At 72.6% G+C, this 57,671-nt stretch carries 45 protein-coding genes, 2 tRNA genes and 1 pseudogene (1 of these 48 running past the window's edge); 36 read left to right on the forward strand and 12 right to left on the reverse strand.

Annotated features, from left to right (window positions below; translation table 11 throughout):
• Window positions 1-373 precede the first annotated feature (373 nt).
• The 4 genes and pseudogenes from ACIG87_RS20720 to ACIG87_RS20735 all read left to right on the forward strand — a co-directional run.
• Window positions 374-1,207 (forward strand): siderophore-interacting protein, encoded by an 834-nt coding sequence (locus ACIG87_RS20720; RefSeq protein WP_396852411.1) that lies wholly within the window; start codon window positions 374-376, stop codon window positions 1,205-1,207.
• A gap of 494 nt (window positions 1,208-1,701) precedes the next feature.
• A complete protein-coding gene (locus tag ACIG87_RS20725; protein WP_396852413.1) occupies window positions 1,702-3,336 on the forward strand; it encodes a BCCT family transporter in 1,635 nt (544 codons plus the stop codon).
• Window positions 3,337-3,428: 92 nt separating this feature from the next.
• Window positions 3,429-5,303: a DNA primase gene (gene dnaG / locus ACIG87_RS20730; protein ID WP_396852415.1), complete on the forward strand. Its 1,875-nt coding sequence runs from the start codon at window positions 3,429-3,431 to the stop codon at window positions 5,301-5,303.
• Between the two features lie 281 nt (window positions 5,304-5,584).
• Window positions 5,585-6,019: pseudogene (locus tag ACIG87_RS20735) on the forward strand (hypothetical protein); the annotation flags it as partial.
• Between the two features lie 72 nt (window positions 6,020-6,091).
• Here ACIG87_RS20735 and ACIG87_RS20740 read toward each other — a convergent pair.
• Window positions 6,092-6,355 carry a flavin reductase gene (locus tag ACIG87_RS20740; RefSeq protein WP_396852416.1) on the reverse strand — a complete coding sequence of 88 codons (264 nt, stop codon included), beginning with the start codon at window positions 6,353-6,355 and terminating at the stop codon, window positions 6,092-6,094.
• Window positions 6,356-6,703: 348 nt separating this feature from the next.
• On the opposite strand from ACIG87_RS20740, the gene ACIG87_RS20745 reads away from it, so the two are divergent.
• The 23 genes from ACIG87_RS20745 (at window position 6,704) to ACIG87_RS20855 (ending at window position 35,324) form a co-directional block, all read left to right on the forward strand.
• Window positions 6,704-7,507 carry a Scr1 family TA system antitoxin-like transcriptional regulator gene (locus tag ACIG87_RS20745; RefSeq protein WP_396852418.1) on the forward strand — a complete coding sequence of 268 codons (804 nt, stop codon included), beginning with the start codon at window positions 6,704-6,706 and terminating at the stop codon, window positions 7,505-7,507.
• Window positions 7,498-7,689 carry a DUF397 domain-containing protein gene (locus ACIG87_RS20750; RefSeq protein WP_396852419.1) on the forward strand — a complete coding sequence of 64 codons (192 nt, stop codon included), beginning with the start codon at window positions 7,498-7,500 and terminating at the stop codon, window positions 7,687-7,689. The genes ACIG87_RS20745 and ACIG87_RS20750 overlap by 10 nt, the downstream gene beginning before the upstream one ends.
• Window positions 7,690-8,008: 319 nt before the next feature.
• A complete protein-coding gene (locus ACIG87_RS20755; RefSeq protein ID WP_396852420.1) occupies window positions 8,009-9,154 on the forward strand; it encodes a YihY/virulence factor BrkB family protein in 1,146 nt (381 codons plus the stop codon).
• Window positions 9,155-9,476: 322 nt separating this feature from the next.
• Window positions 9,477-10,655 carry an ROK family transcriptional regulator gene (locus ACIG87_RS20760; protein ID WP_396852422.1) on the forward strand — a complete coding sequence of 393 codons (1,179 nt, stop codon included), beginning with the start codon at window positions 9,477-9,479 and terminating at the stop codon, window positions 10,653-10,655.
• A complete protein-coding gene (locus ACIG87_RS20765; RefSeq protein WP_396852423.1) occupies window positions 10,652-12,235 on the forward strand; it encodes a sugar ABC transporter ATP-binding protein in 1,584 nt (527 codons plus the stop codon). Before ACIG87_RS20760 ends, ACIG87_RS20765 begins: the two co-directional genes overlap by 4 nt.
• Before the next feature lie 31 nt (window positions 12,236-12,266).
• Complete coding sequence (locus ACIG87_RS20770) at window positions 12,267-13,385, forward strand: ABC transporter permease (protein WP_396852424.1); 1,119 nt, start codon at window positions 12,267-12,269, stop codon at window positions 13,383-13,385.
• Window positions 13,386-13,510: 125 nt separating this feature from the next.
• Complete coding sequence (locus tag ACIG87_RS20775; protein ID WP_396852425.1) at window positions 13,511-14,566, forward strand: substrate-binding domain-containing protein; 1,056 nt, start codon at window positions 13,511-13,513, stop codon at window positions 14,564-14,566.
• A gap of 20 nt (window positions 14,567-14,586) precedes the next feature.
• On the forward strand, window positions 14,587-15,795 hold the full coding sequence (locus ACIG87_RS20780) for a Gfo/Idh/MocA family protein (protein ID WP_396852426.1): 1,209 nt from the start codon (window positions 14,587-14,589) through the stop codon (window positions 15,793-15,795).
• A 459-nt stretch (window positions 15,796-16,254) separates the two neighbouring features.
• Window positions 16,255-17,403 carry an inositol-3-phosphate synthase gene (locus tag ACIG87_RS20785; RefSeq protein ID WP_396852428.1) on the forward strand — a complete coding sequence of 383 codons (1,149 nt, stop codon included), beginning with the start codon at window positions 16,255-16,257 and terminating at the stop codon, window positions 17,401-17,403.
• The gene (locus ACIG87_RS20790) at window positions 17,400-18,380 is read left to right on the forward strand and encodes an SCO3242 family prenyltransferase (RefSeq protein WP_396852430.1); all 981 of its coding nucleotides are present in this window, start codon (window positions 17,400-17,402) and stop codon (window positions 18,378-18,380) included. Before ACIG87_RS20785 ends, ACIG87_RS20790 begins: the two co-directional genes overlap by 4 nt.
• Window positions 18,377-19,285, forward strand: a complete 909-nt coding sequence (locus ACIG87_RS20795) for a sugar phosphate isomerase/epimerase family protein (RefSeq protein ID WP_396852431.1) — start codon at window positions 18,377-18,379, stop codon at window positions 19,283-19,285. The genes ACIG87_RS20790 and ACIG87_RS20795 overlap by 4 nt, the downstream gene beginning before the upstream one ends.
• 33 nt (window positions 19,286-19,318) lie before the next feature.
• On the forward strand, window positions 19,319-19,921 hold the full coding sequence (locus tag ACIG87_RS20800) for an EboA domain-containing protein (protein ID WP_396852433.1): 603 nt from the start codon (window positions 19,319-19,321) through the stop codon (window positions 19,919-19,921).
• Window positions 19,922-20,776 carry a TatD family hydrolase gene (locus ACIG87_RS20805; RefSeq protein WP_357681958.1) on the forward strand — a complete coding sequence of 285 codons (855 nt, stop codon included), beginning with the start codon at window positions 19,922-19,924 and terminating at the stop codon, window positions 20,774-20,776.
• Window positions 20,776-22,014, forward strand: coding sequence for a metabolite traffic protein EboE (eboE, locus tag ACIG87_RS20810; RefSeq protein ID WP_396852435.1), 1,239 nt, complete (start codon window positions 20,776-20,778; stop codon window positions 22,012-22,014). Before ACIG87_RS20805 ends, eboE begins: the two co-directional genes overlap by 1 nt.
• Before the next feature lie 64 nt (window positions 22,015-22,078).
• A complete protein-coding gene (locus tag ACIG87_RS20815; RefSeq protein ID WP_396852437.1) occupies window positions 22,079-23,569 on the forward strand; it encodes an alkaline phosphatase family protein in 1,491 nt (496 codons plus the stop codon).
• Window positions 23,566-24,633, forward strand: coding sequence for a polyprenyl synthetase family protein (locus ACIG87_RS20820; protein WP_396852438.1), 1,068 nt, complete (start codon window positions 23,566-23,568; stop codon window positions 24,631-24,633). Before ACIG87_RS20815 ends, ACIG87_RS20820 begins: the two co-directional genes overlap by 4 nt.
• 527 nt (window positions 24,634-25,160) lie before the next feature.
• Window positions 25,161-28,028: a lectin gene (locus tag ACIG87_RS20825; RefSeq protein ID WP_396852439.1), complete on the forward strand. Its 2,868-nt coding sequence runs from the start codon at window positions 25,161-25,163 to the stop codon at window positions 28,026-28,028.
• A 58-nt stretch (window positions 28,029-28,086) separates the two neighbouring features.
• Window positions 28,087-29,793 carry a ThuA domain-containing protein gene (locus ACIG87_RS20830; RefSeq protein WP_396852441.1) on the forward strand — a complete coding sequence of 569 codons (1,707 nt, stop codon included), beginning with the start codon at window positions 28,087-28,089 and terminating at the stop codon, window positions 29,791-29,793.
• A 168-nt stretch (window positions 29,794-29,961) separates the two neighbouring features.
• Window positions 29,962-31,224: a sensor histidine kinase gene (locus ACIG87_RS20835; protein ID WP_396852443.1), complete on the forward strand. Its 1,263-nt coding sequence runs from the start codon at window positions 29,962-29,964 to the stop codon at window positions 31,222-31,224.
• Window positions 31,221-31,901, forward strand: coding sequence for a response regulator (locus ACIG87_RS20840; RefSeq protein WP_396852445.1), 681 nt, complete (start codon window positions 31,221-31,223; stop codon window positions 31,899-31,901). Before ACIG87_RS20835 ends, ACIG87_RS20840 begins: the two co-directional genes overlap by 4 nt.
• Before the next feature lie 164 nt (window positions 31,902-32,065).
• A complete protein-coding gene (locus ACIG87_RS20845) occupies window positions 32,066-33,010 on the forward strand; it encodes an ABC transporter ATP-binding protein (RefSeq protein ID WP_396852446.1) in 945 nt (314 codons plus the stop codon).
• Window positions 33,007-33,837 (forward strand): ABC transporter permease, encoded by an 831-nt coding sequence (locus ACIG87_RS20850; RefSeq protein WP_396852448.1) that lies wholly within the window; start codon window positions 33,007-33,009, stop codon window positions 33,835-33,837. The genes ACIG87_RS20845 and ACIG87_RS20850 overlap by 4 nt, the downstream gene beginning before the upstream one ends.
• A 476-nt stretch (window positions 33,838-34,313) precedes the next feature.
• Window positions 34,314-35,324, forward strand: coding sequence for a sugar phosphate isomerase/epimerase family protein (locus tag ACIG87_RS20855; protein WP_396852449.1), 1,011 nt, complete (start codon window positions 34,314-34,316; stop codon window positions 35,322-35,324).
• Between the two features lie 54 nt (window positions 35,325-35,378).
• Here the strand turns inward: ACIG87_RS20855 and ACIG87_RS20860 are convergent, their stop codons facing one another.
• Window positions 35,379-35,762 carry a hypothetical protein gene (locus ACIG87_RS20860; RefSeq protein WP_396852450.1) on the reverse strand — a complete coding sequence of 128 codons (384 nt, stop codon included), beginning with the start codon at window positions 35,760-35,762 and terminating at the stop codon, window positions 35,379-35,381.
• Window positions 35,763-36,053: 291 nt separating this feature from the next.
• Here ACIG87_RS20860 and ACIG87_RS20865 point away from each other — a divergent pair.
• The 4 genes from ACIG87_RS20865 (at window position 36,054) to ACIG87_RS20880 (ending at window position 41,069) form a co-directional block, all read left to right on the forward strand.
• Window positions 36,054-36,126 (forward strand) — tRNA-Asn (locus ACIG87_RS20865).
• Window positions 36,127-37,499: 1,373 nt separating this feature from the next.
• Window positions 37,500-39,629, forward strand: coding sequence for an MMPL family transporter (locus tag ACIG87_RS20870; protein WP_396852451.1), 2,130 nt, complete (start codon window positions 37,500-37,502; stop codon window positions 39,627-39,629).
• Window positions 39,619-40,860 carry an FAD-dependent oxidoreductase gene (locus tag ACIG87_RS20875; protein ID WP_396852453.1) on the forward strand — a complete coding sequence of 414 codons (1,242 nt, stop codon included), beginning with the start codon at window positions 39,619-39,621 and terminating at the stop codon, window positions 40,858-40,860. Before ACIG87_RS20870 ends, ACIG87_RS20875 begins: the two co-directional genes overlap by 11 nt.
• 132 nt (window positions 40,861-40,992) lie before the next feature.
• Window positions 40,993-41,069: transfer RNA gene (locus tag ACIG87_RS20880), tRNA-Ile, on the forward strand.
• A 183-nt stretch (window positions 41,070-41,252) separates the two neighbouring features.
• Here the strand turns inward: ACIG87_RS20880 and ACIG87_RS20885 are convergent.
• Window positions 41,253-42,653, reverse strand: coding sequence for a PHB depolymerase family esterase (locus tag ACIG87_RS20885; RefSeq protein WP_396852454.1), 1,401 nt, complete (start codon window positions 42,651-42,653; stop codon window positions 41,253-41,255).
• Between the two features lie 301 nt (window positions 42,654-42,954).
• Between ACIG87_RS20885 and ACIG87_RS20890 the strand changes: the two genes are divergently transcribed.
• Window positions 42,955-43,962 (forward strand): PaaX family transcriptional regulator C-terminal domain-containing protein, encoded by a 1,008-nt coding sequence (locus ACIG87_RS20890; protein WP_396852456.1) that lies wholly within the window; start codon window positions 42,955-42,957, stop codon window positions 43,960-43,962.
• A 36-nt stretch (window positions 43,963-43,998) separates the two neighbouring features.
• Here the strand turns inward: ACIG87_RS20890 and ACIG87_RS20895 are convergent, their stop codons facing one another.
• The 6 genes from ACIG87_RS20895 to ACIG87_RS20920 all read right to left on the reverse strand — a co-directional run bounded on the left by ACIG87_RS20895 (window position 43,999) and on the right by ACIG87_RS20920 (window position 51,993).
• Window positions 43,999-47,334: an ATP-binding protein gene (locus ACIG87_RS20895; protein WP_396852458.1), complete on the reverse strand. Its 3,336-nt coding sequence runs from the start codon at window positions 47,332-47,334 to the stop codon at window positions 43,999-44,001.
• A complete protein-coding gene (locus ACIG87_RS20900) occupies window positions 47,331-47,981 on the reverse strand; it encodes a hypothetical protein (protein WP_396852460.1) in 651 nt (216 codons plus the stop codon). The genes ACIG87_RS20895 and ACIG87_RS20900 overlap by 4 nt, the downstream gene beginning before the upstream one ends.
• The gene (locus ACIG87_RS20905) at window positions 47,968-48,993 is read right to left on the reverse strand and encodes an endonuclease domain-containing protein (protein ID WP_396852461.1); all 1,026 of its coding nucleotides are present in this window, start codon (window positions 48,991-48,993) and stop codon (window positions 47,968-47,970) included. Before ACIG87_RS20905 ends, ACIG87_RS20900 begins: the two co-directional genes overlap by 14 nt.
• Before the next feature lie 362 nt (window positions 48,994-49,355).
• On the reverse strand, window positions 49,356-50,336 hold the full coding sequence (locus ACIG87_RS20910; protein ID WP_396852463.1) for a hypothetical protein: 981 nt from the start codon (window positions 50,334-50,336) through the stop codon (window positions 49,356-49,358).
• Window positions 50,333-51,691, reverse strand: coding sequence for a hypothetical protein (locus tag ACIG87_RS20915; RefSeq protein ID WP_396852465.1), 1,359 nt, complete (start codon window positions 51,689-51,691; stop codon window positions 50,333-50,335). The genes ACIG87_RS20910 and ACIG87_RS20915 overlap by 4 nt, the downstream gene beginning before the upstream one ends.
• Entirely contained in the window at window positions 51,688-51,993 is a 306-nt protein-coding gene (locus ACIG87_RS20920; protein ID WP_396852467.1) for a DUF6403 family protein, read from the reverse strand. Before ACIG87_RS20920 ends, ACIG87_RS20915 begins: the two co-directional genes overlap by 4 nt.
• Before the next feature lie 343 nt (window positions 51,994-52,336).
• Between ACIG87_RS20920 and ACIG87_RS20925 the strand changes: the two genes are divergently transcribed.
• Together ACIG87_RS20925 and ACIG87_RS20930 are read left to right on the forward strand one after the other, a co-directional pair.
• Window positions 52,337-52,606 (forward strand): hypothetical protein, encoded by a 270-nt coding sequence (locus ACIG87_RS20925; protein WP_396852468.1) that lies wholly within the window; start codon window positions 52,337-52,339, stop codon window positions 52,604-52,606.
• Entirely contained in the window at window positions 52,606-53,643 is a 1,038-nt protein-coding gene (locus ACIG87_RS20930; RefSeq protein WP_396852470.1) for a hypothetical protein, read from the forward strand. The genes ACIG87_RS20925 and ACIG87_RS20930 overlap by 1 nt, the downstream gene beginning before the upstream one ends.
• Here the strand turns inward: ACIG87_RS20930 and ACIG87_RS20935 are convergent.
• Entirely contained in the window at window positions 53,558-53,983 is a 426-nt protein-coding gene (locus tag ACIG87_RS20935; RefSeq protein WP_396852651.1) for an acyl-CoA dehydrogenase family protein, read from the reverse strand. The genes ACIG87_RS20930 and ACIG87_RS20935 overlap by 86 nt on opposite strands.
• A 44-nt stretch (window positions 53,984-54,027) precedes the next feature.
• Between ACIG87_RS20935 and ACIG87_RS20940 the strand changes: the two genes are divergently transcribed.
• Window positions 54,028-54,957: an LLM class F420-dependent oxidoreductase gene (locus ACIG87_RS20940; protein ID WP_396852472.1), complete on the forward strand. Its 930-nt coding sequence runs from the start codon at window positions 54,028-54,030 to the stop codon at window positions 54,955-54,957.
• A gap of 149 nt (window positions 54,958-55,106) precedes the next feature.
• Here the strand turns inward: ACIG87_RS20940 and ACIG87_RS20945 are convergent, their stop codons facing one another.
• Window positions 55,107-55,487 carry a hypothetical protein gene (locus ACIG87_RS20945; RefSeq protein ID WP_396852474.1) on the reverse strand — a complete coding sequence of 127 codons (381 nt, stop codon included), beginning with the start codon at window positions 55,485-55,487 and terminating at the stop codon, window positions 55,107-55,109.
• 255 nt (window positions 55,488-55,742) lie between these two features.
• Between ACIG87_RS20945 and ACIG87_RS20950 the strand changes: the two genes are divergently transcribed.
• Window positions 55,743-56,990: an FAD-binding protein gene (locus ACIG87_RS20950; RefSeq protein WP_396852476.1), complete on the forward strand. Its 1,248-nt coding sequence runs from the start codon at window positions 55,743-55,745 to the stop codon at window positions 56,988-56,990.
• Between the two features lie 136 nt (window positions 56,991-57,126).
• Here ACIG87_RS20950 and ACIG87_RS20955 read toward each other — a convergent pair whose 3' ends face one another.
• A protein-coding gene (locus tag ACIG87_RS20955; protein ID WP_396852477.1) for a phosphatase PAP2 family protein crosses the window boundary here: on the reverse strand, window positions 57,127-57,671 show its 3' portion. Its footprint extends 67 nt past the window's final position; only the last 545 of its 612 coding nucleotides appear in the window; its start codon lies beyond the right edge, outside the window; it ends in the stop codon at window positions 57,127-57,129.

The following is a 57,671-nucleotide window of genomic DNA, read 5'->3' on the forward strand; positions in this document are numbered from 1 at the left end:
ACCGTCCTCCGCGAGCTGCAATACCACCTCGCGACGTGGCTCGGATTCTGCCCACTCTGCCACCAACTGGTACCAACCTAACAAAGCACTACTAGGAAGTAGACCTAACTTCCCCCCGATCAGGGCCGCTCCGCCTAGCGGAGTGGCCCGGACTACCCCCGCCCCGCCCGCTACCCCCCCGCCCGCCTTTCCATCCCCTGCCCCGCCCTGCCCTGACGCTCCCTGCCCCCGCTGGCTCCCGTTGATCAAGAGGTTTGCGTCAGGTTGAAGATCGACTCTGACGCAAACCTCTTGATCAACGCTCCTGGGCGGCGGCGGCGGGGTGGGGGTGGGGGTGGGGGTGGGGTGGGGGAAGTTAGGGTAGCCTTAGTGTATGGCTGAGCGGTCTAGGACGGTTACTTCGGCGCGGGTTTTGCGGACCGGGCGGCCCACTCCGCATCTGGTGCGGCTCGTTCTTGGTGGGGAGGAGTTGGCCGGGCTGCCGGTGGGGGAGTACACCGACCACTACATCAAACTGGTCTTCCCGCAGCCAGGCGTGGACCTTCCGAGGCCGCTGGACCTGGCGGCGATTCGGCAGGAACTGCCCCGTGAGCAGTGGCCCCGGCTGCGCGCGTACACCGTGCGGGCCTGGGACGCGTCGGCCGGCGAGTTGACGGTGGACGTGGTGCACCACGGCGACGAGGGGTTGGCCGGCCCGTGGGCGGCCCGACTGCGCCCCGGTGACGAGGTGCTGTTCACCGGCCCCGGTGGGGCGTACGCGCCGGACCCGGCGGCGGACTGGCACCTGCTGGTGGGCGACGAGAGCGCGCTGCCGGCGATCGGTGCCGCGCTGGAGCGGTTGCCCGTGGGCGCCCCGGCCGTGGCCCTGGTGGAGGTTGCCGACCGCGCCGACGAGCAGCCGCTGCGCAGTCCCGGTGCGGTGGCGCTGACCTGGCTGCACCGGGCCGGTCGGCCGGTCGGCGAGGCCCTGGTCGCAGCCGTCCGTGAGCTGGAGTTCCCGCCCGGCCGGGTGCACGCGTTCGTGCACGGCGAGGCCAACTTCGTCAGGGAGTTGCGTCGGCTGCTGCGGGTCGAGCGGGCGGTACCCCGGGAGGCGCTGTCCATCTCCGGCTACTGGCGGCAGGGCATGGACGACGAGGGCTGGCGCTCCACCAAGCCCGACTGGAACCGGCAAGTCGAAGCCGAGGAACCCACCCCCACCCCCTAACCCGGAAGCAAACCCCCTCCCTCCCGATCCGAGCCCCTCCCTCCCGATCCGAGCCCCTCCCTCCCGATCCGATCCGCTTCACGTAGCGGAGTAGCCAGAACCAACCCCCACCACCCGCCCTACCCCCAACGGCTCCCGCCGATCTTGGAGTTGTGGTGCCCGGTTCATGGATATTCGCCGGGCTTTGTTCCCACCACAACTCCATGATCGGCGGTGCGACCGGTGGTTGGCGGCGGGGCCGGTGGTTGGCGGGCGGGGCCGGTGGTTGGCGGGCGGGGCCGAGCGGGGTGTGGCCGTGTCCGGTTCTGCGGGGTGGCGCAGCTCTGCGATCGGTGGCGTTACCGATGGTCGGGGGCTGCGGTGTGGGGTTGGGGTGCCGTGGGTTGTCCGCGGTGGTGGGTTCTGGTGCGGCGGGTTGCTGGGGGTGGTCGCCGCAGCGGTGAGAAGTGGGGATATCTGTCGTGCCTGCCGGGTGCGGGTCGGACGATGTGACCATGGGGGAACGGGAACGGACGGGGGCGACCCGCAGGGCCGATCCGGTGGTGCTCGGGTCTGGGCTGGGCGGGGTGTTGGGGGTGGTGGTCTGGGGGGTGACCGGGCGCGACTCGCTCGCCTCCTTCGGCGAGTCCGGGCTCGCCTGGGTGATCGGCACCTTCGGCTGGTTCTTCGTCGTCGCGGCCGACGCCTTCCTGGTGCTCGCGGTGGTGCTCGCGGCATCCCGGTACGGCCGGATCCGGCTGGGTGCCGACGACGACGAGCCCGAGTTCAGCACGTTGGCCTGGGTGGCCATGATGTTCAGCGCCGGGATGGGGATCGGCCTGGTCTTCTTCGCGGTGGCCGAGCCGATCCAGCACTACGCCACCCCGCCACCGGGCACCGGCATCGAGGCGCAGACGCCGGCCGCCGGGGCGGCGGCCATGCGGTACACGCTCTTCCACTGGACCCTGCACCCATGGGGGATCTACGCGATCGCCGCGCTCGCCCTGGCGTACTCGACCTTTCGCAGGGGGCGGGACAACCGGATCTCGGCCGCCTTCCATCCGCTGCTCGGGGCGCGGGCCGACGGCGCGGCCGGTCGGGTCGTCGACCTGCTGGCGGTCTTCGCCACCGTGTTCGGTTCGGCGACCAGCCTGGGGCTCGGTGCCCTGCAGGTGGCCGCCGGCCTGGACCTGGTGGCGGGAGTACGGGACACCAGGGCGGTGGAGTTGATCGTGATCGGCGCACTCACCCTGGCCTTCGTCCTGTCCGCCTTCTCCGGCCTGCATCGGGGGGTGAAGTGGCTCTCCACCACCAACGTGTTGCTGGCCGTACTGCTGATGGCGTTCGTGTTCGTGGCCGGTCCGACGATCTACACGCTGGAGGTGCTGCCGGCCTCCGTCGGGGACTACCTGAGCAACCTGATCTTCATGTCCACCCGGACCGGGGCCTTCTCGGACTCGTCCTGGCTGGGTGCCTGGACGATCTTCTACTGGGCCTGGTGGATCTCCTGGGCCCCGTTCGTGGGCACCTTCATCGCCCGGATCTCCCGGGGTCGTACCATCCGGCAGTTCCTGGTGGGGGTGCTGCTCGTGCCCAGCGGGGCCAGCGCGATCTGGTTCGCGGTGCTGGGCGGCAGTGCGCTGCGGGCCCAGGCCACCGGTGCCCGGGATCTGGTCGCGGACGTGGGCAGGGGAAGCGAGCAGGCGCTGTTCGGTCTGCTGGAGGTGTTGCCGCTGGCGACCCTGACCAGCGTGCTCGCCATGATCCTCATCGGGCTCTACTTCGTGACGAGCGCCGACTCGGCGTCCCTGGTGCTCGGCTCGTTGACCTCCGGCGGCGCGCTGCGCCCGCACCGGCTGCTGGTGGTGACCTGGGGTGTGCTGATCGGCGCGGTGGCCGGCGCGCTGCTGCTCGCCGGTGGGCTGTCCGCCCTGCAACAGGCGACGATCATGGTGGCGCTGCCGTTCGTGGTGGTGATGCTCGCCCTGGCCGTGGCGCTGCTGCGTGACCTGGCCCGGGATCCGGCCGTCAACCCGCAGGTGGGGCAGGGGCGTCGATCCGGGCTCGCCGCCGCGGTGCGGGCCGCCCGGTCGTACGAGGAGGAGGAACCGCCGCCCGTGACCCGGTGGCTGCACCGGCGTACCCGGTGAGCGGGAGCCGGCGGTGTGGGCCACACGGCGTCCCCCCGACGGCGGATTCGTCGGTGCGGCAGGGCAGGATGTAGCCCGAGGAGGTGGCGTCGGTGGCTGGCCGGATCCGGGACGAGGACATCGCGTTGGTCCGCGAGCGCACCTCCATCGCCGAGGTCATCTCGGACACGGTGACCCTCAAGTCGGCCGGCGGCGGCAACCTCAAGGGCCTGTGCCCGTTCCACGACGAGAAGAGCCCGTCGTTCAACGTCTCCCCGGCCCGTAACGTCTTCTACTGCTTCGGCTGCGGGGTCGGCGGCGACGCGATCAAGTTCCTGATGGACGCCGAGCATCTCACCTTCGTCGAGTCCGTCGAGCGGCTCGCCGACCGGGCCGGCATCCAGCTGCGTTACGTCGAGAACGACCAGTCCACCCCCCGGGCCCGCCCGCAGCAGGGGCAGAAACAGCGGTTGGTGGCCGCGCACGCCGCCGCCGTGGAGTTCTACCAGTCGCAGCTCGCCACGGCCGGCGCCCGTCCGGCCCGGGAGTTCCTGGCCCGGCGTGGCTTCGACCGGGCCGCCGCGCAGCGGTACGGCTGCGGTTTCGCCCCGGACGCCTGGGACCTGCTCACCAAGCACCTGCGCCAGCAGGGCTTCAGCCACGACGAGCTGGTCACCGGTGGGCTGTCCCGCCCGTCCCGCTCGGGCACCCTGATCGACCGGTTCCGCCGCCGCCTGATGTGGCCGATCCGGGACATCGCCGGTGACGTGATCGGTTTCGGGGCGCGGAAGCTGTTCGACGACGACGACGGCCCCAAGTACCTGAACACCCCCGAGACGCCGATCTACAAGAAGTCACACGTCCTCTACGGCATCGACCAGGCAAAGCGGGAGATCGCCAAGCAGGGCCGGGTGGTCGTCGTCGAGGGCTACACCGACGTGATGGCCTGCCACCTGGCCGGCGTCGCCACCGCCGTGGCGACCTGCGGCACCGCCTTCGGCGCGGACCACATCGCCGTACTGCGCCGGCTGCTGCTCGACACCGACGCCGTGGCCGGCGAGGTGATCTTCACCTTCGACGGGGACGCCGCCGGTCAGAAGGCCGCGTTGCGCGCCTTCGAGGACGACCAGCGCTTCGTCGGGCGTACCTTCATCGCGGTCAGCCCCGACAACATGGACCCGTGCGACCTGCGGTTGGCAAAGGGCGACCTGGCGATCCGCGACCTGGTCGCCCGCCGCGAGCCGCTTGTCGACTTCGCCCTCCGGCACGTGATCAACCGCTACGACCTGGACACGGTGGACGGTCGGGTGGAGGCGATGCGCCGGGCCGCCCCACTCGTCGCCAAGATCAAGGATCGGGAGAAGCGCCCCGAGTACGTCCGCAAGCTCGCCGGTGACCTCGGCATGGAGATCGAGCCGGTGCAGCGGGCGGTGCTGGCCGCCGCCAACGCCCCCGGTGAGCGGGAGGCCGCCGTGCCGCCCCGGGGCCGGACCCGCCCGGCAGTGCCCGCAGTGGACAGTCCGGAGTCGATGGTCGAGCGGGAGGCGCTGAAGCTCGCGCTCCAGGAGCCGGTCCTCGCCGGGCCGATGTTCGACGCGGTCGAGGCCGCCGAGTACCGGCACCCGGTGCACGTCGCGGTCCGGACGGCGATCGCGGCGGCCGGCGGGATGGCGGTCGCGGCCGGCGGCGCGGTGTGGATCGAGGCGGTCCGGGACGCCTGCGACGACCTGGCCGCCCAGGCGCTCGTCGGCGAGCTGGCCGTGGAGCCGTTGCGGATCGACGGCGAACCCGATCCGAGGTACGTCTCGATCACCATGGCCCGGTTGCAGTGGGGCTCGGTCACCGCCCGGATCAGGGACCTCAAGTCCAAGATCCAGCGGATCAACCCGGTCAACCAGAAGGACGAGTACTTCGCGTTGTTCGGGGAACTGCTCTCGCTGGAACAGCACGCGCGGGCCCTGCGCGAGCAGGCCGCAGGAGGACTGTGATGGGACTGTTCGGCCGCAAACCCAAGCTACCGCCCGCCGCCCGCCCCCCGCTGGCCGCCGACGAACGGGTGCTGGCCTGGGCCACCGCCGGTAGCGGAGCGCCGGCCCCCACCGCCGGCAGTAGTGGTGCGGGCAACGGGATGCCGGCCGCCGCCGACGACGGTCAGGGCGATGAGGTGTCGGCCGCCGCAGGCGGTGGTGCGGGCGATGGGGTGCCGGCCCCGACTGTTGGCGGCGGTGCGGGCGATGGGGTGCCGGCCCCCGCTGCCGGCAGTGGTCAGGGCGACGGGGTGTTGGTCGCCAGCAACCTCGGGCTCTGGCTGCCTGGCCGGGGGCGCCGGCTGGGCTGGCACGACATCCTCAAGGCCGTCTGGTCGGGGCGGGAGTTGACCGTCACCCCGGCCGAGACGGTCGCCGAGCGGGACGGTTACCGGGTGGTCGCCGACTGCCCCGCCGAGACGTACCTGCTGCTCGATCCGGGCGACCTGCCGCATCAGGTGCGGGCCCGGGTGACCCGTTCGGTGGCGTACACCCAGCAGCACCCGGTGCCCGGCGGCTCCGGCCGGGTCGCGGCCCGCAGGGTGCCCGGGGTGGACGGTCTGACCTGGACGGTCCGCTACGACCCCGGCACCCCGGTGGACGCCGACGAGGTACGCGCCGAGACCGACCAGCTGGTCGCCGCCGCCCGTGCCGCCACCGCCCCCGCCGACGTCTGACGCCGAGCGGCGGCCGGAGCGGAGAGATCTTGGTGGTGAACGGCCGCCAGGAGGGCCGTAATCTTCCAAGATCTACTCGGGTCCGCCCGGTCGGCGGGCTCTTGCCCAGGTGACGATGCGTTCGGTCAGGCCCCGCGGCGCGACCCCGCCGTGCAGGGCGGCGAGGTCGGTCATCGCCTCGCCAAGCAGCGCGCCGAGGTAGACCAGCAGGGCGGTGCGGTCCTCGCGGTACTCCCCGAGCAGCGCCAGCCGGGCCGGGGAGCACGGCCAGGCGGCCCCGCACACCCGGCAGCGCCAGGACGGGCGGGCGGCAACGTGCGGGCGGTAGCGGGGCATCGGTGTCTACCCCTTCCGCCGCTGCGCGGTGTGGGGTACCGCGAGAGCCTGCGAAGGCCGCCGGGACATGGGTCGCTGCCGTGCGGCCTGCGGTGCCGCCATGACCTGCGGGTGCCGCCGGGGCATGGGTCGCATGGTCGAGCCTCCGTCAACGGTCGAGGGGAGCGTCCGCCGACCTTTCATCGGCGGACGCTTCCGGCCTGATTCCGCCCACCGTCCGATCCCGTGAGCGGTTCCGCTGCGTGACAGTCTGTTGATGTTCCGGCTACGGTGGGACGTCTGACCCGCCGACGGTCGGGGCGTGGTTCGGCCGATTTCGAGTGGTACGACGATGTACGGAGGCTGTCCGTGGAAAGCTCGTCCATGCTGGACCACTTCGCGGAGGAGTTACGGCTGGCCCGCGCCGCCACCGGCATGTCCCAGGCGGCGCTGGCCGAGGCGTTGAGCTATTCGGGCGCGCTGGTGGCCAAGGTGGAGACCTGCGAGCGCCGGCCGAGCCTGGACTTCGCGCGCCGCTGCGACACGGTGCTCGCCACCGACGGCCGGTTCGAGCGAATCCAACGCCGAATCAGCCGGGAAGCCGTGGTGCCCTGGGCGCGTGATTGGACCGGAGTCGAGGCGGAGGCACGGGCTTTCCGCTGGTTCGAGCCGCTCTATGTGCCCGGCCTCCTCCAAACCGAAGGATATGCCCGCGCCATTCTGGTCGGCGCCGGTCTATTCGGTGACGACGAGATTGAACAGCAGGTGACCACGCGAATCGAACGCCAGGTCGTGCTTACCCGTGACCGGCCGCCGCTGCTCACTGCTGTCATCGACGAGTATGTGTTGCGCCGTCAGGTCGGTGAGCCGGAGGTGATGCGCGAGCAGTTGCAGCACCTGGTGAAGCTCGGCACGGCTCTGCCGCGAGTCCGAATCCAGGTCGTGCCACTGTCCGCCGGTGCTTACCCTGGCCTTGACGGGCCCTTCGTGATTGCCACCGCGCCTACCGGCGAGGACGTCGTATACCTGGAGGGGCAGCGCCACGGGCAGGTGGTCGACCGCACCGACTACCTGCGGGAGGTGGTCGAGGTATGGGAGTCGATCCGTGGTGAGACACTTTCTCAGCAGCAGTCCCTTGAGTTGATATCGGAGGTGGCGGAGACGTGGATCTGAGCGACGCTCGGTGGCGCAAGAGCATCCGCAGCAACGGTGGCGGTGGGGCCTGCGTCGAGGTGGCGGACAACCTCTCCGGCGTGGTGGTCGTTCGGGATTCCAAGGACCCGGGTGGGCCGGTGCTGGCATTTGATCCGGATGCCTGGCGCGCGTTCGTCGTCGGGACGCCCCGGCGGCCGTAGTCGTCTTTCCGGGACCGGTCACCTGAGCCACCGGGTCAGGTGGTCGATTTGTCACTGCGGCACTTCCGGCACTGGTTTCTGTGGATGCGTCACTGCTTCGGCCCCGATATCGCGCCGCTGGCCAGCGGGCCGAATCTGAAACGGGTGCCGACAGGGCCGACCACCCCGGTCGTCGGACCGACCCGGCCCTGTCGGCCCTGTCGGCGAGCACTCCTGGTGGCGGTGTCGCTGGTCACCCCGCTGCTGTTGGTGAGGGGTTAGCCGGCGGCTCCGGCGGGGCATGTCGGAGGGCGACATCCCCAGATCAGGAGGAGGGGCGATGGCCTCCGACGAGAGCCCCGCCGGCCACGACCGCGACGAGGCGGTCACCACCACCGCAGCCCGCCAGGACCGCAACCGGTCCGATGCGCGGCTGTCGGGTGGTCGGGTGTCCGGTGGCCGGGCGTCGGGTGGTCGGGTGTCCGGTGAGCGGTGGGACGCGGACGCTCGTACCCGGCCGGTCGGCCCCGACGACGGCCCGGACAGTCCCACCGACCTGCGTGGCGCGGACTGGAAGGCGGCGCTCAGGCGTACCGCCCGGGAGTTCCAGGAGGACAGCCTGACCGACTGGGCCGCCGCGCTGACCTACTACGGGGTGCTGTCGATCTTCCCCGGGATGCTGGTGCTGATCTCGATCCTCGGGCTGCTCGGCGAGCGGGCCACCGACGGGGTCCGGGACACGGTCGGCCAGGTGGTGCCGGAGGAGAACATCCGGACCATCATCGAGAGCGCGATCGACCAGGCCGGCGAGTCCGGCGGGCTGGCCAGTGTCGCCGCGATCATCGGTCTGGTCGCCGCCTTCTGGTCGGCCTCCGGCTACGTGGGTGCGTTCATGCGCGCCTCGAACAGCATCTACGACGTGCCGGAGGGGCGGCCGGTCTGGAAGACCCTGCCCATCCGGCTCGGGGTGACCGCCCTGGTCGGTGTGCTGCTGCTCGCCGCTGCGGTGATCGTGGTCTTCACCGGCGGTCTCGCCGAGCAGGTGGGCAGCGCCGTCGGGCTCGGTTCCACGGCGCCGACGGTGTGGAACATCGCCAAGTGGCCGGTGCTGTTGGTGCTGGTCAGCCTCATGTTCGCCATCCTCTACTGGGCCTCGCCCAACGCCCGGCACGGCGGGTTCCGCTGGGTCAGCCCGGGTGGCGTGCTGGCCGTGCTGCTCTGGCTGCTCGTCTCCGGCATCTTCGCCCTCTACGTGAGCAACTTCGGGTCCTACAACAAGACCTACGGCGCGCTGGCCGGCGTGATCATCTTCCTGGTGTGGCTCTGGCTGAGCAACATCGCCGTCCTGCTCGGTGCCGAGTTCGATGCCGAGCTGGAGCGGGGCCGGGCCATCTCCGCCGGCCACACGCCCGATGAGGAGCCGTACGTCGAGCTGCGCGACGACCGCAAGCTGCGCAAGAAGCGCAACGCCGCGCCCGGCCGCTGACCTGCCGTCCGGCCCCGCCCCGCCCCGTCGCGTCCGACCCGGCGGGGCGGTGGCGTGTCCGGCGCGACCTGCTCCGGGAGAGGTTCCCCTACACGACGTGGGCCGGATGTGCGAGGGTCACCCGGTGGCGGTAGCAGGTCGTTGCGAGTCTTTTTCGTTCTGTCAACCTTTTCTTGATCGACTAGTAGCTTTTGTTCGTTCGGACAAAAGTTGCCGACAGAACGACTGAAGCTATGGACACGTGCCGCGGAAGTCTCCTACTGTGTCGACCACAACACAACGGCGTGACGTCAATGTGAACCCTGAGGCGGAGGTGAGTCCCGTGCGAACGGCAGATCCCCTGCACGTGCAGCTGCTCCGGCTGCTCCGTGACGAGGGCCCCGCGTCCCGGGCCGAGCTGGGCGACCGGTTGCAGATGCCCCGGCCCCGGCTCCTCGCCGAGCTGGATCGGCTGGTCGGGCTGGGCCTGGTGGCCGAGGCCGGACTGGCCGCCTCCCGAGGCGGCCGACGCTCCACCCTGGTCGAGTTGAACCCCGACCTCCGGTTCGCCGCCGTCGACATGGGCGCCAGCTCGATCGACGTCGAGGTGGTCAACGGGCGGCTGGAACCGGTCGCCGCGTACGCCGAGCCGGCCGACATCCGCTCCGGCCCGAAGGCCATCCTGCACCGGGTCAACGACCTGCTGCACAAGGCCCGGGTGGACGGGGCGTACGAGCGGCTCAACGGCGTCGGCGTCGGCGTCCCCGGCCCGGTCAGCTTCCGGGACGGCGTGCCGGTCTCGCCGCCGATCATGCCCGGCTGGGACCGCTACCCGGTGCGCGAGCTGCTCAGCCGCGAGCACGGCTGCCCTGCGGTGGTCGACAACGACGTCAACATCATGGCGATCGGTGAGCGGCACGGGGGGGTGGCCCACTCGGTCGACGACTTCCTCTTCATCAAGATCGGCACCGGAATAGGGTGCGGGATCTACCTCAGCGGCGAGGTCTACCGGGGCACCGACGGTTGCGCCGGGGACATCGGGCACATCCAGGTCGAGGCCGGTGGTCCGGCCTGCTCGTGCGGCAACGCCGGCTGCCTGGAGGCCGTCTTCAGCGGGGCCGCTCTGGCCCGGGAGGCCGCCACCGCCGCCCGTACCGGCACCTCGCCGGCCCTGGCCGAGCGGCTCGCCGCCCGGGGCGCGGTCTCCGCCCGCGACGTCGCGGAGGCGGCGATCGAGGGGGACGCCACCTGCATCCAGCTGATCCGCGACGGGGGCCGCCGGGTCGGGCAGGTGCTGGCCGGGCTGGTCAGCTTCACCAACCCGTCGATGATCGTCATCGGTGGGGGGCTGGCCCACCTCGGGCACATCCTGCTCGCCGAGATCCGCAGCGTGGTCTACCGCCGCTCGCTGCCGCTGGCCACCGGCAACCTGCCGGTGGTCCTGTCCGAGCTGGGACCGCGCGCCGGAGTAGCCGGCGCGGCCGTCCTCGCCAGCGACGTCGCCTTCGGGGAGGCATCATGAGTAACGAGTCGACCCCCGCCGGGGCCAGCCCGCTGGTCGAGGCACCCGCCGACACCGTCGCCGGTGAGGTGGTGCTCCGCCTGACCGACGTGGTCAAGACCTTCCCCGGGGTGCGCGCCCTGGACGGCGTCCAGCTCGAGGTGCGCGCCGGCGAGGTGCACTGCCTGCTCGGGCAGAACGGCGCCGGCAAGTCCACCCTGATCAAGGTGCTCGCCGGGGTGCACCGACCGGACTCCGGTCAGGTGCAGTGGCGCGGCGAGCCGGCGAACTTCGCCAACCCGCAGGCCGCCATGCGTGCCGGCATCGCCACCATCTACCAGGAACTCGACCTCGTCGAGGACCTGTCGGTCGCGGAGAACGCCTTCCTCGGCCACGAGCCGAAGGTCGCCGGCTTCGTCCGGCGCGGGCAGATGGCCCGGCGTACCCGGGAGATCCTGAGCCGGCTCGGCCACGGCGAGATCCCGCCCGGCCGGATGGTCCGGGCACTCCCGGCCGCCGGCAAGCAGGTGGTCAGCATGGCCCGCGCGCTCTCCCACGAGGCCCGACTGATCATCATGGACGAGCCGAGCGCGGTGCTGGCCCACGACGAGGTGGACAACCTCTTCCGGATCATCCGGGAACTCACCGCCCAGGGCATCGCGGTCATCTACATCTCGCACCGGATGGAGGAGATCCGCGAGATCGGCGACCGGGTCACCGTCCTCAAGGACGGCCGGACCACCGCGGCGAACCTGCCGGCCCGGGACACCCCGACCCGCGACCTGGTCGCCCGGATGACCGGCCGGACCATCGAGTACGTCTTCCCGGACCGCCCGACCGCGCCCGCCACCGGCGAGGAACTGCTGCGGGTCGACCGGCTGAGCCGGTCCGGCGAGTTCGCCGACGTCTCGCTCAGCGTCCGCCCCGGTGAGATCGTGGGCATCGCCGGCCTGGTCGGCTCCGGCCGCTCGGAGCTGCTGGAGACGATCTACGGCGCCCGCCGTGCCGAGTCCGGCACCGTCCGGATGGGCGGTCGGGCACTGCGTCCGGGCAGCGTCGGCGCGGCCGTGCGGGCCGGCATGGGCATGGCCCCGGAGGAGCGCAAGAGCCAGGCGTTGCTGCTCGGCGAGCCGATCCACCGCAACGTCACCCTGGCGACCTTCACCCGGTACGCCCGCCTCGGCTTCACCGACGCCGGGCGGGAACGGGCCGAGGCGGAGCGGATCGCCGACGACCTCCAGCTCCGGCCCAACGACGTGCGCCGGGCGGTACGCACCCTCTCCGGCGGTAACCAGCAGAAGGTGGTGGTCGGGCGCTGGCTGCTCGGCGACACCCGGTTGCTGCTGCTCGACGAGCCGACCCGGGGGGTGGACGTGGGGGCCCGCGCCGAGCTGTACCGGGTGATCCGGGGGCTGGCCGCCAAGGGGGTCGGCGTGCTGCTGGTCTCCAGCGAGGTACCCGAGGTTCTCGGCCTGGCCGATCGGGTGCTGGTGATGCGCGAGGGCCGGATGGTGCGCGAGGCGCCCGCCGGCGAACTGGACGAGAACACAGTGCTCGACCTCGTCATGGCGGGGTCTCTGATGGAAGGCGCGCCGGCATGAGCGAGCGCAGTGAGCATAACGAGGTGGCGGCATGAGTGAGTCGACCGGGACCACGACGCCGGACCGGCCGGCGGACCTGCCGACGCAGTCCCCGCCGGTCGACCCGGCCGGAACAGCGGTGGCCAAGGAGAATTCCAGGGCGAGACGGTTGTCCTTCTGGCAGGGCGACGGGGGTGAGGGCGCGAGGCGCAACCTCGGCCTGATCGGGGTGCTGGTGGTGCTGGTCGTGATCGGTGCGGCCACCCGCTGGGACCTCTACTCCAACCCGGACTGGGTGTGGGGCAACACGCTGACCATTCTCAAGCTCGCCTCGGTGGTCGGGGTGGTCACCGTCGGGATGACCTTCGTGATCATCGGAGGCGGCATCGACCTGTCGGTCGGCGCGATCGTCGCCCTCGCCGGGGTGTGGGCGACCACGCTCGCCACCCAGAGCTACGGCGCCGGCGGCATGATCTTCACGGCGATCGTGGTCGGCACGGCGGTCGGCGTGGTCAACGGGCTGCTCATCTCGTACGGACGGCTGGTGGCGTTCATCGCCACGCTGGCCATGATGGTCGCCGCCCGGGGCCTGGCCGCCCAGATCTCCGGCAAGCAGACCCAGGTGTCGGACAACACCTTCATCAACGGCATCGCCAGCACCGACCTGCTCGGCATCCCGCTGCTGGTCTACATCCTGGCCGCCGTGGTCGCCGCCGGTTGGGTGCTGCTCAACCGGACCACCTTCGGTCGGCGCACGGTCGCCGTCGGCGGCAACCCCGAGGCGGCCCGGCTCGCCGGCATCAACGTCCGGCGGCACACCCTGCTGCTCTACGCGCTCTCCGGGCTCTGCTGCGGCATCGCCGCGATCATGCTGACCGCGCAGGCCAACTCCGCCCAGGCGGCCATGGCCAACCTGTACGAGTTGGACGCGATCGCCGCGGCCATCATCGGCGGCACGCTGCTCAGCGGCGGCCGGGGCACCATCGTCGGCTCCCTGCTCGGGGTGCTGATCTTCTCCACCATCACCAACCTCTTCGCCATCAACGGCCTCTCCACCGAGGCCCAGAACATGGTCAAGGGCGGCATCATCGTCGGCGCCGTCCTGATCCAGCAGGTGCAGTTCCGCAGCCTCACCCAGTTCCTCGGCCGAAACAAGGCCACCCCCGCCTGACCGGACGCGCCGCCCGACCGGGCGCGGCCCTACCCTTCGCACCACCGCATTCCGGCGGCCACCGACGGTGGCCGGGATGAGCACGCTCTTTTTCACCCCACCATCCGTCATTTCAGGAGGTCGTCATGACCCAGCCCCGTGACCTGTCCCGCCGCCGGCTGCTCTTCGGCGGTGCGGCGGTCGGCGCCGGCGTGCTCCTCGCCGGCTGCACCAGCAACGAGGCCGCGCCGACCGCGGCACAGACCAAGGCGGCCGACAACGCCGAGGGCGGCAACAGCACCCCCGGCAAGAAGGTGACCATCGGCTTCTCCGCCCCGGCCGCCGACCACGGCTGGCTCGCCGCCATCACCAACAACGCCAAGGCGCAGGCCGGCGCGTACTCCGACGTGGACTTCAAGACCGTCGAGGCCGGCGCGGACGCGGCGGCCCAGCGGGCCGCGCTGTCCACCCTGATCGCCCAGAAGCCGGACGTCATCGTGATGCTCCCGCACGACGGCAAGGAGCTCAACGCCGCCGGCCTGGAGGCGATGAAGGCCGGTATCCCGGTGGTCAACCTGGACCGGGCCTTCCCGGACGCGCTGGCCTACCGGCTGCAGATCATGGGCGACAACTACGGCATGGGCGTGGCCGCCGCGAACTACATCGTGGAACAGCTCAAGGCCAAGGGCGTCAGCGCCCCGATCATCGGCGAGATCCCCGGCATCGACGCGCTGGAGCTGACCCAGCAGCGGTCGAAGGGCTTCTCCGACACCCTGGCCGCAGCCGGCTTCAAGGTGGCCAACCGGCGGCCGGCGGAGTTCACCGCCGACTCCGGCCAGCAGGCGGCCACCGGCCTGTTCCAGGCGCTGCCGAAGATCGACGCGATCTGGAACCACGACGACGACCAGGGCATCGGTGTCCTGGCCGCGGTGAACCAGGCCAACCGCAAGGAATTCTTCATGGTCGGCGGTGCCGGCTCGAAGAAGGCCATGGAGGACATCCAGGCCGACAACACGGTGCTCAAGGCGACCGTGACCTACAGCCCGTCGATGGCCTCCTCGGCCATCTCCCTGGCCCGCCTGATCGGCCAGGGCAAGGGCATGTCCGACCTGGTGGAACTCCAGGTACCCAAGGAGATCGTGCTCGCATCCGAGACGATCACCAAGGAGAACGCGAGCAACTACCTCAAGCTCGGGTTCTGACACACGGGGGGAGACCCACCTTGTCCACTCACCACAGCGAACTACGGGTCGGCATGATCGGCTACTCGTTCATGGGCGCCGCGCACTCACAGGCGTGGCGGACCGTGAACCGGGTGTACGACCTGCCTGCCCGGGTTCGGATGGCGAAGATCTGCGGCCGGGACGCCGCGAAGGTCGCCGAGGCGGCCGACCGGCTCGGCTGGGAGGGGCACACCACAGACTGGCGTGCCCTGGTCGCCTCGGATGACATCGACGTGATCGACATCTGCACACCGGGGGACAGCCACGCCGAGATCGCGCTCGCCGCGCTTGCCGCCGGAAAGCACGTGATCTGCGAGAAGCCGCTGGCCAACACGGTGGCCGAGGCGCGGGCGATGACCGCCGCCGCGGCCACCGCCGGTGCCGCCGGAGTCCGCTCCATGTGCGGGTTCAACTACCGCCGGGTGCCCGCCGTCGCCCTGATGCGACAGATGGTCGCCGATGGACGGCTCGGGACGATCCGGCACGTCCGCGCGACGTACCTCCAGGACTGGATCGTCGATCCGCAGTTCCCCCTGGTCTGGAGGTTGCAGAAGGACAAGGCGGGCTCCGGTGCCCTCGGCGACATCGGGGCGCACATCATCGATCTGACCCAGCACGTGACCGGCCAACGGATCACCGGGGTCAGTGCGGTGACCGAGACGTTCGTCAAGGAGCGTCCGTTGCCGGGCGCATCGAGCGGCCTGGCCGCGGAGGTCGACGACAGCGGGACGGCGACCGGCACGGTCACCGTCGACGACGCGGCGATCTTCGTGGCCCGGCTCGACGAGGGCTCACTGGCCACGTACGAGGCGACCCGGTTCGCCACCGGCCGCAAGAACGCCCTCCGGGTGGAGATCAACGGATCGCTCGGTTCGGTGGTGTTCGACCTGGAACGCCTCAACGAACTGGAGTTCTACGACGCCTCCCGGCCGGCGACCGAGCAGGGATTCACCCGAATCCTGGTCACCGAGGCGGAGCACCCGTACATGGCGGCGTGGTGGCCGCCGGGCCACATCATCGGCTACGAGCACTCCTTCACCCACGAGATGCGCGATTTCGTCGAGGCGGTCGCCACCGGCACCGACCCGACCCCGTCGTTCGCCGACGCGTTGCAGGTCCAGCTCGTGCTGGACGCGGTGACCCGCTCGGCGGAGCTCGGGTCGCAGTGGACCGACGTCGAGCCGGCACTGGCCGTGCTCGCCGTCTGACCAGCCACCTCCGCCGCCGACCGGCGAGGGACCGGCCGCGGTTGCGCCCCGCGGCCGGGCCGGGGTCGGCAGCGGAGGGCGTGCCTCGGGCCACCGGCCCGGGGGCATGCGCACGATGGCCGTCCGGTGCGGCCGGACCGGGATTCCCCGGTCGCACCGGAGGGCCGCCAGCACCACCAGAACGGGTGATCCGGGTACCCCTGCGGGAACCCGGGCCGCCACCACCATTCGTCCGGCCGAGGGCGCGCCGCCGCCAATGGCCGGATGCGGGGAGGCAGGGCCGAGACGCCGAACCGGCCCTGCCTGCCAGCCCCGTCCGCACGCCGTGCGGGAGCCGGGATACGGCGTCGACGCCGCCGACGTCGACGCCGTACCCGGTGCCATCCCGGACGACCGGGCGGGCGGGGCCACCCCGCGCCGACTCGACCTGAGGACGTTCGACCCGACGGAAGGAGCACCATGCGTACGGGTGTCTGGCTGGTGGGAGCGCGCGGTTCCGTCGCGACCACCGGCATCGTCGGGGGGCTCGCCCTGCGGGCCGGCCTCACCGGCCCCACCGGCTGTGTCACCGAACTGCCCGACCTGCGGGGGCCCGCCCTGCCCGCCTTCGCCGACCTGGTCTTCGGCGGGCACGACGTGGCCACCACCCCGCTGACCAAGCGGGCCGAGGCGCTCGGCGACGCCGGGGTGCTGCCCGGCCGGCTGGCCACCGCGCTCGCCGCCGACCTGGCCGCCGTCGAGGACGACCTGCGACCCGCGCCGACCGGCGGCAGCCAGGCCGACCGGGCCGCCGTCATCACCGCCGACCTGATCGCGTTCCGCGACCGGCACCGGCTGGACCGGGTGGTCGTGGTCAACGTCTCCGCCACCGAGCCGGCCGCCGGGCCGCACCCCGGCCACGCCGACCCGGACGCCCTGCGGGCCGCGCTCGCCGGCCCGGACGAGGTGCTGCCGCCCAGCTCGCTGTACGCGTACGCGGCAGTCGAGGCGGGCTGCCCGTACGTCGACTTCACCCCGTCCACCGGACTGCGCCTGCCGGCGCTCGCGGCGTTGGCCGCCCAGCGTGGCCTGCCGTACGCCGGGCACGACGGCAAGACCGGGGAGACCCTGGTCAAGTCGGTGCTCGCCCCGATGTTCGCGATGCGTCACCTGGCGGTGCGGTCCTGGTCCGGGGTCAACCTGCTCGGTGGCGGCGACGGGGCGACCCTGGCCGAACCGGCCGCCAACGCCGCCAAGGTGGACAGCAAGCAGCGGGTTCTCGGCGAGACGCTCGGCTACGAGCCGCAGGGCGGCACCCGGATCGACTACGTCGAGGACCTGGGCGACTTCAAGACCGCCTGGGACCTGATCACCTTCGCCGGCTTCCTCGGCACCGGGATGCGGATGGAGTTCACCTGGCACGGTTGCGACTCCGCGCTGGCCGCCCCGCTGGTGCTCGACCTGGCCCGACTCACCGCCGCCGCACACGCCGCCGGCCGTGTCGGGCCCCTGCCCGAGCTGGCGTTCTTCTTCAAGGACCCGATCGACTCGCCCACCCACTCGCTCAGCGAGCAGTGGCAACGGCTGGTCGGCTTCACCCGGGAACTGCACGCCGGCGGTGCCGGGTGACCAGCCTGGCCGACCTGGCCGAGCTGGTCCGGGCACCGGCCGCGCTCTCCGTACCGGGGGACCTGGTGGCCGGGGCGGCGGCGGCCGGGGTGCTCGGCCCGCGTACCGCCGGGTTGGCCGGCGCGTCGGTGCTGCTCTATTGGGCCGGGATGGCCGCGAACGACTGGGCGGACCGGGGGCTGGACGCCGAGGAACGCCCCGAGCGGCCGATCCCCAGCGGCCGGGTCACCCCGACCGTCGCCGCCGGTGTCGCCGTCGGGCTCACCGCCGCCGGCCTGGGCCTGGCCGCCGCCGTGGGCGGTCGACGGGCCACCGCCGTCGCGCTCCCGCTCGCCGCCACCATCTGGGGGTACGACCTGGCGGCGAAGAACACCGCCGCCGGCCCCGCCGTGATGGCCGCCTGCCGAGGGCTGGACGTGCTGCTCGGCGCGTCGCCCGGCCGGCCGGTCCGGGCGCTGCCGGCGGCGCTGACCGTCGCCGCGCACACCTGGACGGTCACCGCCCTGTCCCGGCGCGAGGTGACCGGCACCGACGCCGACCTGCCCCGGCGTACTCTCGCCGGCACCGCCCTGGTCGCGCTGGCCGCCACCACCCTGCCCCGCCACACCGCGCGGACCACCACCCCACAGCACACCGCGCCGACCAGTGGCCTGCGGCACACCGTGCCGACCAGCGCCCCGCGTCGACCGGCCCGGTCGATCCCCACCGCGCTGCGTCGACCCGCCGCGACCGTCACCACCGCGCTGCCGGTCGCGTTGGCCGGCTGGTACGTCGCCCGGTACGGCGGCGCGCAGGCCCGGGTGGCGGCCGAGCCCACCGCCGGTCGGGTCCGGGCGGCCGTCGGCGCGGGGATCACCGGGCTGCCCGCGTTGCAGGGCGCGCTCACCGCACGGGCCGGCGCCGGCCTGCTCGGTGCGCTGGTCGCGCTCGCCGCGCCGCTGGGCGGCCGGCTGGCCCGGAAGCTCTCCCCGACATGACCACCCCCCACCGGCTGCGGTTCGGTTACGGCACCAACGGCTTCGCCAACCACCGGCTCGACGACGCCCTGGCGGTGCTGGCCGACCTCGGCTACGAGGGGATCGCGCTCACCCTGGACCACGACCACCTCGACCCGTACGCGCCGGGGCTGGCCCGTCGGGTCGACGCGTTGGCCCACCGGCTGGCCGCGCTCGGCCTGGCCGTGGTGGTGGAGACCGGTGCCCGCTACCTGCTCGACCCGTGGCGCAAGCACGCCCCGACGCTGTTGCACGACGACGCCGCCCGCCGGATCGACTTCCTGGAACGGGCCGTACGCGTCGGTGCCGACCTCGGCGCGGAGGCGGTCTCCTTCTGGGCCGGGGTCCGTCCCGGCCAGGTCGACCCGGCCGTCGCCCGGGACCGGCTGGTCGCCGGGTGCGCCACGGTGGTGGCTGCCGCCGACCGGGCCGGGGTGACCCTGGGCTTCGAGCCGGAGCCGGGGATGCTGGTCGAGGACATCGCCGGCTGGCGGTGGTTGCGCCAGGCCCTCGGTGACCCGGGGTGCTTCGGCATCACCCTCGACATCGGGCACTGCCGGTGCCTGGAGTCGTCGACCGTGCCGGACTGCGTGCAGCAGGTGGCCGAGCACCTGGTCAACGTGCAGATCGACGACATGCGCCGGGGTGTGCACGAGCACCTGGAGTTCGGCACCGGCGAGATCGACTTCCCGCCGGTGCTGCGCGCCCTGGCCGACGCCGGCTACCGGGGGTTGGTCGCCGTGGAACTGCCCCGGCACTCGCATGCCGCGCCCACCGTGGCGGCCCGGTCGCTGGACTTCCTGCGGACCGCCGCCCACCACGCCGGCCTCGACCCGGGCGGGCCACCCGCGCGCCTCGGCGCCGACCACACCACCGGGGTGGACTGACCACCGCCGACCGTACCTGGGGAGGGGAGACGGATGACACCGGAACGACTGCGGGCCGCGCTGGAGGGCGTACCCGATCCTGACTGGCTGGCGACCGCGCTGCGCCGCGTCGCGGCCGAGCCCGACGCGGTCGCGCGGTACTTCCCGGCCGCCGCCCGACGGTGCGGCCGGCACGAACTGCCCACCGCCCCCGGCTGGACCGCCGACGAGGCGGCCCGGACGTTGCTGCTGGCCGCGATCCCCGCCGACCGGGCCGCCGGTCAGGTCGAGGAGCTGTACCGGTACGGCGACGCCGCCGAGAAACGGGCGGTGCTCAAGGCCCTGCCGCTGCTGCCGATCGGCGCGGCCGGGGTGCCGCTGCTGCACGACGCGATCCGCACCAACGACACCCGGCTGGTCGCCGCCGCGCTCGGCCCGTACGCCCGGCACCTGGCGCCGGACGCCTGGCGGCAGGCGGTGCTCAAGTGCGTCTTCATCGGGGTGCCGCTGGCCGCCGTCGCCGACCTGGACAGCCGCGCCGACGGGGAACTGGCCGAGATGCTCGCCGCGCTCGCTGCGGAGCGGCACGCCGCCGGCCGGCAACTCCCCGCCGACGCCACCGCACTGCTCGACCGGCTCACCATCAGGGAGGCGTGAATGCGCATCTTCGACCCGCACATCCACATGACGTCGCGGACCACCGACGACTACGAGCGGATGGCCGCCGCCGGGGTCCGCGCCGTGGTCGAGCCGGCCTTCTGGCTGGGGCAGCCGCGCACCAGCGCCGCCTCCTTCGCCGACTACTTCGACTCGCTGATCGGCTGGGAGCCGTTCCGGGCCGGGCAGTTCGGCGTCCGGCACCACGCCACCGTGGCGCTGAACCCGAAGGAGGCCAACGACCCGCGTTGCCGGCCGGTGCTCGACCTGCTGCCCCGCTACCTGGAGAAGGACGCCGTGGTCGCGGTCGGCGAGATCGGCTACGACGACATGACGCCGGCCGAGGACGAGGCGTTCGCCACCCAGCTCGCCCTGGCCGTCGACCACGACCTGCCGGCGCTGGTGCACACCCCGCACCGGGACAAGGCGCGCGGCGTCGAACGCAGCCTCGCGGTGGTCGCCGAGTCCGGCATCGCCCCGGGCCGGGTGGCCCTGGACCACCTCAACGAGGTGACCGTGAAGCTGGCCCGGGACAGCGGCTGCTGGCTGGGCTTCTCCATCTACCCGGACACCAAGATGTCGCCGCCGCGGATGGTGGAGCTGCTGCGGACGTACGGGACCGAGCGGATGCTTGTCAACTCGGCCGCCGACTGGGGACGCTCCGACCCGCTGCTCACCCGGGCCACCGGGGAGGCGATGCTGGCCGCCGGGTTCACCGACGACGACGTCGACCGGGTGCTCTGGCGCAACCCGGTGGAGTTCTACGGGCAGTCCGGGCGGCTCGACCTGACCGACCTGGACGCCCCGGCCGCCGGCACCTTCGCCGGCAACTCGATCCTGCGCGGCGGCGACTGATGCGGCTGCGGCACGCCGACGGCAGCACCGTCCACCTCGGCTACTGCACCAACGTGCACCCCGCCGAGGACACCGCCGGCATCCTCACCCAACTCGACACGTACGCGGTGCCGGTGCGCGAGGCGCTCGGCACGGACCTGCTCGGCCTGGGGCTGTGGCTGGCCGCCCCGGTCGCCGCCGAGCTGGCCGCCGATCCGGCCGCCCGGCGCCGGCTGCGTGCCGAGCTGACCCACCGGGGGCTGGAGGTGGTCACCCTCAACGGCTTCCCGTACGCGGCCTTCCAGGCCCCGGTGGTCAAGGGCGCGGTCTACCACCCGGACTGGACCACCGGGCAGCGGCTGCGCTACACCCTCGACCTGGCCCGGGTGCTGGCCGACCTGCTCCCCGACGACGCCGCCCGGGGGTCGATCTCCACCCTGCCGCTGGCCTGGCGGCAGCCCTGGGACGCGACCCACGTCGACACCGCCCGCCGTCGCCTCGCCGCGCTCACCGCCGGACTGGCCGAGGTGGAACGCGACACCGGCCGCCCGGTGCGGGTGGGCTTCGAGCCCGAACCGGGCTGCGTGGTGGAGAGCAGCGGGCAGGCCGCCGCGCTGCTGAGCGGCCTCGACCCGGACCGGCTCGGGGTCTGTCTCGACCTGGCCCACCTCGCCTGCGCCTGGGAGGAGCCCGTCGAAGCGCTGGCCCGGCTGCGCGCCGCCGGCCTGCCGGTGGTCAAGGTGCAGGTCTCCGCCGCCCTGGAGGCGGCCGACCCGGTCGCCGACGCCGAGGCGCTGGGCCGCTGGGTGGAGCCGCGCTTCCTGCACCAGACCCGGACGGCCGGCTGCGCCCACGCCGCCGATCCGGCCGATCCGGCGTACGCGGCCGACGACCTGGACGCGGCGCTGGCCGCGCGGCTGCCCGGGGCGTGGCGGGTGCACTACCACGTGCCGCTGCACGCCCCGCCCGAGCCGCCGTTGACCTCGACCCTGCCGGTGCTGCGTGCCGCGCTGGCCGCGTTGCTCGGCGGGGCGACCGCCGGCTGCGACCACCTGGACGTCGAGACGTACACGTGGGGGGTGCTGCCGGCGGCGCGGCGTCCGCGCACCGATGCGGAGCTGGCCGCCGGCATCGCCGCCGAGCTGGCCTTCGCCCGCGACGAACTGGTCACCCTCGGCCTGACCCCGGCCGGCCGAACCGCCAACGGCCTGACCCCGGCCGGCCGAACCGTCCCGACAACCCTGGGAGTACGACGATGAGCGAGCGCCACCGACCGGGCACAGTGGTGTGCCACCGCCGCGCCCGGCGCAGCGAGGTGTCGGCATGAGCCGCCGGCTGGTGGTGCTGGACGTGGTCGGGCTGACCCCCCGGCTGCTGGCCCACATGCCCCGCCTGCGTGCCGTCGCCGAGCAGGGGTTCTCCGCCGAGCTGGGTACCGTGCTGCCGGCGGTGACCTGCTCGGCGCAGGCCACCCTGCTGACCGGTGAGCCGCCGTCCGGGCACGGCATCGTCGGCAACGGCTGGTACTTCCGCGACCTCGGCGAGGTGCTGCTGTGGCGGCAGCACCACGCGCTGGTCGGCGGGGAGAAGCTGTGGCAGGCCGCCCGCCGGGTCGAGCCCGGCTACACGGTGGCCAACGTCTGCTGGTGGTACGCGATGGGCGCGGACGTCAACTGGACCGTCACGCCCCGCCCGATCTACTACGCCGACGGGCGCAAGGAGCCGGACTGCTGGACCGATCCGCCGGAGCTGCACGACACGCTCACCGAGGCGCTCGGCACCTTCCCGCTGTTCACCTACTGGGGGCCGGGCGCCGGGCTGCCCTCGTCCCGGTGGATCTGCCGGGCCGCCGAGCGGATCCTCGCCGACCAGGCCCCCGACCTGACCCTGGTCTACGTCCCGCACCTCGACTACGACCTGCAACGATTCGGCCCGTCCTCGCCCCGGGCCGCCGCCGCCGCGGCCGAGCTGGACGCGGTGCTCGCCCCGCTGCTGGACGCCGCGCGGGCCGCCGACGCGACAGTGGTGGCGCTCTCCGAGTACGGCATCACCGACGTCTCCCGCCCGGTGGACGTCAACCGGCTGCTGCGGTCCGAGGGGCTGCTGCGGGTCTACACCCAGGACGGCATGGAGTACCTGGACCCGTGGACGTCCCGGGCCTTCGCCGTCGCCGACCACCAGATCGCCCACGTCTACGTCAAGGACCCGGCGGACGTGCCGGCGGTGGCGAAGCTCTGCGTCGCCCTGCCCGGGGTGGCCGAGGTGCTCGACGCCGAGGGCAAGGCGGCGGCCGGGCTGGACCACGAGCGCGCCGGTGAGCTGGTGCTGGTCGCCGAGCCGGACTCGTGGTTCACCTACTACTACTGGCTGGACGACGACCGCGCCCCGGACTTCGCCCGCAACGTGGAGATCCACCGAAAGCCCGGGTACGACCCGGCGGAGCTGTTCTTCGACCCGGCCGGACCGGGTGCGGCGAAGCGGCGGGCGGGGGTCGCCCTGGCCCGCAAGAAGCTCGGCATGCGCTACCTGATGAGCGTGGTCGGCCTGGACGCCGGGGCGCGGGCGGTACGCGGTTCGCACGGCCGGCTGCCGGCCGACCCGGCGGACGGCCCGGTGCTGCTCTGCTCCGACCCGTCCGCCGCCCGGGACACCTTCGCCGCCACCGAGGTCAAGGCGTTGCTGCTGGACCTGGCCGGCCTGGGATCGGCTGCCGGTGCGGTGTCGACGGCTGTGGATGCGGTGTCGACGGAGTCGGGTGTCGGTGGGACGTCCTCGGTCCCGACCGGTCCGCCGGGTGCGGGGGACCGGCGGTGACGGTCACCGCCGCCCCGACCGATGCCAGTGAGCTGCGGACCCGGTTCGACGCCGAGTTGGTGGCCTTTCTCGACCGGCAGGGCCCGGACTGGCCGGACGGCGCGCCGCGCGGCATCTTCACCGCGCTGCACCGGTTCGTGCTGGCCGGTGGGAAACGGCTGCGTCCGCTCTTCTGCTACTGGGGCTGGCGGGGGGCCGGGGGCGCGGACGACCGGCCGATCGTGGTGGCCGCGGCGGCGTTGGAGCTGTTCCACGCGTTCGCCCTGATCCACGACGACATCCTGGACGGCAGCGACCACCGTCGGGGCGCCCCGTCGGTGCACCGGCTCTTCGCCGACCTGCACACCCAGTCGGCCTGGCGCGGCGACCCGGAGACCTACGGCCGGAACACCGCGCTGCTCTGCGGGGATCTCTGTGCCGCCTGGTCGGACCAGATGTTCCACGAGTGCGGGTTGACCTCCGCTCAGGTCTGGCAGGGTTACCAGGTCTTCGCCCGGATGCGCACCGAGGTGATCGCGGGGGAGTACCTGGACCTGGTCTCCGGGGTCGGGGACGGCTCGGTGGCCAGCGCGCTCACCGTGATCCGGATGAAGGCGGCCCGGTACACGGTGACCCGGCCGTTGCAGATCGGCGCGGCGCTGGCCGGTGCCCCGGCGGAGCTGATCGCCGCGCTCATCGACTTCGGTGACCCGTTGGGGGACGCGTTCCAGCTCCGCGACGACGTGCTGGGCGTCTTCGGTGACCCGGTGGTGACCGGGAAGTCCGTCCTGGACGATCTGCGGGAGGGCAAGCCGACCGTGATGATGGCGCTGGCCCGGGACGCCGCCGACCGGGTCCAGGCCGCCCGGCTGCGTGATCTGTTCGGCAATCCCGAGCTGGACGCGGAGGGCGCCGCCGAGTTGCGGACGATCATCGAGGCCACCGGGGCACGGGAGCAGATCGAGCGGCTGATCCGGGTCCGCGCCGAAGCGGCGCGGGTCGCCCTGGCCCAGGTGCCGCTGGCGGAGCCGGCGCGTACCGCCCTGGCCGGCCTGGCTGACCAGGCCGTGCACCGGCAACTCTGAGCCGCCCCCGGCCCGGCGTTGCTGCGGTCCGGTCCGCCCTGGTCACTGCTGCCGTTCCGCCCGGCCCGGTCACTGCTGCTGTCCGGTCCGGTCCGGCCCGGTCACTGCTGCTGTCCGGTCCGGTCCGGCCCGGTCACTGCTGCTGTCCGGTCCGGCCCGGCGCTGCTGTCCGGCCCGGTCCCGTCGTCGCTGTTCGGCCCGGTCCCGCCGCCGGGTGGGGGACTTTTCGTTCGATGAGCGGAAGTTGGCAATGGTCCGGCAGAAGGTATGGACAGGAATATTGATAGGGGTTAATGTTCCTGCATCACGAGCATGTTTCGTCGAGGTGAACTGGCGGCGCGGTAATCCATCGACGAGTGACCTTCCGTCGGGCGGCTCACGCCCGGCCGAGGGTCAGGGTCGGTCGACCGGCACCCGGCCGACCCTGCCATACCTCCACCCCCACCACCCACCCCACCACCCGGCATCCGGCGCGGCGGAGCGCGTCCCGCCCTGACCGTGATCCGTCAGGAAGGGACAGCCCCTTAATGTCCACAAAGGACTCATTGACCTACCGTCCCCGACGATGGCTCTCCTCAGCCGCCGCGTTGCTCCTGGCCGTGACGGCCGGCACGGTCACCGCCACCACCGGTCCGGCCAGCCTCGGTGGTCCCACCCCGGCCTCCGCGCACACCGTCAACGCGAGCGACTTCCAGCAGGTCGAACTGGCCCGGGGCGTCGGCGAGATGGGCGAGCCGATGTCGCTCGCCGTGCTGCCGGACCGTTCCGTGCTGCACACCGCCCGCAACGGCACGGTGCGTCGCACCGACTCCGCCGGCGTGACCCGGGTGGTCGGCACGATCCCCGTCTACACCCACGACGAGGAGGGGTTGCAGAGCCTCGGGGTCGACCCGAACTTCGCCACCAACCGGTTCATCTACCTCTACTACGCGCCGCCGCTGTCCACCCCCGGCGGCGACGCGCCCGCCACCGGCACCAACTGGTCCGCCTGGCAGGGCGTGAACCGGCTGTCCCGCTTCACCCTGAACGCCGACTTCACCCTCAACCAGGCCAGCAAGGTCGACGTGCTGGACGTCGGGACCGACCGGGGCATCTGCTGCCACGTCGGCAGCGACATCGACTTCGACGCCGCCGGGAATCTCTACCTGTCCACCGGTGACGACTCCAACCCCTTCGACTCCGCCGGCTACTCGCCGCTGGACGAGCGCACCAACCGCAACCCGGCGTACGACGCCCAGCGCAGCGCCGGCAACACCAACGACCTGCGCGGCAAGCTTCTGCGGATCAAGGTGAACGCGGACGGGTCGTACTCGATCCCGAGTGGGAACCTGTTCGCCCCCGGCACCGCGAAGACCCGTCCGGAGATCTACGCGATGGGTTTCCGCAACCCGTTCCGGATCAGCGTCGACAAGGCCACCGGCATCGTCTACGTCGGCGACTACGGGCCGGACGCCGGCAGCACCAACTCCAACCGGGGGCCCGCCGGCCAGGTCGAGTTCAACCGGGTCACCGGCCCGGGCAACTACGGCTGGCCGTACTGCACCGGCACCAACACCACCACCGAGACGTACAACGAGTGGGACTTCAACAGCAACTCCACCGGGCCCAAGTTCAACTGCACCGGCGGGCCGACCAACAACTCGTTCCGCAACACCGGCCAGGGCACCCTCCCGCCGGCCAAGGCCGCCTGGATCAGGTACGGCGGTGACGCCGGCAGCCCGGCCGCGTTCGGCACCGGCTCCGAGTCCCCGGCGGCCGGCCCGGTCTACCGGTACGACCCCAACAACCCCTCGGCGACGAAGTTCCCGCAGTCCTTCGACGGGCAGTTCTTCGCCACCGAGTTCGGCCGGGGCTGGATCAAGCCGATCCACCTCAACACCGACGGGTCGCCCGGCACCATCGACAGCTTCCCCTGGGTGGGCAAGCAGGTGATGGACTCCGCCTTCGGCCCCGACGGGGCGTACTACCTGCTCGACTACGGCACCGGCTACTACAACGGTGACGCCAACTCGGCGCTGTACCGCTTCGACTACGTCGGCGTCGGCAACCGGGCGCCGGCCGCCCGCGCGAGCGCCGACCGGACCTCCGGGCCCGCGCCGCTGACCGTGAACTTCTCCTCGGCCGGATCCGCCGACCCCGAGGGCGGGACGCTCACCTACTCGTGGGCGTTCGGCGACGGCACCACCTCCCCGGCGGCCAACCCGACGAAGACGTACACCGCGGACGGCGCGTACACCGCGACGCTCACCGTGCGGGATCCGCAGGGGGCGACGGGAACCACCAGCGTCACGGTCAATGTCGGCAACACCGCCCCGACGGTCACGATCAACAGCCCGGGAGACGGCTCGCTGTTCTCCTTCGGTGACACCGTGCCGTTCAGCATCACCGTCACCGACCCCGAGGACGGCACGGTCGACTGCACCAAGGTCAAGATGACCTACGTGCTCGGCCACGACCAGCACGGCCACCAGATCACCTCGGTCAACGGCTGCTCCGGCTCGATCACCATCCCGGTCGACGGCGAGCACGACGAGGCGGCGAACATCTTCGCCATCTTCGACGCCGAGTACACCGACGCCGGCGGGCTCACCACCCACACCCAGCACACCCTCCAGCCCCGGCACCGGCAGGCCGAGCACTTCAAGACCTCGTCCGGCGTCGACACCTTCGACAAGAGCCCCGCCGAGGGCGGGAAGACCGTCGGCAACATCGAGAACGGGGACTGGATCGGGTTCACGCCGTACCAGTTGGGCACCGTCACCTCGTTCAGCGCCCGGGTCTCCTCGGCCGGGGCCGGCGGCACCCTCCAACTCCGTGCCGGCTCACCCACCGGCACCGTGCTCGGGCAGGCCACCGTTCCGGTCACCGGCGGTTGGGACGTCTTCACCACGATCACCGGCACGGTGTCCGGTGCTCCCGCCGGCACCACCACGCTCTACCTGACCTTCGCCGGTGGCACCGGGGTGCTCTACGACGTGGACGCGTTCAACCTGAACAGCGGCACCGTGACGACCCGTACCGGCCCGATCCGGGGCCTGGCCGGCAAGTGTCTCGACGTACGCAACGGCGCCACCGCCGACGGCACCCAGATCCAGATCTACACCTGCAACGGCGGTACCAGCCAGAGCTGGACGGTGACGCCGAACAGCACCATCAAGGCGCTGGGCAAGTGCCTGGACGTCAACGGCGGCGGCACCGCCGATGGCACGAAGATCCAGCTCTGGACCTGCACCGGTGGCACCCCGCAGAACTGGACGGCCCAGTCCGACGGCACCCTGCGCAACCCCGCCTCCGGCAAGTGCCTCGACGTCACCGGCAACAACTCCGCCGACGGCACCGCGGTCCTGCTGTGGACCTGTAGCGCCGCCGCCAACCAGAAGTGGACCCTGCCCTGACCTGACGGGCGCGGGACCGGCCCGTCCGGTCCCGCGCCCCCGGCGTACTGGAGCACACATGAGACTCCTCCGACCCGTCCTCGGCGCGGCCACCGCCGTCCTCGCCGTCCTCGCCTGCACCACCCCGGCCACCCCGGCATCCGCCGCCGACGCCGCCTACGACGTGCTCGTCTTCTCCAAGACCACCGGGTTCCGGCACGACTCCATCGCGGTCGGCACCCAGGCCATCCGCGACCTGGGCGCGGCCAACAACTTCACCGTCACCGCCACCGAGGACGGCGCCCAGTTCACCACCGCCAACCTCGCCAAGTACGAGGCGGTGGTCTTCCTCAACACCACCGGCGACGTGCTCAACGCCAGCCAGCAGACCGCCTTCGAGTCGTACATCGGCGCCGGTGGCGGGTACGTCGGCGTGCACTCCGCCGCCGACACCGAGTACGACTGGCCGTTCTACGGCAACCTGGTCGGGGCGTGGTTCGCCTCCCACCCGGCGATCCAGCAGGCCACCGTACGGGTGGAGGACCGGGCGCACGCGGCCACCGCCCACCTCGGCCAGACCTGGCAGCGCACCGACGAGTGGTACAACTACCGCACCAACGCCCGCTCCACCGCGCACGTGCTGGCCAACCTCGACGAGTCGTCGTACTCGGGGGGCGGGATGGGGGCCGACCACCCGCACGTCTGGTGCAAGACGTACAGCGGTGGGCGGTCGTTCTACACCGGCGGCGGCCACAACCAGTCGGCGTACTCCGAGCCGGCCTTCCGGTCCCACCTGCTCGGCGGCATCCGGTACGCGGCCGGTCGGACGAAGGCCGACTGCCGGCCGGAGACCGGCTACACCGCGCTCTACAACGGGTCCACCAACGGCTGGTCGCAGGCCGGGCCGGGGAGCTTCACCAACTCCAACGCCACCCTCAGCTCCGTCGGCGGGCTGGGCATGCTCTGGTACAGCACCAAGCAGTTCACCAACTACTCGCTCAAGCTGGACTGGAAGATGGACGGGGACGACAATTCCGGCGTCCTGATCGGCTTCCCGCCGTCGAGCGACCCGAACTCGGCGATGGACAACGGCTACGAGGTGCAGATCGACGCCACCGACACCGCCGACCGGACCACCGGCTCGATCTACTCGTTCAAGGCCGCCGACCAGGCCGCCCGGGACGCGGCGCTGAACCCGCCGGGGGAGTGGAACACCTACGAGCTGCTGGTCGAGGGGGAACGGCTCCAGGTCCTGCTCAACGGGGTGAAGATCAATGACTTCACCAACACCGACCCGGTCCGCTCGCTCGCCGGCCACATCGGCATCCAGAACCACGGCACCGGTGACGACGTCTCGTTCCGCAACATCCGGATCAAGGAACTGGGCGGCACCCCGAGCACCGGCACCGGCCCGATCCGGGGCCTGGCCGGCAAGTGTCTGGACGTGCGGGGCGCGGCCACCGCCGACGGCACCCAGATCCAGATCTACACCTGCAACGGCGGTGCCGGCCAGACCTGGACGGTGACCCCGAACAGCACCATCAAGGCGCTGGGCAAGTGCCTGGACGTCTCCGGCGGTGGCACCGCCAACGGTACGAAGATCCAGCTCTGGACCTGCACCGGTGGCACCCCGCAGAACTGGTCCGCCCAGTCCGACGGCACCCTGCGCAACCCCGCCTCCGGCAAGTGCCTCGACGTCACCGGCAACAACTCCGCCGACAGCACCCCCGTCCTCCTATGGACCTGCAGCTCCTCCGCCCCCAACCAAAAGTGGACCCTCCCCTAACCTCCCCCTCCCCCTAGTTCGCCCCGGTGATCAAGAGGTTTGCGTCAGGTGGGCCGTCCGCCGTGACGTAAACCTCTTGATCACCGTCGAACGGGCGGGGTGGGTGGGTGGGTGGGTGGGTGGGGTGGGTGGGGGTGGGGTGGGTGGGGGCTGCCGTACCTTGGCGGGATGGGACGCCTTGCGCAGTGGCGGCGGGCCGTACGGGGGCACCCGATGGCTGCCGACGTACTGCTGGCCGTGCTGCTCCTCGTGGTCAGCCTGCTGCCGGTGAACCCGCCAGGCGGCCCGCCCCGCGCCCCGCTCGGTGTCGGCACGGTGCTCTTCGCCCTGGCCTGCTGCGGTGCCCTGGCGCTGCGTCGCCGCCACCCACTGGCGGTGCTCGGCACGGTCACCGTGCTGGTGGTGGCCGCCCTGCTGCTCGGCGCCGCCCGCGCTCCCTTCATGATCATCGTGGCCATCGCCGCGTACACGGTGGCGAACCGGACCGATCGGCGGACCGCCTGGGTGACCGGGACCGGCGCGGCGCTCGCCATCGGCGCCGCCGCGGTGTTCGTGGTCGGCATCTCCTGGGTACGGCCGGAGATCGTGGTGCTGCTGCTCTGGTTCGGCTTCGCGGTGGCCGGTGGCGACGCGGTACGCAGCCGGCGGGCATACGTGGCGGTCCTGGAGGAGCGGGCCCGTCGCGCCGAACAGACCCGTGAGGAGGAGGCGCTGCGCCGGGTGGCGGAGGAGCGGCTGCGCATCGCCCGGGAGTTGCACGACGTGGTGGCCCACCACATCGCCCTGATCAACGTGCAGGCCGGGGTGGCCGGCCACCTGCTGTCCGGCCAGCCCGAAGCGGCCCAGGAGGCGCTCGGGCACGTCCGCGCCGCCAGCCGGACCGTCCTCGACGAATTGGCCACCCTGCTCGGGGTGCTGCGCGGTGCCGGGGACAGCGACGTGCCCACCGAGCCGGTCCCCAGCCTGAACCGCCTCGATGCGCTGGTCGAGGGCTTCAGCACCGGTCAGCCGGTGCGCTGGACTGTCGCCGGGCAGCCCCGACCGCTGCCCACCGCCGTGGATGTCGCCGCGTACCGGATCGTCCAGGAGTCGCTGACCAACGCGTACCGGCACGCCCCCCGGGCGGCCGTCGCCGTCCGCCTGCGCTACGACCCGGCCGGCGTCACCATCGAGGTACGCGACGACGGGAACCCCCGCCCGGAGGGCAGCCCGGCGAGCGGTGACCGGGAGAGCGGACCGGCCGGGCGGCCCGCCACGACAGCCGGCGGGGCCAGCGGCGGAACGCCCGGTGCGGCGGGCACCGGGCTCGGGCTGGTCGGGATGCGGGAGCGGGCCGAGACGGTCGGCGGCACCTTCTCCGCCGGCCCCCGTCCGGGCGGCGGCTGGCAGGTTCGCGCCGAACTGCCCGCCCCGGAGGAGGTGGCCGAGTGACGATCCGGGTACTGCTGGCCGACGACCAGAAGCTGCTGCGGGCCGGGTTCCGGGTGCTTGTCGAATCCGCTGCGGACCTGACCGTGGTCGGTGAGGCGGCCACCGGCAGGGAGGCCGTCGACCTGGCCCGGGAGACCCGGCCCGACGTGGTGCTGATGGACATCCGGATGCCCGTGCTGGACGGCCTGGCCGCCACCCGGGAGATCAGCGGCGAGGCCGACCTGGCCGGCGTACGGGTGCTGATCCTGACCACCTTCGAGGTGGACGAGTACGTCTTCGAGGCACTCCGGGCCGGGGCGAGCGGGTTCCTCGGCAAGGGGGTGGAGCCGGCCGAGCTGTTGGACGCGATCCGGACCGTCGCGGCCGGCGAGGCGCTGTTGTCGCCGAAGGCGACCCGGGGGCTGATCGCCCGGTTCCTGTCCCAGCCGCAGCCCGACCCACGGGCCGATCCGGTGCGGCTGCGGGTGCTCACCGACCGGGAGCGGGAGGTGGTCGCCCTGGTCGCCGGCGGGTTGTCCAACGAGCAGATCGCCGCCCACCTGGTGGTCTCACCGTTGACCGCGAAGACCCACGTCAACCGGGCCATGACCAAGCTCGGCGCGCGGGACCGCGCGCAACTCGTCGTGCTCGCGTACCAGAGTGGGCTGGTGCGGGTCGCGGACCCGCCGGCCTCCTGAGCCCCCGGTCCGCCGGCCCCGGTCGGTGGGCTCCCGGTCCGTCGGCCTCTCGGCCGGTGCGCCCGCTGCGGTAGCCGGGGCCGTCGGCTACCACCACGGGGGTACGCGCAGGTGTCTGCCGACGGCCGACGTCACGACCCGGTATCCGCGCCATCGTTGGTCGCATGATCGATGTGACCGACCTCAGCAAACGATACGGCGACAAGGTTGCCGTCGACTCCCTGACCTTCCAGGTCAGGCCCGGGATCGTCACCGGCTTCCTCGGCCCCAACGGCGCCGGCAAGTCCACCACGATGCGGATGATCCTCGGTCTGGACGCCCCGACCACCGGCACTGTCACCGTCAACGGCCGCCGCTACGCCGACCACCCCGCCCCGCTGCGCGAGATCGGCGCGCTGCTCGAGGCGAAGGCGGTACACACCGGCAGGTCCGCCCGCAACCACCTGCTGGCGATGGCGGCCACCACCGGGATCGGTCGACGACGGGTCGACGAGGTGATCGACCTGGTCGGCCTGCACGAGGTGGCCGGCAAGCGGGCCGGCGGCTTCTCCCTCGGCATGGGTCAGCGGCTCGGCATCGCCGCCGCGCTGCTCGGCGACCCCAGGGTGGTGATGCTCGACGAGCCGGTCAACGGCCTCGACCCGGAGGGCATCCGGTGGATCCGCGAGCTGTTGAAGGGGCTCGCCGCCGAGGGGCGGACGGTCTTCGTCAGCTCACACCTGATGAGCGAGATGGCCCAGACCGCCGAACACCTGATCGTCGTCGGCCGGGGTCGGCTGATCGCCGACATCTCCGTCGCCGAGTTCACCCGGCAGGGCACCTCGACCACCGTACGGGTCCGCTCTCCGCAGGCCGGCGTCCTGCGCGACCTGCTCGTCGGCCCGGACGTGACGGTGACCGGTGGGGAACCCGGCCTGCTGGAGGTGACCGGCCTGAGCCGGGAGCAGATCGGTGACCTGGCCGCCACGGTCGGCCTGACCCTGCACGAACTCGCCACCGTCGAGGCGTCCCTGGAGGAGGCGTTCATGACGATGACCCGGGACGCCGTCGAGTACCCCGCCGAACCCCTTGCCGCCGTACCCCTGGCGGCCGGAAGGAGCAGTCGATGACCAGCGCCACGCTCACCCGGGCGTCCGTGCCCGCCGATGCCCGGGTCACCTGGTGGCGGGTGGTCCACGCGGAGTGGATCAAGTTCCGTTCACTCCGGTCGTCCCTGATCATGCTGGCTGCCACCGTGGTCGTCCTGGCCGGTCTGGGCCTGGGGTTCTCCGCCGTGCTGGCGAACAATCCGCCCACCTCCGGCGGGCTGGCCCAGTCCGGACCGGGGCCGTCCCTGCTGGACCCGCTCGGGGTCAGCCTCGGCGGGGTCAACCTGGCGCAGCTGCTCATCGGCACCCTCGGCGTGTTGCTGGTGGCGGGGGAGTACAGCACCGGCATGATCCGCTCGTCGCTGGCCGCCGTGCCGAAGCGCTGGCCGGTGCTCGGCGCGAAGGTGGCCGTGCTGACCGGCGTCTCGCTGGCGGCGCTGGTGCCGACCGTGCTGCTCACCTTCCTCGGCGGGCAGCACATCCTCGGCGCCGACGGCATCTCCCTCGGCGCAGACGGGGTGCTCCGTGCGGTCCTCGGCGCGGCCGGCTACCTGGCCGGGGTGGGGGTGCTCGGGCTGACCCTCGGGGCGCTGCTGCGCAACACCGCTGGCGGGATCACCAGCGTGGTGGCCCTGCTGCTGGTGGTGCCCGGCCTCACCTCGCTCCTGCCGGACAGTTGGTCGGACACCGTCTCGCCCTATCTCCCGTCGAACGCCGGGCAGGCGCTCATGTCGATCGGCTCGAACCCGGACCTGCTCTCCCCGGGCGCGGGGTTGGCCGTCTTCGTGGGCTGGCTGGCGCTCCTGGCCGGCGCGGCGGCGGTCCTGCTGCGCCGCCGCGACGCCTGACCGGCGACTCGGGCGATCGGGCTTTCCTCCTCACGCCGGGGTGCGGCTACCTTCCTCGCCGGGCCGGCGTGGCCTGTTCCCGCCGGGCGGCCACTTTCCCGCTGGGTCGGGCGTGGTCATCTCCGCGCCCGGCCCTGCGATTCTCTTCCGCGTCCGGGTCCACCGGCGCTGGGTGGGTCTCTCTTCCGCGTGCGGTCCGCCGGTCGTCGATGCGCTTCCGTTCTGCGTCCGGTCCTCGACCCTTCTCCGGGGCCGGTCGCAGACGCGGTCCTCTTTCGCGTCCGGTCGGCCGGGCCTAGAGTGGTGAGCGGCGACCTTGTGGTGGCCGGTGACCCGACGGGAGGCGCAACCCGTTGGGCCCAGGCGCTTCCGCGCCCACCGGTGACCCGTCACGGCCGTCGACGTACCGGCCCGGCCCGGTCACCCTCGCCCTGGTCCGCTCAGGAATCCCCACCACAACAGGGGAGAAACAGACGATGGCGCGACCGATCACGCTCTTCACCGGCCAATGGGCCGATCTGCCGTTCGACGAGGTCTGCCGGCTCGCCTCCGAATGGGGCTACGACGGGCTGGAGATCGCCTGCTGGGGCGACCACTTCGAGGTCGACAAGGCGCTCGCCGACGACTCGTACGTCGAGCGCAAGCGGGAGACGCTGGCCAAGCACAACCTGAAGGTCTTCACGATCTCGAACCACCTGGTGGGCCAGGCCGTCTGCGACCACCCGATCGACGAGCGGCACCAGGACATCCTGCCCGCCCGGATCTGGGGCGACGGCGAACCCGAGGGGGTACGCCAGCGGGCCGCCGAGGAGATCAAGGACACCGCCCGGGCGGCGGCGAAGCTCGGTGTGGACACGGTGGTCGGCTTCACCGGCTCGTCCATCTGGCACACCCTGGCGATGTTCCCCCCGGTGCCGCCGGCGATGATCGAACGCGGCTACCAGGACTTCGCCGACCGGTGGAACCCGATCCTCGACGTCTTCGACGAGGTGGGGGTGCGGTTCGCCCACGAGGTGCACCCCAGCGAGATCGCCTACGACTACTGGACCACCAAGCGGACCCTGGAGGCGATCGACCATCGACCCGCGTTCGGGCTCAACTGGGACCCGTCGCACTTCGTGTGGCAGGAGCTGGACCCGGTGAACTTCATCTTCGACTTCGCCGACCGGATCTACCACGTCGACTGCAAGGACGCGAAGGTGCGTACCGGGGACGGGCGACGCGGCCGGCTCGCCTCCCACCTGCCCTGGGCGGACCTGCGGCGCGGTTGGGACTTCGTCTCCACCGGGCACGGTGACGTGCCGTGGGAGGACTGCTTCCGGGCGTTGAACGCCATCGGGTACGCCGGGCCCATCTCCGTCGAGTGGGAGGACGCCGGGATGGACCGCCTGGTCGGTGCGCCGGAGGCGCTGGCGTTCGTCCGCCGACTCGCCTTCGACGCCCCGACGGCGGCGTTCGACGCGGCGTTCAGCAGCGGCCGGGACTGAGACACCCGTCGGGCCGGTCGCCACATGGCGACCGGCCCGACGACGTACGGACGATCAGAGGGTGCTGCCGTTGGTGCCGGTACCCGGCGCCTTGGGCTTCGGGGTGGTGGCCGACGAGCTGGTCGGGCTGCCGCCCGACTTGGCGCCGACCGTGGCCGGGGTGCCCGCGAAGGCATCATCCGCCCTGGTCAGCTCCGGCTTGCCGCCGTTGCTGGTGTGGAGCTTCTCGCCGAGCTTGGACTGGCCGAGCTTGTCCTTGCCCTCGCTGTACAGGCGGGTCGCCTGGGCCTGCGCGACCCCGGCCGCCTCCTGGACGCTCGGGTGGTCGAGCACCTTGCGGCCCCGCACGACCAGCTCCTCGTACTTCTCCCGGCCGGCACGGGCGCCCAGGACGAAGCCCGCAGCCAGCCCGCCAAGAAACATGATCTTTCCGCGCATGGCGGCTCCTTCCGTACCTGACGCTCCCGCCGCTCCCGCCCGGTTGTTCCCGGTCGGGACCGACCATCGTCGCGCCCCACATTGTCTGTCGACAGCTAACTACCCATCCTGCTCCGCACTCATACCTGGTGGTGTCGGGATGACGATTTGTCCGCATTGTTGGCGTCGGCCGCCCCGAGCCACGGCGGAGGGGTTGAATGCGGTAACCCCCTGGACCGAACCCCCCCGAAGTCCTGTACTCTTGTGCCGTCGCCGAGCGCCGGAGAGATCCGGTACGAAGCGACGAAGCAGTCCCCCGTAGCTCAATTGGCAGAGCAGCCGGCTGTTAACCGGCAGGTTTTTGGTTCGAGTCCAAACGGGGGAGCCCAGCCCTCAACTTACGCCCGTCGGCCCTGCCGGCGGGTGTTCTTGTGTCTCCGGTCCTCCTTACACTGCTGCCTGCTCGTCGCCTGCTTCTCGCCGGCGGTACCTCCGACTGGGTGAACGGGTGGATTGCCTGCTCGTCGCCTGCCGCCGCTGCCGTCCGTCGTTGTGCGTTGCCTGCCGCCGCTGTCGCCGCCTGCTGCTGCCACCGCCACCGCCACCGCCACCGCTGCCGCTGCCGCTGCCGTTGCCGCTGCCGTTGCCGTTGCCGCCACCGCCACCGCTGCCGTTGTCGTTGTCGTTGTCGTTGTCGTCGTCGTTGCGCGTCGCCTGTTGCTGCTCGCCGCTGCCCGTCGTCGTTGTGCGTTGCCTGCTGCTGCTCGTCGCCGGCGCTGTTGCTGCTTGGGCTCCTTTGTGAAGACTTGTTGCTGCTAGGGCGACAACAAGTCTTCACAAACCCTGAGCGATTTGGCGTGCAGCTCGTTGGTCGCTCTCGCGGCCGTCTTCCGCGTCATCCGTCCTTACCGAAGGTGAATCGTCTACGTCATCAGATCGACAGTGGCCGCGATGCGCCGGCGTCCTCGTGGGTGGAGGCGCGGCAGAGAGGAGGCGGGCAGGGTGTGAGGGTGGCGGTCGGGGTGAGGGGTGGCGCAGCCAGGGTGAGGGGTGGTGGCAGCAACCGCACTGTGAGGTCGAGTGCGGCAGCAACCCGGCGGACGGCAGGGTGGGGCAGTGGCAGCGGTAGCGGCGACACGGCGGGGCGAGAGGGGCAGTGACGGGGCGAGTGGGATTTAGCGGCGGGGTAGTGGCGGGGCGAGTAGGGCGGCGGTGGTGGCAGGGGAGTGGGGCGGCGTCAGCGGCGGGGCGAGCGCGACGCTCTACGCCGCGGTGGGGCGAGAGTGGGGCGGTGGCGGTGGGGCGAGAGTGGGGCGGTGGCGGTGGCGGTGAGGCGAGAGGGGGGCGGTGGCGGCAGGGCGGGGCGAGAGGGGGGCGGTGGCGGCAGGGTGGGGCGAGAGGGGGGCGGTGGCGGCAGGGTGGGGCGAAGGGTGGGGCGGTGGCGGCAGGGGGGGCGGTGGCGTGACGAACAGGTGGGTGGCGGCGTGCAGGTGGGTGGCGGCAGGGTGAGGGTGGGCGGCGGGGCCGGACGGGTGGCATTGGTGGGTGGCTACCGCGCGACGGTCGCCGCGACCACCCGGAAGGTGCTCGGCGGCTCCTGAGGAGGTGGAAGGGCCTGTTCGGTCGGGGTGACGGCGGGCTCAAGGACGTATGGGCGGTTTCGGCTCCGCAGGGCGTACTCGGGCGGCAAGATGACAGTTGTCGACTTAGGCTCCTGCTGCGTCGATTGGTGCATCGATTGAGGGGTGGGGCCGGAAGATGGCCGGTGGACGGGGCCGGGGTGCGGGGGCCACGCTGATCGCCCTGGCGGTCATCCTGGCCTGGCTGGTCGTCGGCGGGATCGCCGGGCCGTACGCCGGCAAGCTGAGTGACGTCGCGACCAACGACAACGCCTCCTTCCTGCCCGCCGACTCCGAGGCGACCCAGGCCCAGGATCTGGCCGCCGGCTTCGTCGCGCAGCCGACCACCCCGGCCCTGGTGGTCTACGCGCGCAATACGGGGATCACCGCGGCCGACAAGCAGCGCATCGCCGCCGACAGTGCCCGGTTCGCCCAGGTCAAAGGGGTGGTCGGGCCGCTGGCCCCGCCGATCGCCAGCCAGGACGGCCAGGCCCTCCAGGTGGTGGTGCCGATCGACGACTCCGAAGGGGAGCAGATCGGCCAGGTGGTCGACGAGCTGCGGACCATCGCGGGGGGCGACCGCGACGGTCTCACCGTGGACGTCGCCGGCCCGGCCGGTCTGCTCGCCGACCTGATCGAGGTCTTCTCCGCGATCGACGGGCCACTGCTGCTGGTCACCCTGGTGGTGGTGCTGATCATCCTGTTGATCGTCTACCGCAGCCCGGTGCTCTGGATCTTCCCGCTGCTGGCGGCGGGGATGTCGTACTCGTTGGCGTCGGTCTTCGTCTACTACCTGGCGAAGGACGACGTGATCAAGCTGAACGGGCAGGCGCAGGGCATCCTCACCGTGCTCGTCTTCGGTGCCGGCACCGACTACGCGCTGCTGCTGATCGCCCGCTACCGGGAGGAACTGCACCGGCACGAGCGGCCCTGGGACGCCATGCGCGCCGCCTGGCGCGGTGCCGCCCCGGCCATCGCCGCCTCCGGCGCCACCGTCATCGTCAGCCTGCTCTGCCTGCTGCTGTCCAGCCTGAACTCCAACCGGGCGCTCGGGCCGGTGGCCGCCATCGGCATCGCCGCCACCCTGCTGGTGATGCTGACCTTCCTGCCCGCCCTGCTGATGCTCGGCGGCCGGCGGGCGTTCTGGCCGCGTACCCCCAGGGTCGACCTGGCGGACCCGCAGGCCGAACACGGGCTGTGGGCCCGGATCGCCCGCTTCGTCGCCCGCCGGGCCCGGGTGGTCTGGCTGACCACCGCCGTGGTGCTGGCCCTGCTCACCCTCGGCCTCACCCAGCTCGGCGCCACCACCCTCGGCCAGTCCGAGCTGTTCACCAACCGCACCGACTCGGTCGCCGGGCAGGAGGTGATCGCCCGGCACTACCCGGCCGGCACCGGCAGCCCGGCGACCATCTTCACCCGCGCGGAGACCGCCGAGCAGGTCGCCCAGGTCGCACAGGGCGTCGCCGGGGTGGCCGCCGTCCGCCCGGTGACCCGGCGGGACCAGACCGGCCCGCCGGACCCGAACGCCCCACCCCTGGTCGTCGACGGACGGGTGCAGCTGGAGGCGACGCTGACCGACCCCCCGGATAGCAGCGCGGCCGAGCAGACCATCCGCGACCTGCGCGAGGCGGTGCACCGGGTGCCGGCCGCCGACGCCGTGGTCGGCGGGTTCACCGCGATCGACGTGGACACCTCCGACGCGTCCACCCGGGACCGCAACGTCATCATCCCGGTCGTCCTGGTGGTGATCGCGGTCATCCTGGCCCTGCTGTTGCGGGCGTTGGTCGCGCCGGTGCTGCTCATCGCGACGGTGGTGCTGTCGTTCCTGGCCACCCTCGGGCTCTGTGCGTTGATCTTCAGGTACCTGCTCGACTTCCCCGGGGTCGACGCGTCCTTCCCGCTCTTCGCCTTCGTCTTCCTGGTCGCCCTCGGCATCGACTACAACATCTTCCTGATGAGCCGGGTCCGCGAGGAATCGCTCCGGCGGGGCACCCGGGCCGGGGTGCTGGCCGGGCTCACCGTCACCGGCGGGGTGATCACCTCCGCCGGCATCGTGCTCGCCGCCACCTTCTCCGCGCTGGCCGTACTGCCGCTGGTGGTGCTGGTGGAGTTGGGCGTGGCGGTCGCGGTCGGCGTACTGCTGGACACCATCGTGGTCCGCTCGCTGCTGGTGCCCGCGCTGTCGTACGACATCGGGCCCAAGGTCTGGTGGCCGAGCCGGCTGTCCCGGTCGGCGCGCGACGACGCGGAGGTGGAACGTGCCCGCTGAAACGGACGTGGTGATCGTCGGCGGCGGCCTCGCCGGGCTGGCCGCCGCCCGCCGGCTGCACCGGGCCGGCGTGCCCTGGCGGCTGGTGGAGGCCGGCGACCGGCTCGGCGGCCGGGTCGCCACCGACGCCGTCGACGGGTACCTGCTCGACCGGGGCTTCCAGGTGCTCAACACCGCGTACCCGAGGCTCGGCACCCTGCTCGACCTGGGCACCCTCGACCTGGGCTGGTTCACCTCCGGGGTCCTGGTCCGTCGGGGTGACCGGCTCGAACGACTGGTCCATCCGGTACGCGAACCCGGCGGCGCACCGGCCACCGCGCTCGCCGGGATCGGCTCGCTGCTCGACCGGCTGCGCTTCGCCGCCCTCGCCACCGGCTGCGCCACCCTGCCGCCGCACCGGCTGCTCGCCGCGCCGGAGACCACCAGCGAATCGGCCCTGCGCCGGGCCGGGCTCTCCGACACCATCGTCGAGGAACTGATCCGGCCGTTCCTGTCCGGCGTGCTCATCGACCGGGAGTTGGAGACCTCCAGCCACGTGCTGGCGATGGTCCTGCGGTCGTTCGCCCGGGGCCGGATCGGCCTGCCCGCCCTGGGGATGGCGGCGCTGCCGCAGGCCGTCGCCGCCCCGCTGCCCGCCGACCTGATCGCCCGGAACACCCCGGTCGACTCGGTCGCTCCCGGCCGGGTCCGCACCCGGGCCGGCGAGATCGGCTGCCGCGCCGTCGTGGTCGCGGTCGACCCGACGGCGGCCACCACGCTGCTGCCCACCCTGGCCCGGGTACGCACGCACAGCTACACCACCTACTACCACAGCGCCCCCGAGGCGCCGCTGGACGAGCCGATCCTGCTGGTCGACGGCGACCGGCGGGAACTCGTCGCCAACACCGTCGTGGTCAGTCGGGCCGCCCCCAGCTACGCCCCCGCCGGCCGGCACCTGGTGGCGACCTCCGTGGTCGGCCCCGGCACCCCGCCCGAGCCGGTGATCCGGGCCGAACTCGACCGGCTGTACGGCCGTTCCACAGCGGACTGGACCCACCTGAGCACCGTGTCGATCCCGCACGCCCTGCCCGCCGCCCCGCCGCCGCAGGGCCGGCTGCGCAAGCCGGTGGCCCTCGGCGACGGGCTCTTCGTGGCCGGCGACCACCGGGACAGCCCGTCCATCCAGGGGGCCCTGGCCAGCGGCTGGCGTACGGCCGGAGCGGTGCTCGCGGAACTCCGCGCGGCAGGCTGATTCGGGTGCTTCCGTGGTGACTGCTGACTGTTATCCTCGCGTAGCCCATCGTGCCGGCCGGCCTGTTGGGGTTGCATCGGTTCGGGTGCTGGCCGGTGGTCCGTCGGGCGGGTTACGATCCGGCGCGGTATCGGGGCGGTAGCTCAGCGGGTTAGAGCAGGGGACTCATAATCCCTCGGTCGCGGGTTCGAACCCCGCCCGCCCCACCACGACGGGACACCCGAACGGGGAGTGGTTCCCCGTCGCCTCGCCGAACAGCAGATCCGGGAGCCGGTCTGAGGTCGCCTGACGCGGAACGCTCCCCCGCCCGGTGAAGGGCGGGGGAGCGGGCATCCGTCCCGGCCGGTAGGAGCCGGGACGGATGCCGGGCACTTCCGGAGGCGGCTCGTCGGTCAGGCGACCGTGCAGGCCGCGCCGTTGAGGGTGAACGAGGTGGGCTTGGCGGTGTTACCGGTGTGGTTGGCCTGGAACCCGATGTCGACCGACCCGTTGGCGGGAATGGCGGCGTTGTAGCTGACGTTCCTGGCCGTCACCTGCCCGGACGAGGGGGAGTAGGTGGCGTTCCAGCCGGAGGTGATGGTCTGCCCGCTGGGCAGCGTGTAGACCAGGGACCAGCCGTTGACGGCGCTGGAACCGGTGTTGGTGATGGTGAGGTTCTCGGTCAGGCCGGTGTTCCAGGCGTTGACGGTGGCGGTGACCCGGCAGGCCCCGGAGCTGGGGGGCGTGGTCGGCGGGGTCGTGGTCGGCGGCGGGGTGGTCACGGGCGGGGTGGTCGGCGGCGGGGTGGTCACGGGCGGGGTGGTCGGGACCGGCGGGGTGGTCACGGGCGGCGTGGTGGGGTTCGGGTTGGTCAGGCCGAAGAACCCGATGGCGACGGCGGCCATGCCACTGGAGGGCAGGCTGTGGCCGGCGCCCTGGACGCTGTACGCCTCGACCAGGACGTTGCCGCTGGAGTCGGCGTACCGGCGGCGGTTCCAGTTGGTCTGGGGGGTGTCGGTGGAGGTGGGTGTCTGGCTGAGCCCGAACACGTTGGTCCACTGCTCGATCGTCTCCTGGAGCAGCGAGTACGGCACCAGGGTGTCGGCGGTGCCGTGCCACAGCTGCACCTTCGGGCGCGGGCCGGTGTAACCGGGGTACGCCTGCTGGCGGACCGCGTCGCCCCACTGTTGCGGGGTGCGGTTCATGTTCCCGCCGGTGCACTGGCTGGCACCGGGCGGGTAGTCCGCCGCGTTGGCGAAGCAGTTGTAGGGCACCCCCATGAACGCCGCGCCGGCGGCGAACACGTCGGGGTAGACGGCCAGCATGTGGTTGGTCATCATGCCGCCGGACGAGCTGCCGGTGGCGTAGACCCGACGGGGGTCGCCGCCGTACTGCTGCTCGGCGTAGTTGATCATCGAGACGATGGACACCGGGTCGCTGCCGCCGCCGCGGCGCTTGGCGGCGTCCGACCAGGTGTCGAAGCAGTTGCCGAAGCCGGCCTGCTGGGTCGCGGACGGGTAGATCACGATGTATCCGTACCGGTCGGCCAGGGAGGCGAACTCGCTGCTGGAGTAGAAGCCGGGGCCTGTTCCGCCACAGCCGTGCATGGCGACCACGATCGCCGGGTTGGCCGGGCGGGTGTTCGGCACGTAGATGTGCATCCGCATCCGACCGGGGTTGTCGCCGAAGCTGGTCACCTCGACCAGCGACGCGGCGTACGCCGGTTGGAGCGTCGGTATCACCAGGGCGGCGGCCGCCAGCGTCGCCACCAGTGGCGCCGCCAGGGCGAGCAGCACTTTCCGTCTGATTCTCATGGGCGTGACTCCCTCACAGGTTGAGATCGGCCGCGCGTCCGTGCGGCACGGGTGCGCCCGGTGTCCCGTGTCGTTCGCGCTGGCCCACTACGTCCGGCATGCCCTGCCCCGGCCCTACGTGGCATTGCATAGCACATAGTGTTCCCCTCGGTCAGACAAGTGTCAATCGAGTGAACTCGATGCGCCCGGAGTCGTCCGTCCCCGGTCGGGTCCACACCGGACAGGTGTCCCGGTAGGCGTGTGCGGCGACGCCGTCTACAGTCGGTGCCACCGTCGCCGAGCCGAGCCCGGAGCGTCCCCTGTGCCACACCCGTTCGACATCGAGGAGATCTTTCCCGACGACGGGGACCACCCGGTACGGCTGCCCCGGCGGCAGGCCGGCAACTCGCCCCAGGGCGTCGCGGTGACCCTGCTGGCCGACTACACGCTGAGGACCCGGGCCTGGCTGCCGTCCGCCGCCATCGTCGCGCTGCTCGCCGAGTCCCACGTCAGCCTCGCCGGCGCGCGGACCGTGATCAGCCGACTGGCCCGCCGGGGCGTACTGGAGGGCAGCCGGCAGGGGCGGCGCAGCTCGTACCGGCTCAGCCGGTCCGCCGCCGTCAGCCTGTCCGTCGGAGGTAGCTGGGTCATGGCCGCCACCACCACGACCCAACCGTGGGACGAGTGCTGGACGCTCGTCGCCTTCTCGCTGCCCCAGGAGCGCAGCGCGCAGCGGCGGGCCCTGCGCGGGCAGCTCCGGTGGCTGGGATACGCGCCGCTGTACGACGGACTGTGGATCTCGCCGCACGAGTTGACCCCGAAGGCGCGGGCCCAGCTCACCCAGCTCCACCTCGGCGCGGTCACCGTGTTCCGGGGCCGCCGGGTCGACCTCGACGCGGTCGCCGGCCGCGACCCGCTCGACGCCTGGGACGTCGCGGCGGTCGCCGCACAGTACGAGAGCTTCCTGCGGCGCTGGCGGCCGATCCTGCCGCGGATCGCCTCCGGCCAGGTCGACGGCGCGGAAGCGGTACGGGCCCGGACCGAGGTGATGGACACCTTCCGACGCTTCCCCACCCTCGACCCGCAACTACCGCTGCGGCTGCTGCCCGCCGGGTGGCTCCGGGGCCCCGCCCGGGAGACGTTCGCCGCCGTCTACGACGGGCTCGCCGACACCGCCGAACGACACGTCCGGGCGGTCGTGGCGCGGTTCACCGACGGCGAGCCCGCCGACATCCGGGCGCACACCACCACCGACCTCCTCGCCGGGGTGTGCTCCCCCGAACACCGGACCCCCGTCGAGGCACCGGACCCGACGTACTCCCGCCAGTGACCGCCCCACCCGGGGGCGCGTCGTCGGGCGTCCCGGTCACCGACGCCGGGCCCGGTCCAGCACCTCCTCGGCGGTGAGCGGGCTGCGCGGGTGGTGGCTCAGGGAGAGCGGGGTACGGATCTTCACCGGCGCGGCACCCTCGGCGGCGAGATAGAACTCGCCGGTCGTGAGCCGGGAGATGTCGGCGACGTCGCCGCCCTTCGCCTTCGCCATCTCCCGAGCGGCCTCCAGCTGGATCGGGCTGTTCAACCGGCCGTAGAGCTGGGTCGCCGCGTTGCCCGGAATCCGGTTGTGCAGCCCCTTGGGCGACTGGGTGGCGAAGATCAGGCCCAGGCCGTACTTGCGTGCCTGGGCGGCCAGCGCCAGCGTGCTCTGGGTGCACGCGGTCATCGCGCCGGACGGGGCGAACGTCTGTGCCTCGTCCATCACGAGCAGCCCGAGCAGGGGCCGGTCGTTCGCCGGGTGCTTCTTGATCCAGGCGAAGAGCGCCATCTGCAACTGGTTGACGAAGCCCTGGCGGGCCTCGTCGGACTGCAGACCGACGAGGCTGATGACGGAGATCCGGGCCTGCCTACCCGGTTCGGGGGTGAGCAACAGCCCCGGGTCCACCGGGCTGCCCTCGCCGCCGAACAGCGGATCGTTGACCATCGCCGCAGCCAGCGACTGCGCGAGCCCTACGCCGATCTTGTCCGCCCCGTCGATGTCCAGCAGCCCGTCCGGGAGGTCGGCGAGGGTGTCGATCAGCCCCTGCACCCGGGTGCCGCCACGCCGGCCGTAGTGCTCGACGGCCTTGCGCAACACGGCGAGCCCCAGGTGGACCTTGCTGGTACGACCGGTCAACTGGGCGCGGGGCGCGAGCGACGCGACAGCGGCCTCCACGGCTTCGTGGAACTCGTCCGGGTCGTCGAGCACGCTGCGGAAGTCCGGCAGCGGCTGGAAGCTCAGCGGGCGGCCCGACGACCGGCGCGGCGTCCAGACCCGGACGTCGGTCCCGGCGAGGTACTCCCTCGCCTTCTCCGCGTCGCCGGCACGCCAGTCCGGCGGCGGCTCCGGCCACTCGTCACCGAGCCGGGCCAGATCGTTGTTGGGATCGAGGACGATGGCGGAGACGCCGGCGAGGGCGCACTCCTCCAGGATCCGCCGGATGAGCACCGTCTTGCCGGAACCGGACCCGGCGAAGATGGTGGTGTGCTTCCGGAGGGCTTCGAGGGAGAGCCGTACGGGTTCACCGGTGTCGTGTGCGTGCCCCACGACGAGGTGCGTTCCCGGCTCCTCGCGGTCGACCGGCCGTGGATCGACCCGCTCCGGATCAGCCCCGGGACCGACCGGCGGGTGATCGGTCGGCCCGGGAACAGCCGGCGTGCGGTCGTTCAGCCGGGCATCGGCCGGCGTGCGGTCGCTCAACCGGGCATCGACTGGCGTGCCGGTGATCGGCCGGGCACCGTCCGGCGCGCGGGGGAGCAGCCCGGTCGCTCCGTCGGGGAGCCGGTCCGCGACGGAGGGCAGCCCGGTCGGGCCGTCGTGCGGTCCGTCGGGGTGCCATTCCGTGACGGAGGCGAGGGCCTGCTGCAACACGGTGAGCTGCCGGGTGGGTTGGCGGGCGGTCAGCCAGCCTCGGATGTCGACCGGGTTCTCCGCCAGCATGGTCCGAAGTGCGCCGAGGACCCGTAGATCCTCCTCGCCCAGCGGGAGGGTCCTCCCGCCGGCCTGGGTGAAGGCCGCGATCGCCTGCCCGGTCTTGGCCCCGCCCGACCAGGCGCCGTTGCGGAGCAGGAAGAGCCTGCGCCTGGTCACCCGCGCGTCGAGGCCCGCCACCGTGCACGCCTTGCGTACCCGGGCGAGCGCGGCGATGGCGTGGTGTTCCTCGCTGATCGCCCGGAAGCACCAGTGGACCTGGTCCTCGGTGGCCTCGTCGAGGGTGAGCCGGAGCCGGGCGTGCAGCGGCGGCTGGGCACTCGGCGGCGGGTCCACGCTGAACGCTGCGCCGCCCTCGCCGCGCTCCAGCACCCAGGCGGTCAGACCCGCGGTGAGCAGCGCGGGGACCAGGCTGTCCTCGCCGTCGCGGGTCAGTGGACCGGAAACGTCGACCTCGGTCATCAACTGGGTGAATCTCTTGTCGAAGCGATCGAGGTCCTCGGTGGGGGAGGCGCGAGGGGTGCGGGGGCGCGGGTCCGTCGGATCGCCGAGCCGGGCCAGCTCCCGTACCTCGCCGGAGGCGAGACAGGCCCGGATGTGCTGGTCGATGTCGATCAGCAACTGCCGGGGGGTCATCCCCTCGGCCTGGCTGAAGGCGTCGGGCCGCACCGGCCACGAGGGATACGGCGGTACGAAGCCGAGTTCGGCGAACCGGACGGCGAACCGTCGCTCGATGATCTCCCGGGCCAGGCCGGCGTTCTGGATGCTGGTGAGCAGGGGCGGGGTGCGGAAGCGGTCGCTCACCGTGTCGACCGTCCGGCTCTTGATGATCGTCCACGAGGTCGGCAGACAGGCGACCAGGGTGAGGGTGCGGCGGGTGAGCTGGCGCAACGACATCAGGCCGTCGGCGATCCGGGCGTGCACGGCGGCCTGCTCCGGGTCGTCCTGCACACCGGGCCGGGCGTGCCGGACGTCACCGGCGGCCACGGACTGCGCGATCAGGGTGTCGATCTGGTCGACGGCCACCACGCAGGGGCCGGTCAGCGCCAGCAGCCAGGAGAGTTCCTGGACGATCTGCTGCGCGCTGCGCGGCACCCGCCGCATGCCCCAGACGCTCCGTTCTCCCTGCTCGTCCTCACCGGAGGCGAAGTAGTTCTCCGCGATGTCCCGGTGCGAGACGTCCTCGGAGGCGCTCAGCGCGAGCGCCCGAGCCGTCTCCCGGCAGGCTCGGGCCACATGCGGGTCGTGCCCGGCGAGTCCCTCGACGAACGCGTCGAGGGCCGGCCGGGTCAGCTCGGTGTCGCCCATCACCGCCCGCCGGGCCGACCGGGGCGCCCCGACCATCGAGGAGAGTCGACGCAGCAGCAACCGGAGCTGGCTCTCACCGCCCGGTGCGGGGCGGGACAACCCGTCGAGCATGGAGGTGAGCACGCTGTCCCAGAAACCGTGGGCGTCGAGCAGGCCGACCAGGAAGAAGTAGCCACCCTGCTGCTGCACCTGCTGGCGGACCCAGCCCAGCAGGTGGGTCTTGCCCGAACCGCGCTGGCCCTGCAACACCAACCCGATCGGGCTGCCGTCGGCGCTGTCCCGGGCGTCGGCGACGCCGTCGAGGACATCGCGGACCACCGCCGTGTGCAGGCCCTCCACGTGGAACGGCGACGGCCGCCACACGTCGTCGGGCACCGGCGCCCAGTTGAACCTGAGCGCGGCCAGGGCAGCCTGCTCCGCCCCGGTCATCCCACCCCGATCGCCAGCAGGTGCTTGTCCTGACCACCCAGCCGGAGGGCCGCCGCGACGTCCTCCGGGGTCAGCATCTTCTGGTTGGACTCCGGGACGATCGCCACGTCGGCCTCGCGCTCCAGCTGCCGCAGCGCCTCGTCGAGGTCGGCGGTGCCGACATCACCGAAGAAGGGCCGTAGGCGGGTGAGGCTGACCCAGGCCCCCGGCTCGGCTGCCAGCGCGGCGTACGCCTGCCGGATGCGCATACGCAGGACGCCCGGCAGGTCGGCTCGCGACGCGGTGGCCCGCAGATCGGTCAGTGCGAACATCTCACCGAACGACTGGTAGTCGCTGCGCGCCATGACCCGGTCCCGCAGGTTCACCTGCAACGCCGTCAGCGCCCCGCCGAGGATCCGGCCGACCGACGACTGGAAGTTCAGGTCGTCCTGCACCCGTACCCAGCCCTTGTCCGCGAGCTGGTGCAGGAAGGTGTTCCCCTCGCGGCGGCTCTCCACGTAACCGAGCCGGTTGAGCTTGTCCCGGTACGACTTCCGGACGTCGACGCCGTAGCGCTTCCTCAACTCGGTGTTGGGCACCTCCCTCGCCTCTGCCATCAACACGACCAGGATCGCGCCCTCGGAGGGGGTGAGGTCATCGCCGGGCATGGATCGTTCCTTCCGCCAGGTCACGCCGCCGGGCCCGGATCAGGGTGCCGATCTGGTGCACCACCGCGCCGACGTCGTGGTTGATTCGGGCATTGGTGAAGCGGAGGACGGCGTAACCGTCCAACTGCAACTGCACGTCGCGCTGCCGGTCCGCCTCGAACCGGGCCGGTCGGCAGTGCTCCGGCCCGTCGATCTCGACGACACACCGCGCGTCGGGCCACAGCAGATCGAGACAGACCGGAGGCGAGAGGGGATGTGACTGGTGGTACTGGTTCCAGACCCGGCCCGCCGCCCAGCTCTGGGCGGCCAACGCGGCCTCCAGGGCCGCCTCGACCGCGCTGCCCGGGTGAGGCCGTCCCACCACCTCCGGGGGCACCGCCGGCACCGGTCGGGGATGGTCGTTCGCCCCTCGGGTGACCCGGACGCAGACCACCCGATCCTCGTGTCGCAACGGTGTGCCGACCAGCCACACACCGGTCCTGCCGTGGTGGCACAGCCATTCCGCGCCCGCGACGACGGCCTGTTCCCCGCCCGCGTCGAGGCCGGCGGGCACCTCGATCAGCAGGCTCGCCCGGTCCCGGCCGAACCCCTCCGCCACCACCCGGGTCAGCCCGGGACAGCGGATCTCCAGGGAGAACGGGTCGACCGGCGGTCGCCGGCCGGACAGCGCCACGGCGGCGAGGTGCGCCAGGAACGGCGCGTAGTGCGCGGAGCCCCGCGCCCGGCTGACGGCGGCGGCCCGGACGGCCGCCAGGCCGAACGGGTCGGCCCGGTGGATGTCCGCGGCCTCGGGAAGCCAGCCGGGCAGCAGCGCCACCGCGACCCGTTCCAGTTCGTCCAGGACGGCGTGGACGAAGGCACCGGGGGTACGGGCCGCGCCGGGGTGCAGCACGACGGCAGCCAGGCCGTCCAGCTCCCCGGTGGCGGTCGCCGCGATCGTGTCGGTGGGCGCCCCCCGGAGCTGGACCACGCGATCCGCCGGCAGCGCGGCGAGCTGGTGGACGAGACTCATCGCAGGTCACCGACGGGGACCGGGGGACCGTCCGGGTGCCGGCCGAAGGTGTCGTCGCCCGCGCGTCGTGCCTGGCAGGGTAGGGGCGGTCTCAGCGTTCTCCACCCTCCCGTGCGGCCATCGGACGAACCCGAACACACTACGAAGCAGGTCACCGCCAGCGCCATAGCAGGGCGTACCGCACCTGGCGTCCGTCCGGCCACCTCCGACGTCGCCCGGTCCACCCGACCCGTCGGTGTTCGCGCTGCTGACCTGGTCTTCACCCCGCGGAACCAACGGACCCGGGAGGGTCGGGGCGGTGCTGGTCAGTCGCGCTTCGGACACTGACCGCAGCGGTACGCCCGGCGGCTGCCGCGCCACACCTACGAGCCGTTCGGCTCCGACCGTCCATCGGCCAGCACCAGGGCCTGCCGGCTCAACGACTCGACGCGCCCGGTCAGCGCCCGCACGGCCTCCTCGTCGGCATCGTCCAGGGTCGCCAGCCGGTCGAGCAGCGCGGCATGGTCGGAGGTCAACTTCCGGTAGCGCCGAGCGAAGCGCTTGTCGTCGTCACCGCCACCCCTCCGGCCGCGCGACCGGGCGTACCACTGGTCGAGGTCGATGATCTGCTGGGCCAGACCGGCGGTGGCGGCGCTGAGCGCGCTGCGGCTGTCGGTGACCTCGTCGCGGCGGACCCGACGGGCCGCTGCCAGTCGACCTGCCCGCCGGCCGCCGAGGTAGAGCGCCGCCGCCGCGCCGACGACGCCCACCACCGCCGAGATCGCGAGCAGGAAGCGGGGCAGCGACGGGCTGATCGTCCGGGCGCCATCGGGTACGGTGCCGGCCTTGACCAGTCGGTCGTAGTTGACCGCGATGATCTTCAGGGCCTCCAGGGGACGGTCGGCGAAGGTGTCGATGCCCCGGCCGATGGTCAGCTCCGCCGCGGCGGCCCGGCCGAGGTTCTTCTTGTCGCGTCCGGGGATGAGGGCGCAGCCGTAGGTGTCGTAGTCGTCCCCGTCGCGGCTGAGCACCAGCACCACGGTCCCGTCGGCGGCCTGCCGGACCTGTCGGCAGGTGCCCCGCAGGTCGACGCCGGGGGAGCGCAGCACCACCACCAGCCGGCGGTTGCCGATGATCCGCTCCGCCGCCGCCCGGTCCACGTCCAGCCCGGGGTCGGCGTAGAACGACGAGGTGCGGACCTGGCGGGCGACCGGGCCGTCCAGCGCACCTCCGGTCCACGCCGCCCAGCCGGCCAGCACCAGGCAGGCCAGGACGGCAAGGCCGAAGGGGGTGCCGAGCAGGCCGGCGAGGCGCTGCCGCCGGGAGCGCCCGACACCGGCCCGTCGTGGTGCGGAACGTGTCACGACAGCCTGCCCCGCAGATAGTTGTCCGGGCGGTAACTGGCGATGCCGACCTGACGGGCGGTGTCGTCCAACTCGGCCGTCGCCTCGTCGAGCAGGGTGCGTACGTGCCGGGCGGGCAGCTCCTCGTCCCATGCCGACCGGGCGGCCTGGAGCTTGACGATGCCCCGGGTCAGCGCCGGGTTGCTGCGGGCGTCGGTCAACAGGGACACCTCGACGGCCAGCGCGGTCAACCCGGCCAGCCGCGCCGGGGTGCCGTCCCGTCGGATCCCCGGGCCACCGTCGGGGCGGCGCAGCGACCGGGCCGACAGGAGAAGGAACGCCGCCACACAGCCCGCGAAGAGCCAGGGCAGCGCGGGCAGCGCCACCCGCAGCGGATCGACCGGCCGGTACGGCAGCGGTCGCTCGAACAGGCCGGCGTAGCGGATGTCGGTGACCCGGTTGAGGTAGGCGTTCAACACGTTGCGCTGCGGATAGTCGGAGCGGCTGAGCAGGCCGGCGTACTGGCCGTAGAAGCTCGCCCCGGCCAGCTCCGCGAAGTCCGTCGCGCCGGGGCCGTGGTACTCGATCCAGAGGCCGTACAGCACGACGATCGGTCGGCCGGGGAAAAGTCCGGCGAGGGCCGGGCCGTACCGGGGCAGCGGGTCGCCGAACCGCTGCGGGGGCAGCGCGACGTACCAGGCGCCGTCCGGGAAGGCGTTGCGTGAGGCGGTCCCGGGCACGCCGGTGAGGGTGGCGCCGGGGGCGACGTGCAGCCCGGTCGACTTCAGGTCGGCGGTGACGGCGGTCAGTTCGGCGTCGCTCGGCTCGCGCCAGCGCAGCTCGTCGCGGTCGGTAGGGGCGGGTTCCTTACGGAGCGCAGTGATCAGGGTGACCAGTTGGTCGGTCACGTCCCCGGTGGCGAACTGGGCCCGCCAGCCGGGCAGCCTGTCGGCGGTGGCCTGGTACAGCCCACCGCTGACCTCGGTGCCGATCACCCGGATCGTCGCGTTCTCCACGTCCCGGAGCCGGTCACGCTCGTCCTTGTCGAGCCCGGGTGGGGCGACCAGGATCCGGGTTCCGTCGCCGGCCGCCGCCCGGACCCGCTGCTCGTCCCAGTACGCCACCGAGCCCGGCAGGCGTACCACCGGCGCGGCGGCCACCAGCGCGGTCATCTCGGCCACCGACGGCACGGTGGCCCGGTCGGGCTCGCCGGCCGTACCCTCGTCGACCCCGGATGACGACGACGGCGACCGGCCGTAGCTCACGTCGACGCTCTGCCGCTGGGCGAGCAGGAACACCACCAGGACGACCACGGCGACCCCGAGCAGCGTCCAGCGCAGCGGCTCCGACCAGCGGCGGTACGTGCGGGCGTTCATCGGTGCTCCCGCCACAGCCGGTCCGCCCGGCGGGCGTGCTCGGCTGCGGCCCGCGCCGCACTCGTCCCGCCGCGTCCGCCCGCGAGCGACTCGGCGTGGGCGAACAACCGCTCCGCCTCGGGTACCCGCTCCGAGGCGGCGTCCCGGCTGACGGCGGCGCTGTCGATCGCCGCGCGGGCGGTCGACCACGCGGTCCGCTGCTCCCTCACCCGGGCCCGCCGGCGGGGTAACAGGGTGGTCGCGACGCCCGCACCCACCAGCAGCACCGCGCCGACCAGCCAGAACAGGTAGGGGTGTGCCATGCGCTCCAGCCGTCCGACGAGGTCCGGGGTCCGCCCGGGGTGGTCCGACCGAGTCTCGCTGATCGGGTCAACCCGCCCCGCACCGCCCCTGTGCCCACCCCACCCACCGACCCTGACTGGCGGATACCCGACAGGACGCCGAGGACCGGTGGGTAGCACTGTTTATGCAGGTGAATGGGGGTGTTCCCGGTGGGCGTGGCCCACCCCTGCGGCCGGTCGGGCGACAGCCGAGCACCCGTCGGCCGCTATCACCAGAACCGGACAACGACGTCACCACCTCCGGCCGGAGAGCGTCGTGACCCGTCGCGCGTCCGACCGGGCGAGCAAGAGAGGAGGGGCCGGGATGACCGCTCCCACCGTGACCGCCAGCCTCAACGCGTCGACCTACGCAGCGGGTGACCTGATGACCCTCACCATCAGCTACGCCGACCCGGACACCCGACCCGTGACCGTCACCATCGTGGTGACCGACCCGCAGGGCAACAGCAGCGCCCCGGTGCGCGTCACCGCGGTGATCGACCCGCTCACCGTCGGCGTCACCGACGACTCCGGTCGGGCCTGGACGAAGGTCTCGGACACCGGGGCGATCGCGGTGTTCCGGACGGTGGCGTGATGCCCCGGGTCACCGTGATCGTGGGCGACCACGGTGGGCGCACTGCCAGCGCGGCTGTCGACTACACCGTCGTCGCGCCGGTGTGGGGCGGCTACTACCTCTCCGGCAACGCCGACCCGACGGCGGACCTGGTGGGCGGGAACTTCCGCTCGCTGACCCAGTACCGCAGCCTCGCCGACGGGTACACCTTCCCCGGTTACCAGAAGACCTGGCTGCTCAGCCTGGGCCGGGCCGGGATCGCGCTCAACATGGTGCTGGAGCTGAAGCACTACGGCAACGCCAACACCGGAGCGCAGACGTTCACCGTCGACGGGGCGACCTGGACCGTGCCGCCACCGTCGATGACCATCCAGCAGCGTCCCGGGACGACCTGGCCGAAGGCGTACGGGTACGGCCAGGTGCTCGCCGGCCACTGCGACGGGCTGCTCGCCCGTGCGCTGTCGCAGTACCGGACGATGGGCTTCGGGGTGAACATCCAACTCGCCTCCGAACTGGACACCGATCACGAGTTCGGCACCACCGAGTCCGGGGTGTCGTACACCTGGGCGCAGTCGGACGCCCGTGCGGTGCAGGCGCTGACGTACGTGGTCAACTGGTTCAGGGCCCGGGGCCTGCCGGCCGGCACCACCTTCTCGGTCGGCGCGGGCGGCTTCGACCGGGCCTGCTACCAGCGCACCCATCCGGAGGCGCTGATGGCCCGGCTGGACTTCCTCCAGTGGAACGTCTACGCGACCGACCCCACGCACACCGCGTTGGGCCGGTTCCGCCGGACGAGGGACTGGGCGGTGGCCGACCTCGGGCCGGTGGCCCTGTCCCGACCGGTGCTCATCGCCGAGTGGGGGGTGCGGGTCGCCGAGTTTCCCGACCAGGCGGCCTGGATCGCCACCGTGCCGGCGGCGCTGACCCGGCTCAACGCGGAGCGTGGGCCCCGGATCACGCGGACGAACTACTTCAACTCCGGCTGGGGCACCCTGGTGCCGAAGGACGCCGGACTGGCCGCCCTCCGTGCCGCGTACGCGAGCAGGCCGTTCGGCTGACGGTGGCCGTCCGCCGGCCACCCGGAGGAGACGGCGGACGGCGGCCGATGGCCGGTGGCCCGAAGCGGTCGCGGGGCAGCATCGCCAGCAGCTGTGGGGTCTCCGCGCCGATCATCACGGTCCACCCGGTCGACCCGTCGGCCCGGGCCAGCGTCTCCAACACGGTCATGCCGGTACGCAGATCCACCTCGTACCCGCCGTGGCTGCGGGGGACGAACATCCGGAAGCAGCCGGCGGTGCGCAGCGCGTCGAGCAGGTCGGCGGGGATCTCCCGGGCCTGTTCGATGTCGGCCGCCCGGGTGGTCAGTTCCGGCGTCAGCCGGCGTACGGCGTGGAGCAGGTCGGTGCGCTGCCGGTGGCCGCCCGGCTCCCTATGCTCAGGGCATGGAACTGCGGATCTTCACCGAACCCCAGCAGGGCGCGAGCTACGACCAGCTGCTCGCCGTGGCCCGCGCCGCCGAGGACGCCGGCTACGGCGCGTTCTTCCGGTCCGACCACTACCTGGCGATGGGGTCGTCCAGCGGTGAACCCGGCCCCACCGACGCCTGGACCACCCTGGCGGGACTGGCCCGGGACACCTCCCGGATCCGGCTCGGCACGTTGATGTCGGCGGCCACCTTCCGGCTGCCCGGCCCGCTCGCCATCACCGTCGCCCAGGTCGACCAGATGAGCGGCGGCCGGGTCGAGCTGGGCATCGGCGCCGGCTGGTACGCCGAGGAGCACACCGCCTACGGCATCCCGTTCCCGTCGGTGGGGGAGCGCTTCGACCGGCTGGAGGAGCAGCTCGCCGTCATCACCGGGCTGTGGGCGACGCCGGCCGGCGAGACGTTCGACTTCGCCGGGCGGTACTACCCGGTCGGCAACTCCCCGGCGTTGCCCAAGCCGGTGCAGCAGCCCCGCCCGCCGATCCTGCTCGGCGGCAAGGGGCCCAGGCGCACCCCGCGCCTGGCCGCCCGGTACGCCGACGAGTTCAACCTGCCCTTCGTCTCGATCGACGAGACGGTTTCCCAGTTCGGGCGGGTCCGGGCCGCCTGCGCCGAGATCGGCCGTGACCCGGGCACCCTGCGCTGGTCCAACGCGCTGGTGCTCTGCTGCGGCCGGGACGACGCCGAGGTGGCCCGGCGGGCCGCCGTGATCGGACGGGAACCGGCCGAGCTGCGCGAGAACGGCCTCGCCGGCACTCCCGCCGAACTGGTCGACAAGATCGGCCGGTTCGCCGCCGCCGGCAGCGAGCGGATCTACCTCCAACTGCTCGACCTGGCCGACCTGGACCAACTGGAGCTGGTCGCCGCCGAGGTGATGCCGCAGCTGTGAGGCCCGCGGGCGTGGCCGGGCCGCCGCCCCGCCGGGTGCTGCCGGGGGCCGGCCGGAGGGTCGCTCCGCCGGCTCCGGCCAGCGGGGGTGGCCGGGTCAGGTCGGTCTGCGGGGCGGTCAGCCGGGTCAGGCCGGTCTGCGGGGCGCGGTCAGCGGGCGCGGGTGACCCGGCCGGGCTCGCGCAGCACCGTGTCCAACCGGCCGTCCCGGTCGCTGTCCAGGTAGGTGATGTCCGGTACGCCGTCACCGTCGAGGTCGAACTGGACCACGTCGGCGATCCCGTCCCCGTCGAGGTCGGTCACCACCTGCGTCGACCCGTCCAGGTGGTGGGTGACGATCGAGTGCGCGCCGGTGTCCACCGGGCGGGGTGTCGGGCCGGGGTCCGGTGCCCGCCGGGGTGCCGGGGCGGCCTGCTCCGGGTACGCCGTCGGCGGTGCGCTCGCCGGGTCCAGGCCGACCCCGGTCGGGTCGATCTCCTCCTCCGACGGGTAGACGTCACCGTGCAGGATGGGGTCGCGGTAGCTGCTCATCGACCCATGGTTCCCCGTGGACACCACCGACAACCGCGCCGCATCACGCAGCGGACCCGCGCCCGTGCGGGACCGCCCCGGGACGACGACCCCCGTGGGGGTGCTCCGCGACGACGACCCCCGTGGGCTGCGGTCCGTGCCGACCGACCCGTGGGGTGCGGTCGACTCCGATTGCGCCGTCGGCCTGCGCGGGTACAGTTCCGGCGTGGTCGACATACGGGTGGGACGCGCCGCACGGCTCGGGGACGGCACCTCGTGAGCGGCGTCCCGCGCCGTAACTGGGCCGGCAACGTCCGCTACGCCGCCCGCGCCTTCCACCAGCCGACCTCGCTGGACGAGCTGCGCCGGCTGGTCGCCGGCAGCGATCGGCTCCGGGCGGTCGGCAGCGGCCACTCCTTCAACAGGTTCGGTGACACCACCGGTGACCTGGTTTCGCTGGCCGGCCTGCCGCCCACCGTCGAGATCGACCGGGAGCGCGGCACGGTCACCGTCGCCGCCGGGCTGCGCTACGGGGACGTGGCGACCCGGCTGCACGACGAAGGGCTGGCCCTGGCCAACCTCGCCTCGCTGCCGCACATCTCGGTGGCCGGCGCGATCGCCACCGGCACCCACGGCTCCGGTGACGGCAACCGCAACCTGGCCGCCGCCGTGGCCGGTCTGGAACTGGTCACCGCCGACGGCGACCTGCTCACCGTCGGCCGGGCCGACGGCGACCGGTTCGCCGGCCTGGTGGTCTCCCTCGGCGCGCTCGGCGTCGTCACCCGGGTCACCCTGGACGTGCTGCCGACCTTCGCCGTCCGCCAGTACGTCCGCGAGGGCCTGCCCGTCGAGGCCCTGGACGCGGCGTTCGCCTCGGCGTACAGCGTCAGTGGGTTCACCTCGTGGCGGTCGTCGACCATCGACCAGGTCTGGCGCAAGCAGCTCGCCGACGCCCCACCGCCGGAGGCGGACTGGCTCGGCACCACCCCCGCCGAGCGGCCGGCGCACCCGGTGCCCGGCATGGACCCGGTCAACTGCACCCTCCAGTTCGGCGAGCCCGGCCCGTGGCACGAGCGGCTGCCGCACTTCCGGCTGGGCTTCGTGCCGAGCAGCGGCGACGAGCTGCAATCCGAGTACCACCTGCCCCGGGCGGCGGGAGCCGACGCGCTGGCCGCGTTGGACGACATGCGGGACCGGATCGCCGCCGTGTTGCAGATCTGCGAGCTGCGTACCGTCGCCGCGGACGAGCTGTGGCTCAGCCCCAACCAGGGGCGCGACACGCTGGCCGTGCACTTCACCTGGGTCGACGACGCGGCGGCGGTGCAGCCGGTGCTGGCCGAGGTCGAGGCCCGGCTGGCCCCGTTCGCCCCCCGCCCGCACTGGGGCAAGGTCTTCAGCATCGAACCGGCCGAGGTCGCCGCGACCTTCCCCCGGTACGCCGACTTCGCCGCCCTGCTCGGCGAACTGGACCCGGCCGGCACGTTCCGTACCCCGCTGCTGGACCGCTACTTCCCGCGCGACTGACGGCGTCGGCTGCCGAGCCGACCCCTGCGCGTGCCGGGTGGCGGTCTGTCCGGGCTGTGGGAGCGTCCCGCACCCACCCCCGTCGCGGCACGGGACACTCCTACACCCCGGACAGCACCACCGGTCGACGTGCCGCTCAGACGACAGCCGGGTAGACGCCCGCCGCGAGCACCGCGCCGGTGGCCGCGCCGGCGACCACCTGGGCGACGGTGTGCGCGCCGAGGTGCACCCGGGACCAACCGATCAGCGACACGACCAGCACCCCGACGGTAAACGCCGGCCCGACCAGCAGGACCAGGACGGTGAGCGCACCGGCGGAGACGCCCGTGTGGGCGCTCATCTTCCACACCTGGTTGACGGCGGTGGTGCCGGCCAGCACGGCCAGCATCACGGCGATCACGGCGATCAGCGGCCGAGGGGCGCCCAGGGCCACGAACAGGACCAGACCGACGGCGACCGACGCGATACCGACCAGCAGCACGCCTCTGCGCTGCTCCCGGCGGCTGATGTGATGGTCGGTGACCCGGCCGGTGTGCTTGGCGTAGAGGATCGCCCCGAACGGCACCACGGCCGTGAACAGCGCCGCGAGCGCTCCCCAACCGAGGCCGGCGAGGACGGTCCGGGCGGCGACCACCGCGACGACGACCGGCATGACCGCCGCCCACACGGCGGGCTGGAGTA

Origin of the sequence: Micromonospora sp. NPDC051925 (genome assembly GCF_044548625.1) — a bacterium.
Classification (GTDB): domain Bacteria; phylum Actinomycetota; class Actinomycetes; order Mycobacteriales; family Micromonosporaceae; genus Micromonospora.

Bases quoted from the DNA above. Each gene is read 5' to 3' on its own strand.
- ACIG87_RS20720 (WP_396852411.1), top strand. From the start codon at position 374: ATGGCTGAGCGGTCTAGGACGGTTACTTCGGCGCGGGTTTTGCGGACC.
- ACIG87_RS20725 (WP_396852413.1), top strand. From the start codon at position 1,702: ATGGGGGAACGGGAACGGACGGGGGCGACCCGCAGGGCCGATCCGGTG.
- ACIG87_RS20740 (WP_396852416.1), bottom strand. From the start codon at position 6,355: ATGCCCCGCTACCGCCCGCACGTTGCCGCCCGCCCGTCCTGGCGCTGC.
- ACIG87_RS20755 (WP_396852420.1), top strand. From the start codon at position 8,009: ATGGCCTCCGACGAGAGCCCCGCCGGCCACGACCGCGACGAGGCGGTC.
- ACIG87_RS20765 (WP_396852423.1), top strand. From the start codon at position 10,652: ATGAGTAACGAGTCGACCCCCGCCGGGGCCAGCCCGCTGGTCGAGGCA.
- ACIG87_RS20770 (WP_396852424.1), top strand. From the start codon at position 12,267: ATGAGTGAGTCGACCGGGACCACGACGCCGGACCGGCCGGCGGACCTG.
- ACIG87_RS20775 (WP_396852425.1), top strand. From the start codon at position 13,511: ATGACCCAGCCCCGTGACCTGTCCCGCCGCCGGCTGCTCTTCGGCGGT.
- ACIG87_RS20785 (WP_396852428.1), top strand. From the start codon at position 16,255: ATGCGTACGGGTGTCTGGCTGGTGGGAGCGCGCGGTTCCGTCGCGACC.
- ACIG87_RS20795 (WP_396852431.1), top strand. From the start codon at position 18,377: ATGACCACCCCCCACCGGCTGCGGTTCGGTTACGGCACCAACGGCTTC.
- ACIG87_RS20800 (WP_396852433.1), top strand. From the start codon at position 19,319: ATGACACCGGAACGACTGCGGGCCGCGCTGGAGGGCGTACCCGATCCT.
- ACIG87_RS20805 (WP_357681958.1), top strand. From the start codon at position 19,922: ATGCGCATCTTCGACCCGCACATCCACATGACGTCGCGGACCACCGAC.
- eboE (WP_396852435.1), top strand. From the start codon at position 20,776: ATGCGGCTGCGGCACGCCGACGGCAGCACCGTCCACCTCGGCTACTGC.
- ACIG87_RS20815 (WP_396852437.1), top strand. From the start codon at position 22,079: ATGAGCCGCCGGCTGGTGGTGCTGGACGTGGTCGGGCTGACCCCCCGG.
- ACIG87_RS20825 (WP_396852439.1), top strand. From the start codon at position 25,161: ATGTCCACAAAGGACTCATTGACCTACCGTCCCCGACGATGGCTCTCC.
- ACIG87_RS20830 (WP_396852441.1), top strand. From the start codon at position 28,087: ATGAGACTCCTCCGACCCGTCCTCGGCGCGGCCACCGCCGTCCTCGCC.
- ACIG87_RS20835 (WP_396852443.1), top strand. From the start codon at position 29,962: ATGGGACGCCTTGCGCAGTGGCGGCGGGCCGTACGGGGGCACCCGATG.
- ACIG87_RS20845 (WP_396852446.1), top strand. From the start codon at position 32,066: ATGATCGATGTGACCGACCTCAGCAAACGATACGGCGACAAGGTTGCC.
- ACIG87_RS20850 (WP_396852448.1), top strand. From the start codon at position 33,007: ATGACCAGCGCCACGCTCACCCGGGCGTCCGTGCCCGCCGATGCCCGG.
- ACIG87_RS20855 (WP_396852449.1), top strand. From the start codon at position 34,314: ATGGCGCGACCGATCACGCTCTTCACCGGCCAATGGGCCGATCTGCCG.
- ACIG87_RS20860 (WP_396852450.1), bottom strand. From the start codon at position 35,762: ATGCGCGGAAAGATCATGTTTCTTGGCGGGCTGGCTGCGGGCTTCGTC.
- ACIG87_RS20870 (WP_396852451.1), top strand. From the start codon at position 37,500: ATGGCCGGTGGACGGGGCCGGGGTGCGGGGGCCACGCTGATCGCCCTG.
- ACIG87_RS20885 (WP_396852454.1), bottom strand. From the start codon at position 42,653: ATGAGAATCAGACGGAAAGTGCTGCTCGCCCTGGCGGCGCCACTGGTG.
- ACIG87_RS20895 (WP_396852458.1), bottom strand. From the start codon at position 47,334: ATGACCGGGGCGGAGCAGGCTGCCCTGGCCGCGCTCAGGTTCAACTGG.
- ACIG87_RS20900 (WP_396852460.1), bottom strand. From the start codon at position 47,981: ATGCCCGGCGATGACCTCACCCCCTCCGAGGGCGCGATCCTGGTCGTG.
- ACIG87_RS20905 (WP_396852461.1), bottom strand. From the start codon at position 48,993: ATGAGTCTCGTCCACCAGCTCGCCGCGCTGCCGGCGGATCGCGTGGTC.
- ACIG87_RS20915 (WP_396852465.1), bottom strand. From the start codon at position 51,691: ATGAACGCCCGCACGTACCGCCGCTGGTCGGAGCCGCTGCGCTGGACG.
- ACIG87_RS20920 (WP_396852467.1), bottom strand. From the start codon at position 51,993: ATGGCACACCCCTACCTGTTCTGGCTGGTCGGCGCGGTGCTGCTGGTG.
- ACIG87_RS20925 (WP_396852468.1), top strand. From the start codon at position 52,337: ATGACCGCTCCCACCGTGACCGCCAGCCTCAACGCGTCGACCTACGCA.
- ACIG87_RS20930 (WP_396852470.1), top strand. From the start codon at position 52,606: ATGCCCCGGGTCACCGTGATCGTGGGCGACCACGGTGGGCGCACTGCC.
- ACIG87_RS20940 (WP_396852472.1), top strand. From the start codon at position 54,028: ATGGAACTGCGGATCTTCACCGAACCCCAGCAGGGCGCGAGCTACGAC.
- ACIG87_RS20945 (WP_396852474.1), bottom strand. From the start codon at position 55,487: ATGAGCAGCTACCGCGACCCCATCCTGCACGGTGACGTCTACCCGTCG.